The organism is Stenotrophomonas sp. TWI1183 (assembly GCF_039673115.1).
GTDB classification, from domain to species: Bacteria; Pseudomonadota; Gammaproteobacteria; order Xanthomonadales; family Xanthomonadaceae; genus Stenotrophomonas; species Stenotrophomonas maltophilia_AA.
This window is the reverse complement of sequence record NZ_JBDJKZ010000014.1, coordinates 57,423-113,155: the sequence shown is the minus strand read 5'-3', so window position 1 is coordinate 113,155 and position 55,733 is coordinate 57,423. Positions and strand designations below refer to the sequence as shown.

Genomic DNA, 55,733 nt, shown 5'->3' with positions numbered 1-55,733 from the left:
GATCCCATCCCGAACTCGGAAGTGAAACGCAGCTGCGCCGATGGTAGTGTGGCCTAAGCCATGCGAGAGTAGGTCATCGCCAGGGTTTTTACCCGAAAACCCCGCTGCTCACGCAGCGGGGTTTTCTTTTTGTCTGCGATCCAGCGACTCAGCGATCCTCCTGGCGAGGACGAAAGTCGAGTACGCCGCCTTTCCCGGCGGTCGGCGCTTTCGAATCGGGCATTCTGGATGATGCGGGAACGCACGCCGGGCACCATTGCATCGCTCACGCCGCGCTTCGGCCGGCGCCTGCAGATCACGCGCGGCACGCGCAACGCGGGATATCGATATCGCGGTGGCGAAGGTGCAGCGCATGATTTCCTGCGGGTCCAGGAGGGCCGCACTGGTTCCCGGAGGACTGCACTGGTTCCAGGCGGGCTGTGCCGCGCGAGCGGGGTGCACCCCGTACATCGTGCGAAGTTTGATCCAGTGGACGTCACCGACAGGCATGCCCGACCAGGCATGGAGCTGGCTGTCGCGGCAGCGTGGACGCTGATCCTGGTGTGATGCTTACGCTGGTGCCCATGGTCCTTGTGCCCGTGTTCACCGCCCTGCGCGGGGAACGGATCCTGACGACAGGGCACCGGCGACACCACGCCCTGCAAGGTGTGTGTCCGGGGCGGCATGGTCTGGGCAGGATCAGTCAACGCATGGCGCGGAGTGGCCATGCGTTCGGAAGCGAACTCAGTTCGGGGTGCCAGACGCCACAGACGTGCAGCTGGCTGCGGCGACAGCGATGCTGTTCCCCGGCCAGTGATGGGTGTCAGCTTCGACCAATGCAGTTCCGGTATCGCTGCCGTAACGCTCTTTGGCCAGCGCGTCCGCTGCACCGGCCCGGAGGCCAACCCAACCATCGCGTGCCAGCCAGGCGGTCGAGCATGTCGCCGCCTGGCTGCAGGACGCGGCGCCGCAGCGGGGCGCTGGGCGTTGACGCAGATGAGGCTTACGCGGCTGCGCGGTAGGCCTGTTCCTGATGACGGAACACCGCCACCGCCTGGGTCAGGTCGGCGGCCTGGGCTTCGAGCAGGCGTGCGGCGGCACTGGCTTCTTCGACGAGGGCGGCATTCTGCTGGGTCGCATCGTCCATCTGTGCCACGGTCTGGTTGACCTGGTCGATGCCCGCCGCCTGCTCCTGCGAGGCCGAGGAGATCTCGGCCATGATGCCGCTGACGCTGGCCACGCTGCTGACGATCTCGCCCATGGTCTGCCCCGCGTCCTGGACCAGGCGCGCGCCTTCGGCGACCTGGACCACGGAGGCATCGATCAGTCCTTTGATCTCCTTGGCCGCGTCGGCGGATCGCTGGGCGAGGATGCGCACTTCGCTGGCGACCACCGCAAAGCCGCGGCCCTGCTCGCCGGCACGGGCCGCTTCGACGGCAGCGTTGAGTGCCAGGATGTTGGTCTGGAAGGCGATGCCGTCGATCACCCGGGTGATATCGCCGATCCGTTGCGACGCGGTCTGGATCGCATCCATGGTGGTCACCACCTGGCTGACCACCTGGCTGCCCCGCGTGGCGACATCATGCGCACCGTGCGCAAGCGCGCTGGCCTGGCGTGCGTGCTCGGCGTTCTGGCGCACGGTCGACGTCAGTTCCTCCATCGAGGCGGCGGTCTCTTCCAGATGCGCGGCCTGGCGCTCGGTGCGCTCGGACAGGTCATCGTTGCCGCTGGTGATTTCGTGGGCGGCCAGCGAGATGGAGCCGGTGCACTGTTTGATGCGCTCCACCATCGCGGTCAGCTGCTCGGCTGTGGCGTTGGCATCGCGCTGCATGGCCTGGAACGAGCCATGGAAGTCGCCGTGCATGCGCTGGTCCAGATCGCCATCGGCCAGGGCCGACAGCACGCGGCGGATCTCACCGACCGTACCGCCCACGCTGTCCAACAGCTGGTTGATCCCGCCGGTCAGGCTATTGAGGAAGCTGGCGCCCCCCTCGGTGGCCTGCAGCCGGCGATCAAGATCGCCCTTGCTGGCAGCCTCGACGATGTCCGCCACCGCGGTTTCCAGCAGCAGTTCGTGGGTGCGGTCATGCCACTCCACCGCGAAGCCCTGGCGCTGGCCCTGCGCATCGAACACCGGCGTCACCACCTGGGCGAAGTGCACCGGTCCGATCCGCACGCGACCGTGGTGGGTGACCATCAAGGTGTTGAGGATGCCGCGGATGCGATCCGGATCCACATGGAAGCGGTGGATGCTGCTGCCGACCAGGCGTTCGGCGTCGAAGTCGGGGAAGGCCTCGCGCAGGCTGGCCTGCTGGTTGCGCAGCAGGCTCACCACGGCCTGGTTGACGTAGCGGATCACGTGGTCGTTGTCGGCGATCATCATCGCCGTGCGCGAGACATCCAGTGCTTGTCTTACCTGGGCGTCGTGGGCATGCCCGATGCTGGCGCGGGCGTGGTCGCGCGCCGCTTCCGCAGCCACGGCGATCGATCGCTGCTGGGCCTGTCGCAGGGCGTGGGCCTGCCGCCGCGAACGCAGCGCCACCAGGCCCAGCAGCGCGGCTCCGACCGCGATGAAGGGCATGGCCCACGGCTGCCGCTGCCAGATCGCCGTGGTCACGGCCGCGGCAAGCAGCACGCCCGTCGCGAGCAGATACGCGGTGTCCACGGAGGCCCGGGGCGATCGCGCGCTTAGTTGGTCGGGGGGACGGGAGGTGGCAGCAGGAAGGGCGGACATGGCGGCTCCAGGATCAGTAGAAAGCAGAGAGCCCGCGGCGCGTACGCACGCAGGCGGATGCCGCATCCGTCACCGGCGAAGCGGTGGATGCGGCAGCGGGAAGAAACGGATGGGCGCGCGGGGAACGGGCAGCGGCGGACGCCGCGTCGGCGGTGGCGATCACCGCCGGCATGGCCCGGTCCTGTGGGCGATGGCACGGCCAATCCGGCATTGCGACGACGTTCCCTGGAAGCCTGGGTGATGCGCGGCTTCGCAACGGCGGAGCAAGCGACGACAGTGCGGCCGAGGAAAATCGGCCTGCATCATCGGTATCGGTCGCTGCCGGGATAAGTTGAGTGCGACCGTGTGTCGCACCGCGCCGGGACTACCCGGCCAGGAAGGCCCGGATCACCTCGGCCACCACCTGCGGATGCTCCATGTGCAGATGATGCGTGCCCGGGAACACCGCCAGGCGGCCGTCGCGCAGCAGCGAAATGCGCTCGCTGCGCAACGGCTCGGGGTAATAGGCCTGCGCCGGGGTGGCGTAGATCACCTGGGTCGGGCATTCGATCGCCGCGAGCAGGTCATCGATCTGCGCTTCGCTCAGGCGCATCGCGGTGGGCAGCATCAGGCGTTGATCGCTGCACCAGCTGTACCCGCCGTCGACCGGTTTGACGCCACGCTCCACCAGCAGCCGTGCGCACGGCTCGCTGAGCTGGTTGGTCATCATGCGCGCGCGGATCGGTGCGGAAAGGTCGGGGAACACACGCAGCCTGCGGGTGGGCAGCGCACGCGCGGCACGCACATGCTCGCGCAGGCGCTGCGCGGTTTCATTCTCGGGCCCACGCAGGCCGCCCAGCGCTTCGATCGCGACCAGGCGTTCCACGCGTTCCGGTGCGGCGGCCGCGGCAAGGCTGGCGATACCGGCCCCCATCGAATGGCCGAGCAGCACGAAGCGGTCCCAGCCCAGCGCATCGGCGACGTCGAGGACATGGCAGATCGCACCGGGCGTGTTGTATTGCGTGCCGGGCGGCAGATGCGCGCTGTGGCCGTGCCCGGGCAGGTCGATCGCGACCAGCTCCAGCCCGGGCAGCTGGGCCGCCAGCGGGACGAAGCTGGCGGCGTTGTCGAGCCAGCCGTGCAGGGCGAGCATACGCTGGCCACCCGTGCCCGGGGAGCGCAGGCCGGCCACCGTGGTGCCGGCAACCGGCAGCGAGAAGGACGTCAGGGTCATGCCAGCGCCGCGATGCTCAGCCGCGACAGCGCCAGTGCATGTGCCTGCGCGTCGTTGAGGCAGGGAATGTAGCGCATCGTCGCGCCGCGCTGGGCGACGGTCTCGGTGAAGCCCATCGCCACTTCTTCCAGGGTTTCCAGACAGTCGGTGGCGAAGCCGGGGCAGACCACGTCCATGCTGCGTACGCCGCGTTCGGCCATCGCCCACAGCGTGGGTTCGGCGTAGGGCTGCAGCCACTTCTCGCGGCCGAAGCGCGATTGGTAGGTCAGCTGCCAGGCATCGTCGCTCAGCTCCAGCGCCTGCGCGATCGCCCGCGCACTGGCTTCGCAGCGTTGCGGATAGGGATCGCCGGCGTCGGCCAGACGCTGTGGAATGCCGTGGAAGGAAAACACCAGCGTCTCGCCACGGCCATGCTGATCCCACCACTGGCGGATGCTGCCGGCGACGGCGGCGACCCAGTCCGGATCGACCGCGTAATCGCGCACGAGGGTCACGGTGACCCCGGGGTGCTTGGGCTGCCATTCGCGCACCTGGTCCTCTATCGAGGCGGTGGTGGTGGTCGAATACTGCGGATACAGCGGCAGCACCACGATCCGCTTCATGCCCTCGGCGGCCAGACGATCCAGCTCGGCCGGCAGCGCCGGGCTGCCATAGCGCATCGCGTGGCGCACCCGCAGATCGGGCATCAGGCCCTGCATGGCCTCGGCCAGGCGCCGGGTGTAGACCATCAGCGGGGAGCCGTCCGGCAGCCAGACCTGGGCGTACTTGGCGGCCGAGCGACCACTGCGCAGCGGCAGGATCAGCCCGTACAGCAAGGGTTTCCAGAACAGCGGCGGAATCGCAACCACGCGCGGATCGCTGAGGAACTCAGCCAGGTAGCGACGCACCGCCGGGGCGGTTGGCGTCTCGGGCGTGCCTAGATTGACCGCCAGCACGGCGGTGTCGGGTGCGTCGAGCATGCCGCCATTCTCGCAGGTCTACGCGATTGGCGGGATGGATTTGGATGATGAACGTGATCCAGCAGGCATATCGATAGCCCGGAATACTCATTGCCGATTCATCGCGGGCCTTCTAACGTCGAGAAGCGTATCGACCCCGGTCGTACCTGCCGCTATCTTGTATGAATCGACTTTCTGGAGCCCACCCATGCGCCGCCTCAGCCTTGTACTGCTGATCTCCGCCAGCCTGCTGTCGACCCAGGCGATGGCCGGGCCACAGGAGGACCAGCGCGCCCGCAATGCCGTGCGCGTCCTGAATGAAATCCAGGACATCCCCGAGCAGGGGATTCCGGACAAGCTGCTCGACGAGGGCCGCGCGGTCATCGTCATTCCCGACACGATCAAGGCCGGCCTGGTGATCGGTGGCCGTCGCGGCCACGGCCTGATGTCGGTCAAGACGCCGGACGGCAGCTGGTCCAACCCGGTGTTCGTCAAGCTCACTGGCGGCAGCATCGGCTTCCAGGCCGGCGTGCAGTCCTCCGACGTGGTGCTGGTGTTCCGCAATGACCGCAGCCTGGACAATCTCGTCAACGGCAAATTCACCCTGGGCGCCGATGCCGGCGTCGCCGCAGGCCCGGTCGGCCGCAACGCCGCCGCCGCCACCGATGGCCAGCTGAAGGCCGAAATCTGGTCCTGGTCGCGCGCCCGCGGCCTGTTTGCCGGTGTGGCCCTGGATGGCGCCGTGCTGCAGATCGACGATGCCGCCAACCTGGATGCCTACGGCAGCAACACCACGCCGCGCATGGTGTTCGAAGGCCGCGTCGGCGAGCCGCCGTCGGTGGACGTGGTCGCCTTCCGTGATCGCCTGGAAGAAGCCACCTACACCGCCCGCGAGAAGCGCGGCACCGCCGGCAGCGCCCCTGCACCGGCCCCGGCCCCGGCGCCGCGCGCCGCTGCCGTGCCGGTCCGACCTGAACAGGCGCCGGCCCCGGCCGCCGCCGGCGCGACCACCGCCCCGCTGCAGTCCGTGCCGGCGCAGCCGGCCCCGCAGCAGGGCTTCCAGCCGGTCGGCGACGGTGAAGTCCGTACCGAATCGCTGGACGGCAACTGACTTTTGTCACGCGCGCCGGCTTACCGCCGGTGCGCTATGCTCAACCGTCTGATCACTACGTAACGAGCGAGTCATGGGCAGTTTCAGCATCTGGCATTGGTTGGTCGTGCTGGTCATCGTTCTGCTGGTGTTCGGCACCAAGAAACTGACCAGCGGCGCCAAGGACCTTGGCAGCGCCGTCAAGGAATTCAAGAAGGGCATGCGCGACGAGGACAAGCCGAACGCGCAGCTCAGCGACAGTTCGCGTCCGCAGGACTCGACGACGACGTCGCAGACCGAGCACGACCGCGACCCGCGCTGATCCGGGCGGCTTGGCGTGTTCGATATCGGTTTCAGTGAACTGCTGGTCATCGCGGTGGTGGCCCTGGTCGTGCTCGGCCCCGAGCGGCTGCCCAAGGCCGCCCGCTTCGCCGGGCTGTGGGTGCGCCGTGCGCGCAACCAGTGGGATTCGGTGAAGCAGGAGCTCGAACGCGAGCTGCATGCCGAAGAGATCAAGCGGCAGTTCGACGATGTGAAGTCCTCGGTGCGTGATACCGAGTCGCAGTTGCGCGCCAGTGGCGAAGCGGTCCGCCGCGAAGCCGAGCAGATGCGCCAGGACGTGGCCCGGCAGGGCGATGACGTTGCCGCGGAGGCCGACGACGAACCGGTGATGACCGGTCCCGCACCGGGCTCCCCGGCCAGCGTGGCCCAGCACGTGGTGGCGACCGACGAGGCCGAACCGCCGCGCGATGCGATGTCGCCGCCCGGAATCGATGGCAGCGCGCCACGTGTGGAGCAGCCTGCGGCTCCACCGGCCCTGGCGGACACTGCGCCGCGCACGCCTGCGCCGCCGAGCGAGGAGACGCCGCGATGAGCGAGCATGAAAGCAGCGAGAGTTCGCTGGTCGAACACCTGATCGAACTGCGTGCGCGCCTGGTGCGTGCGTTGATCGGCCTGGGCGTGGTGCTGCTGGGCCTGATGCCGTTCTCGCGGCAGATCTACACGATGATCGCCGAACCGCTGATCTCGCAGCTGCCGAACGGGCAGACGATGATCGCGACAAATCCGGCCGGCGCCTTTTTCGCGCCGTTGAAGCTGACCTTCTTCGTGGCGGTGTTCATCGCCGTGCCGTGGCTGTTGTTCCAGCTGTGGTCGTTCGTGGCGCCGGGCCTGTATGCCCGTGAGAAACGCCTGGCGGTGCCCCTGCTGGCCTCGTCGGTGCTGCTGTTCTACCTGGGCTGCGCGTTTGCGTACTTCCTGGTGTTGCCGGCGGTGTTCCACTTCCTCACCACGTTCCGCCCGGAAGTGATTGCGATCACGCCGGACGCGACGGCGTACCTGGATTTCGTGCTGGCGATCTTCTTCGCCTTCGGTACCAGCTTCGAACTGCCGGTGGCGATGGTGATCCTGGTGCTGCTGGGCTGGATCACGCCGCAGCAGTTCAAGGAAGGGCGTGGCTACGCGATCGTCGGCATCTTCGTGCTGGCCGCGGTGCTGACGCCGCCGGACGTGGTCTCGCAGCTGATGCTGGCCATTCCGATGTGCCTGCTCTACGAGCTGGGCATCCATGCCGCGCGCTGGCTGGTACCGCGCGCGGGCGGGAAAGAACAGCCGGAGTGACGCACAAACAAAAACCCCGGCCAAGGCCGGGGTTTCGTTTTGATCAGGCCGCGAACACGTTGTTCGGGCCCGGCATCGGCGGCGGGGTCTGCGGCCCCTGCTGGCCGAACATCTGCTTCCATGCCGTGTAGATGGCACCGGCGAAGACCGGCATCACCACGCCCATCAGCAGCAGCTGCGCAACGAACAGGGCGATCATCGTGCCGCCGATCAGCTGCGCGATCAGGGCCACCAGCATCACGCCGAAGTAGATCGCGAACACGGCCACGAAGGCGAGCAGGAAGAACACCACCATCGCCAGCACGTTGTGCAGGCAGGCGCGCAGGCTCAGGCGCATCGCCTGCAGGCCGTTGCGATGTTCGAACATCACCTGCGGCGGCAGGGTGAACAATGCCAGCGCCATCGCCAGGAAGGTCACCACCACCAGCGCCAGCCACAGCAGGATGCGCATCGCCGGCAGGCTGGCCATCAACTCTTCAATCTGGGCCGGGTCCGGCTGCGCGCCGGCCTGGCTGATCGCGTTGAGCTGCACCATCACCTCGCTCAGGTGCTGCAGGCCGCTGCTGCCGATCAGCACCAGCAACAACACGCCCAGGAACAGGCCGGCCACCAGCTGCGGCAGCAGCGAGGCGAGCAGGTTCAACGCGCGGCCTTCCTGCAGGCCCTGCAGCAGGTGCGCTGGCTGCGCGACGCGACCCTGGTCGACTTCGCGCACGGCCCAGACCAGGCCGCCGAAGAACAGCGGGCCGGCCAGCGCCATCAACAGCTGCGCCAGCGTGCTCAGCGCCGGGCTGACCATCGCCAGCGACATCACCAGCAACGCGGCCACGGCCCAGATCACGCCGAGCAGGCCCAGCGCCAACGGCGCCTTGCGCAGCAGGGTGAAACCCGACACCAGCCATTCCGCGCCGGCGGAGGCCGGCAGCTTGCGAATCTCGCTCATAACATTCCGGGACAGGGGAGAAGGCGCGAACGCCCGAGTGCGGTCGATTATCCCTGTTTTCCCGACGCGTGACCTGAAGGCCGGCATGCGCGGCGCGGACGCTGCGTTGCGCCCGGAGGCGGTACCGGCGCGGGCGTCAGGCGTTGCGCGCCTGGCGGACGAAACGGCGCAGCAGCTGGCGGGCCAGCGGCGCGGCGCTGACCTCGCGGGCGACGCTGCGAGCACAGCCGCCGTGCTGGCGGATGCACTCGGCGCGGGCGCGGACATAGCCGCGCATGTGGTGGGTGGCGAACTCGGGATGGAACTGGACGCCCCAGGCATGTGCGCCCCAGCGGAACGCGTGGCAGTTGTCCTGTGCCGAGCGCGCCAGGATCGCCGCGCCCTCGGGGGCGCGCAGCACCGTCTGCAGGTGGGTGGCATGCGCCGGGAATCGCGCCGGCAGGCCGCCGAACAGCGGATCGTCGACGGCCGACGGGTCGAGCGCCAGTTCGATCGTGCCGGACTCGCGTCCGGCCGGGTTGTAGGCGACTTCGCCGCCCAGCGCGTGGGCCAGGAGCTGGTGGCCGTAGCAGATGCCGAACACCGGGCGGTCGTCGTGGGCGGCATCGCGCAGCCACTGCGCGCTGCGCTCGCTCCATTCAGCGCGGTCGGTGACGTAGGCGGCCGAGCCGCTGACGATCACCCCGGCGAAATCGCGGTGGCTGGGCAGGGTACCGCCGTGCTCCACATCGACCACTACCGTCTCATCGGCATCCAGCCCGGCCGCGACCCGGATCCAGTGCGAAAACCGCCCGTAGCGGCGCAGCGAGGCGACGGGTTGGCCGGTTTCAAGAATCAGGAACGGGGCGGAATTCATCCGGGGGAGGCAGGACCGAGAGGACTTCCTCGATTGTAGTCAGCCCTGCCGCTACCTTTTCAAGCCCCGCGCGGCGCAGGGTTCGTACCCCTTCAGCACGTGCGGCACGGTTGAAGGCGGCCAGATCCATGTCCGCGCGGATGTGCCGGCGCAGGCTGGAACCCAATGGCAGCAACTCATACAGGCCGACGCGGCCAAGGAAACCGGTGCGCCGGCAGTCGATGCAGCCGACCGGTGCATATGGCGTGGGCGCCTCAGGTAATGCCGCATCGGCATCAGTCAGCACCGCCCATTGCTCGGCCGAGAGCACCGTGGGCACCTTGCAGGTGGTGCACAGGGTGCGCACCAGGCGCTGGGCCAGCACCCCGTTGAGGGTGGAGGCGAGCAGGTAATGCGGCACGCCCAGATCGAGCAGGCGGGTGATCGCCGAGGGCGCATCGTTGGTATGCAGGGTGGACAGCACCAGGTGGCCGGTCAGCGAGGCCTGGACCGCCATCTGCGCGGTCTCCAGGTCGCGGATCTCGCCGATCATGATGATGTCCGGGTCCTGCCGCAGCAGGGTGCGCACGCCGCTGGCGAAATCCAGGTCGATGTTGGTCTGCACCTGCATCTGGTTGAATTCCGGCGCGATCATTTCGATCGGGTCTTCCACGGTGCAGACATTCACGTCCGGCGTGGCCAGCCGCTTGAGCGTGGAATACAGGGTCGTGGTCTTGCCCGATCCGGTCGGGCCGGTGACCAGCACGATGCCGTGCGGGCGCTCGACCAGGGCGGTCCAACCGGCTGCCTCCTGCGGGCTGAAACCCAGCTGGTCGATGCTCTTGAACGCCGCATCCGGGTCGAAGATGCGCATCACGCACTTCTCGCCGAACGCGGTGGGCATGGTCGACAGGCGCATTTCCACTTCGCGCCCGCCCGGTGAACGGGTCTTGATGCGGCCATCCTGCGGGCGCCGGCGCTCGGCCAGATCCATCCGGCCCAGCACCTTGATCCGGCTGACCACGGCGGTCATCACTGCCGGCGGCACCTCGAACACCTTGTGCAGCACCCCGTCGATGCGGAAGCGCATGCGCCCCATGTCGCGGCGCGGTTCAAGGTGGATGTCCGAGGCGCGCTGCTCGTAGGCGTACTGCAGCAGCCAGTCCACGATGTGCACGATGTGCTGGTCGTCGGCATTGACGTCGCCGGCGCGGCCCAGCTCGACCAGCTGCTCGAAGCTGGGCAGGGTGCTGCTGGTTTCGCTGCGCACATCACCGCGGGCGCCGCGCACCGAACGGGTCACCCCGTAGAACTCCATGGTGTAGCGGTGCAGGTCGAGCGGGTTGACCATCGCCAGCTCGATCCGGCGGCGGCTCAGGTGCTGCAGGTCGCGCAGCCATTCCTGGGCCAGCGGCTCGCTGGTGGCGACCAGCACGCGCTCGCTGTCCACGGCCAGCGGCAGGAAACGGTGGCGGCGCGCGTAGGCGTGGGAGACCAGGGCGGTGACCGCCGAGACGTCGACCCGGGTCGGGTCCACCCGCAGGTAGCGCACGCCCGCGCGCTGGGCCAGCCACTCGCTGAGGCGCTCCAGGCCGAGTTCGCCGCCGGCGCTGGCGCCCAGCTTCAGGTTGGCCAGCAGCACCAGCGGATGGACCTCACTGGCGTTGCGCGCGCCCTGGGCGGAGAAACGGATGCGCTCCAGGTCCGCGGCGGCGACCAGGCCATCGGCGACCAGCGCCGCGGCGACCTGGTCGAAATCGAGGCGGCCGTGTGGCAGGGGCAGGACCCCCTCAGGGACGCTGGCAAAAGCCGCTGGCAGGCGTGGTTCCATCCTCCATTTCCCCAGGCACGGAAGGCCCGTGCGGTCGGTCGCTATACTAGCGCACCCCTTCTGCAGGCAAGAATCCGCCGCATGTCCGCCACTCCGAACGTTCCGATCACTTTCCAGGGCCTGATCCAGACCCTCAACCAGTATTGGGCGCAGCAGGGCTGCGTGCTGATCCAGCCGCTGGACCTGGAGGTCGGTGCCGGCACCTTCCACCCGGCCACGTTCCTGCGCTCGATCGGTCCGGAAAGCTGGAATGCCGCGTATGTGCAGCCCTCGCGCCGCCCGACCGACGGCCGTTATGGCGAGAATCCCAACCGCCTGCAGCGCTATTACCAGTACCAGGTGGCGATGAAGCCCAGCCCGGACAACATCCAGCAGCTGTACCTGGATTCGCTCAAGGCGCTGGGTATCGACCCGCTGGTGCACGACCTGCGCTTCGTCGAGGACAACTGGGAATCGCCGACCCTGGGCGCCTGGGGCCTGGGCTGGGAAGTCTGGCTCAACGGCATGGAAGTCACCCAGTTCACCTACTTCCAGCAGGCCGGCGGCCTGGAGTGCAAGCCGGTGCTCGGCGAGATCACCTACGGTCTGGAGCGCCTGTGCATGTACCTGCAGAACTGCGACAACGTCTATGACCTGATCTGGACCTACGGTCCGGACGGCACCCCGGTCACCTATGGCGATGTGTACCTGCAGAACGAGATCGAGCAGAGCACCTACAACTTCGAATACGCCGACGTGGACGAGATGTTCCATCGCTTCGATGCCTGCGAAAAAGAAGCACAGAAGCTGGTCGATGTCGGCCTGCCGCTGCCGGCGTATGAGCAGGTCTGCAAGGCCAGCCATGCGTTCAACCTGCTGGATGCGCGCCGCGCGATCAGCGTGACCGAGCGCCAGCGCTACATCCTGCGCGTGCGCGCGCTGGCCCAGGCCGTGGCCCGGCTGTACGAGGCCAAGCGCCTCGAAGCCGTCGCCGCCAAGGAGGTGCAGGCATGAGCACGATGCAGCCGCTGCTGATCGAACTGGGTACCGAAGAACTGCCGGTCAAGGCGCTGCCGGGCCTGGCCCAGGCCTTCTTCGATGGCATCGTCGACGGCCTGGGCAAGCGTGGCGTGGCCATCGAACGTGGCGATGCCAAGCCGCTCTCGACCCCGCGCCGCCTGGCCGTGCTGCTGCCCGGCGTGGCCGTTGAGCAGCCGGAACAGCATTCCGAAGTGCTCGGCCCGTACCTGAACATCGCGCTGGATGCCGAGGGTCAGCCGACCAAGGCGCTGCAGGGCTTCGCCGCCAAGGCCGGGATCGACTGGACCGCGCTGGAGCGCACCACCGATGCCAAGGGCGAGCGCTTCGTGCACCGCTCCACTACGCCGGGCGCGCGCACCGCGACCCTGCTGCCGGAGATCCTGCGCGAGGCGATCGCCGCGATGCCGATCCCCAAGCCGATGCGCTGGGGCAGCCACACCTACGGCTTCGCCCGCCCGGTGCATTGGCTGGTGCTGCTGCACGGCCCGGACATCATCGAGGCCGAGGTGCTGGGCCTGAAGGCCGACCGCATGAGCCGCGGCCATCGCTTCATGCATGACAAGACCGTGTGGCTGAGCGCGCCGGAGGACTACGTCGCCTCGCTGCAGGCCGCCTACGTGCTGGTCGATGCCGACGCGCGCCGCGCTAGCATCGTCGAGCAGGTCAACGCGGCGGCCGCGCAGGCCGGCGGCCAGGCGCGCATCACCCCGGACAACCTGGAGCAGGTGGTCAACCTGGTCGAGTGGCCGGCGCCGGTGCTGTGCAGTTTCGAGCGCGAGTTCCTGGCGGTCCCGCAGGAAGCGCTGATCGAGACGATGGAGATCAACCAGAAGTTCTTCCCGGTGCTCGATGCCGGCGGCAAGCTGACCGAGAAGTTCATCGGCATCGCCAACATCGAGTCCAAGGACGTCGCCGAAGTGGCCAAGGGCTACGAGCGCGTGATCCGTCCGCGGTTCTCGGATGCCAAGTTCTTCTTCGACGAAGATCTGAAGCAGGGCCTGGAATCCATGGGCGACGGCCTGAAGACCGTCACCTACCAGGCCAAGCTGGGCTCGGTGGCCGACAAAGTGACCCGCGTGGCCGCACTGGCCGAGGCCATCGCGCCGCAGGTGGGCGTGGACCCGGTGCTGGCCCGGCGCGCCGCGGTGCTGGCCAAGAACGACCTGCAGTCGCGCATGGTCAACGAGTTCCCGGAACTGCAGGGCATCGCCGGCCGGCACTACGCCGTGGTCGGCGGCGAGTCGCCGGACGTGGCGTTGGCCATCGACGAGGCGTACCAGCCGCGCTTCGGTGGCGATGACATCGCACTGTCGCCGCTGGGCAAGGTGCTGGCGATCGCCGAGCGCCTGGACACGCTGGCCGGTGGCTTTGCCGCAGGCCTGAAGCCGACCGGCAACAAGGATCCGTTCGCGCTGCGCCGCAATGCGCTGGGGTTGGCCCGCACCATCATCGAGTCCGGCTTTGAGCTCAAACTGCTGGGTGGAAGGAGCTGGACTAGAGTTCTAAATGAGCCCGAAGCAAGTGACGGGGTGCTAGAGATTGCACTGTGTAAGGCTTTCTCAGCCATGGCGGATGTCGAGATGAATCGGGTGGCCAATACCGCGGCTGTCGCCCAACAGTCTGGTGTGAGAGTCGACGCCAACCAGGGCTCAAGTGTTCCAGTCACTCAGAATTGGGCACAGGACCTGTTCGACTTCATCATCGACCGCCTGCGCGGCTACTACGCCGACAAGGGCGTGCCGGCCACGCACTTCAACGCGGTCGCCGAGTTGAAGCCGGCCTCGCTGTACGATTTCGATCGCCGCATCGATGCCATCGGCACCTTCGCAGCGCTGCCGGAAGCCGAGGCGCTGGCCGCGGCCAACAAGCGCATCCGCAACATCCTGCGCAAGGCCGAGGGCGACATCCCGGGCATGATCGACCCGGCGCTGCTGGCCGAACCGGCCGAGAGCGAACTGGCCGAAGCGGTGGAAGCGGCGATCGATGACAGCAACGCCAGCCTGCACCAGAAGGACTACGTGAGCGTGTTGAACCGGTTGGCGCGCCTGCGCCCGCAGGTGGACGCGTTCTTCGATGCGGTGATGGTCAATGCCGAGGATCCCGCGCTGCGGGCCAATCGCCTGGCCCTGCTCAAGCGCCTGGGCGACCGCCTGGGCAGCGTGGCGGCGATCGAACACCTGTCCAACTGACGCTGCGGGGCAGGACGCCCCCAGGCTCACCAGAAGGCGCGACGGCTTCGGCGGTTCGCGCCTTCTGCGTTTCCAGGGGGTGGCCGGCGCACTGCGCACCGTTCGCGCCGGGAACGTCATGCGCCGTCGCGGACGGTTCTGTCCGACACCGTGCCGGCATCGCTCAGGGCCGATGCGTCAGCAGCGACTTTCTCGCGGAATTTAACGGCGTCTTCACCGTCGTTCTGAAACTGCCACGCCGATTTCGCATGCCCGCGATGGCCCGTTATGCTGTCGCCATGCAGCCAACGAAATTCGCCCTTCCCCTGATGTTCCTGTCCCTTGCCACCGCCTCGGTGGCACATGCGCGGGGGACCATCGAAAAAGTGGACATCAAAGGACTGGACAAGGGCGACGACGCCGAGATGATCGAGAACATCGAGGTCTCGCTGTCCCTGTACGACACCATCGGCAAGGTCCAGGGCGAGTCGCGCCTGGAGTACCTGTTGTCCCAGGCCGAGCGCCAGACCCGCGAGGCGCTGGAGCCGTTCGGGTACTACAACCCGACCATCACCGTGGACAGCCCCCGCGAAGGTGAAAACCTGCGCGTGGTGATCCAGGTCGACAAGGGGCCGCCGACCCTGGTCCGCCGCGAACACATCGACATCACCGGCCCGGCCCAGCTGGACCAGTACCTCCAGGAAGACCTGGAGAACTTCAAGCCGCGCAAGGGCCAGCGTTTCGAGCACACCGAATACGAAGCCAGCAAGATCCGGGTGACCCGTCGCCTGGCCGAACGCGGTTACTTCGATGCCGACTTCACCCAGCGCCAGGTCCAGATCACCCGCGCCGAGAACGCGGCCGACGTCGATCTCACCTGGGACAGCGGGCGCCGCTACAACATGGGCGAGATCCGCTTCCACCAGGATTACTTCGTCGACAAACTGTTCGACCCGCTGGTGTACTGGGACGAAGGCAGTTACTTCCACGAAGGCAAGCTGGACCGCCTGCGCGAGTCGCTGACCAAGCTCGATTACTTCAGCGTGATCGACATCCAGCCGCGCCCGGACCAGGCCGACGAGAACGGCGACGTGCCGGTGGACGTCAGCCTGACCCGGGCCAAGCGCACGATCTACACCGCCGGCCTGAGCTACGGCAGCGAGAGTGGCGCCGGTGTGCGTGGGGGCCTGGAGCGGCGGTTCCTCAACAGCCGCGGCCACAAGATGAACACCCAGCTCGACTACGCGCAGAAGCGCAAGAGCCTGGTCACCAGCTACCGGATACCGGGTTTCGCGTGGCTCGATGGCTGGTATGCGTTCACCGCCAGCGCCTATGACGAGCAGACCGATTACATCGACCTGCGCAACTTCAAGCTGTCGGCCAGCCGCAGTGGCGAGATCAACGAGTACTGGACCGCCATCGCCTCGATCAACGCCCTGCGCGAGCGCTGGCGGTATGCCTCGGGCACCGAATTCACCGACGCCGTCTACAACACCTCCACCCTGGTCTACCCGCAGCTGGTCGCCGACTACGTCAACGTCGACGATGAGATGTTCCCGCGCCGCGGCCTCAGCGGCAGCGCGACCCTGCGCGGCGGCATCGAGGGCGCCGGCTCGGACACCAGCTTCGTACAGGCCAACATGGTGCTGCGCTGGTATGTGCCGATCGGCGACACCGACCGCCTGATCCTGCGCGGTGAGGGTGGCACGACCTGGACCAGCGATCTGGTGGCGATGCCGCCGAGCCTGCGCTTCTTCGCCGGTGGCGACCGCAGCATCCGCGGTTACGCCTTCCGCGAAGTCGGCCCACGCACCGCACCGCCGGACAAATTCGCGCTCGGCGCGAAGAACCTGGTGGTCGGCTCGGCCGAGTATGAGCATTACTTCAAGGGCGGGCCGTGGGGCGCGGCCGTGTTCGTCGATACCGGCAGCGCATTCGACAACACCATCGACCTGCACACCGGCGTGGGCTTCGGCGTGCGCTGGAAATCGCCGGTGGGCCCGGTGCGCGTGGATGTCGCGCACGGCCTGAACAACCCGGACTCGCAGTTCCAGCTGTACCTGAACATCGGAGCGGACCTGTGAGCACGCCGACGCCTTCCGCACCCGCCACCCCGCCGCCGCCGCGCGTGCGTTTCTACCGCAAGCGCCGCTTCTGGGCGTGGTCCGGCTTCACCGTGCTCGGCCTGGTGCTGCTCGCGCTGCTGCTGGTGTACTGGCTGCTGCAGACCGTGGCCGGCCGCGATGTGCTGCTGGCCCAGGTGGTCGCACGCTTGCCGGTCGGGGCGTCGCTGACCTGGAGCAAGGTGGATGGCCCGGTCGCCGGGCCGCTGGTGCTGCACGATCTGGACTTCCGTTACGACGACATCCATTTCACCGCCGAGCGCGCCTATCTGGATCCGGACATCCGGCCGCTGCTGGGTCGCAAGCTGCAGCTCGATGCCTTGCAGATCAAGAACGCGACGTTGAACCTGGCCAAGAGCGATGAGCCGTTCGAGCTGCCCTCGTGGCCGGACTCGCTGCCGCAGATCGAAATGCCGCTGGCGATCCAGGCCGACACCATCATCATCGATGGCTTCCGCATCACCCAGGCACAGCAGCCGCTGATCGACATCGCCAAGGTGCGCGGTGGCGTGGAGATCGCCAATGGCGAATTCCGCGCGACCCAGCTCAAGGTCGACAGCGACATGGGCGATTTCCGCGTGGACGGCCGTTATCTGCCGCGCAGCGATTACGACACCGACATCACCATCGGCGCGCTGATGCCGGCCCCGCGTGGGCGCACCCCGGCGCGACTCGGCCTGGTCGCACGCGGCGATCTGGGCCATATGGAAGTGGCGATCGCCGGCAACGCGCCGGCGCCGCTGCAGGCCAGCCTGGTCTTCGATGGACGCACCGATCCGGTGTGGAAACTCACCGCGCGCAGCAGGGAGCTGGACCTGGCGCTGCTGGTACCGGGCATGGATGCGAGCACCAGCACGCCGATGGCGCTGGACGTGCAGGCCGACGGCAAGGGCGGCCAGGCCAATCTGCAGGGCAGCTTCAAACAGGGCGACATCGCGGTGGAACTGGCGCCCTCCAAGGTCGGCCTCGCCGACCAGGTGCTGACCGTCTCGCCGCTGCAGGTGAAGGGCTTCGGTGGGCAGGCGCGGCTGGAAGGCGTCGCCGATTTCACCGACAAGGAAAACGCCAGCCTGCGCTTCTCCATCGTCGCCAACGACCTGACCTTCGTGCCCACCGCCGATACCACCACCCCGGGCGCCGCGGCGCCGGTGCCGGTGACGCTGAAAGAAGCGCGCATGGGCCTGGCCGGTACGTTGAAGGCGTGGGCGGCGGTTGGCCGTGCCTCGGTCGAACGCGAGAAACAGGTCGCCGACCTGACGTTCGACGTGCGCGGTAACGATCAGGCGGCGATCATCAAACAGCTGCAGGCGAGCACACCGGGCGGTTCGCTCGATGTCACCGGTCAGGTGGCCTGGGCACCGCAGCTGGACTGGGACGTGGCGGCCAAGCTGGCTGGTTTCGATCCGGGCTACTTCGCCCCGGGCTGGGACGGCAAGCTGTCCGGTTCGTTTGCATCGAAGGGCCGCCAGTTGCCGCCGCCGGCGGGCAGTCCGGTCGGCACCGCCGGCAGCTATGAAGCCACGGTCGATGTGCCGGGCATCAAGGGCACGCTGCGCAAACGCGCGCTGGATGCGCAAGGCAGGTTCGCGCTGCGCGGCGAGCAGGGCGAAGGCAATCTCAAGCTCGCGGTGGGCAGCAGCCGACTGACCGCCAAGGGCTCGGTCGGCGACCGCCTGGATATCGATGCGCAGCTGGATCCGGTGCAGTTGGCCGACCTGCTGCCCAACAGCAGCGGCAGCCTGCGCGGCCACGTGCTGATCAAGGGCGCGCGCACCGCGCCGGACATCACCGCCGATCTGGTCGGCAGCGGCCTGCGCTGGGACGACTGGGGCGCCGAGGCGATGAGCATCAAGGGGCGCCTGCCGTGGCAGGGCGACAGCGGCACGCTGGCGGTGCAGGGCAGCAAGGTGCAGGTCGGCATGCTGCTGGACACGCTCAACGTGGACGCCCGCGGCAGTCTCTCCAATCTGCGCCTGGATGCACAGACCAGAAACGAACTGGGTGCCATCGCGCTGCAGGGCGGCGTGCGCCAGCAGGGCCAGGCCTGGCGCGGTGACCTCACTGCGCTGCGCATCGCACCGATGAAGGGCGATGCCTGGAGCCTGCGCGCGCCGGCTGCCTTCAGCGTTCAGGGCAGCAACTTCACCCTGAGCGATGCCTGTCTCGGGTCGGCCACCGGTGGCGCACTGTGCGCCAGCGCGAACTGGCCGCGCGAAGGCCTGCTGGTGCGTGGCGATGCGCTGCCGCTGGCGCTGGTGCAGCCGTGGCTGCCCCCGCAGTCCGGGCGCCGCATCTTCCTGCGCGGTGAAGTGAATCTGGATGGGCGCATCCGCCCCCGCGGCAACGCATGGGAAGGCAGTGCGTCGGTCACCTCGCGCGAAGGCGGGGTGCGCCTGGGCGACAACGCGCGTGGCGAGCTGGTGCGCTACGACCAGTTCTCGGTGAACCTGGAGATGACCCCGCAGCAGATCAACGCCAAGCTCGGTGTCGGTTTCCAGGGCGACGGCTTCGTCGATGCCAAGGTGCAGACCGGCTGGGATGCCAACGCACCCCTCAACGGCGAGCTGTACATGAACATCGCGCGCTTGTACTGGCTGGAGCTGTTCTCGCCGGACATCGTGCGGCCGACCGGGCTGATCGAAGGCCATGTGAGCCTGCGCGGCACGCGCGGCACGCCGTCGCTGGGCGGCGAAGCCACGCTGAGCAAGTTCAACGGTGAATTCCCCGCGCTGGGCCTCACCTTCGCCGAAGGCAAGGGCAGCTTCACCGCGCAGCCGGATGGCTCGGCCAAGATCACCGCGCAGGCCAACTCCGGCAAGGGCACGTTGTATGTCGATGGCGGGCTGTCCTGGTTCGGCGATGCACAGCCGCTGCAGCTGCATATCCACGGCGAAAACGTGTTGCTGGCCAATACCAGCGAACTGCGCGTGATCGCCAATCCGAACCTGGACTTCACCCTGGCCGGCAGCGCGATGCAGCTGCGCGGCACCGTGCATGTGCCCGAAGCAGACCTGGACCTGGAACGCCTGGATCGTGGCACCTCGGTGTCTGAAGACGTGGTGGTGCTCGATCCGGTCGATCCGGAAGAGGGCCCCAGCTCGCCGCTGGACATGGACCTGACCGTGAGCCTGGGCGACAAGGTCAAGATGGCCGGGTTCGGCCTGAAGGGTGCGCTGACCGGCAAGATGCAGGTATGGGCGCGGCCCGGGCGCGAGATGACCGCCAACGGCGGGCTGGAAGTCAGTGGCCGCTACAAGGCCTACGGACAGGACCTGACCATCACCCGCGGCAACTTGAACTGGAACTACAACGCGGTCTCCGATCCGCGCATCAACATCCGGGCCCAGCGCGCCGTCGGCGATGTCACCGCCGGCATCGACGTGACCGGGCGGGCGCAGTCGCCGCGCGTGGATGTGTGGTCGGAACCGGCGATGTCGCAGTCCGAAGCACTGGCCTACCTGGTGCTGGGCCGCAGCCTCACCGGTGCCAGCAGCGACCAGGCCCAGCAGGTCAACGCGGCTTCGGCGGCGCTGTCGGCCGGCAGCGGCCTGCTCGCCTCGCAGCTGGGGGCCAAGCTCGGCCTGGACGACGCCGGCGTGAGCCAGTCGCGCGCGCTGGGCGGCTCGGTGATCGGCTTCGGCAAGTACATCTCGCCCAAGCTCTACATCGGCTACGGCGTCTCGCTGGTCGGCAGTGGCTCGGTGCTGACGCTGAAGTACCTGCTGCGCCGCGGCTTCGATGTGGAGCTGGAATCGAGCACGGTGGAGAACCGTGGGTCGCTGAACTGGCGAAAAGAAAAGTAGGTCACGAGCGTTGGTCGTGATGCGGGTGCTTGCCCAACCATCGGCCGTTGCCCCTGCCGGGCGCAGCGGCTAAGGTCTCGGGCTGTTCTGACGTACCGGATGTGCCCATGTCTTCACGCAAACCCCTCACCGCCGCGCTGGCGCTTGGCCTGACCCTCGCCGCCGGCGCCCATGCCGATGAAGGCATGTGGATGCCGACCCAGCTGCCGGACCTGGCCAAACCGCTGAAGGCGGCCGGCTTCAAGGGCAACCCGGGCGACCTGGCCAACGTCACCGCGCCGCCGCTGAGCGCGGTGGTGCGGGCCGGTGGCGGTACCGGCTCGTTCGTCTCAGACGACGGCCTGCTGCTGACCAACCACCACGTCGCCATGGGCGTGATCCAGTACAACAGCTCGGCCGAGCACAACCTGATCAACGACGGCTTCATCGCCAAGGGTCGCAGCGATGAGCGCGCGGCCAACCCGGATTTCCGCGTGCTGGTCACGGTCGGGTTCGACAAGGTCACCGATGACGTGCTGCGCGATGCCCGCGGCAAGACCGGGCGTGCGTACTTCGACGCGGTGGACCGCGCCAGCAAGCAGCTGGTGGCCGACTGCGAGAAGGAGGGCAACATCCGTTGCAGCGTGGCGGACATGTACTACGGCACCGATTTCTATCGCATCCGCCAGCTCGAGCTGAGCGATGTGCGCCTGGTCTATGCGCCGCCGCGCGCGATCGGCAACTACGGCGATGAGATCGACAACTTCATGTGGCCGCGCCACACCGGCGATTTCACCCTGCTGCGCGCCTACGTCGGCAAGGACGGCAAGCCCGCGCCGTACAGCGTGGACAACGTGCCCTACCACCCGCCGGCCCACCTGAAGATGGCGATCGACGGCCCGAAGACCGGCGATTACGCGATGCTGGCCGGCTATCCGGGCATCACCTACCGCCATCGCACGGCCGCGGAATTCGCCAGCCAGATCGATGCGGTGCTGCCGCGCCGCGTGGCGGTGTTCCAGCAGATGATCGACACCATCGAGTCGGCCAGTGCCAAGGACGCCCAGGCACGTACCCGTTACGCCTCACAGCTGCAGTCGCTGAAAAACAACCGCAAGCGGGCTGCCGGTGAGCTGGAAGGCTTGCTGCGCAGCGATGCCAAGGCCCAGCGCGCCGCCGATGAAGCGGCGATGCTGCAGGCGACCGATGCGAAGTATCAGGGCGATATCCAGTCGCTGCTGACCTCGCTGTCCAGCGGTGCCTCGGTCGGCGAGCGCGATCTGCTGCTCGACCTGCTCTCGGCGCAGAGCCAGCTGCTGCGTTCGGCATTGACCCTGGAGCGCCTGCGCATCGAATCGGCCAAGCCCGACGCCGAGCGTGACAGCGGCTACCAGCAGCGCGATCTGGCGCTGATCGAGGGCGTGCTCAAGCAGGTCCAGCGCCGGTACGATCCGGCCATCGAAAAGGCCTTGCTGACCACGCTGCTGACCCGTTACCAGCAGCTGCCGGACGCGCAGCGCGTGCCCGAGTTCGATGCCGCCTTCGGCCGCACGCCGGCCGCGCTGGCCAAGACCCTGGACACGCTCTATGCCAGCACGCATCTGGGCGACGAAGCCGAGCGCCTGTCGCGATTTGCCGCCGCACAGCAGGGCAAGGCTCTGGCGCGCGATCCGCTGATCGACCTGGCTGGCCCCCTGGTCGCCGCGCAGCTGCGCCTGGATGACGAGCGCAAGACCCGCGAGGGCGAGCAGCTGCGCCTGCGCCCGGCCTACATGCAGGCCCTGTTTGCCTGGCGTGCCAAGCAGGGCCGTGCGGTCTACCCGGATGCCAACCGCACGCTGCGCATCAGCTACGGCAAGGTCGAAGCGCTGTCCCCGCGCGATGCGGTGCATTTCGACCCGGTGACCACCGTGGCCGGGATCGTCGAGAAGAACACCAACGCCTATCCGTTCGATGCGCCCAAGCCGCTGCTGGACGCGATCGCCAAGGGTGATTTCGGCTCCACCGCCGATCCGGTGCTGAAGACCCAGACGGTCAACTTCCTGACCAACCTGGACACCACCGGCGGCAACTCCGGCTCGCCGGTGCTCAATGCCAAGGGCGAGCTGATCGGCCTCAACTTCGACAGCAACTGGGAGTCGGTCAGCGCCAGCTGGTGGTTCGATCCGCGCTTCAAGCGCGCGGTGCACGTGGACATGCGCTACCTGCGCTGGCTGCTGGCCAAGGTCTACCCGGCACCCGGACTGCTGAAGGAAATGGGCGTCCCCGCCGAATAAGGCACGGCGGCCCGCCCTGGAACGCCACGACCAACGGTCGTGGCCTACACTGCGGGCTGCTCTCACGGAAACACCCGCGTGGTCTCCAGCTGGATCCTGCTGTTGGTGTCAGTGGTCTACGCCGCGCTGCTGTTCGCGGTGGCGTGGTGGGGCGACCGTCGCCCGATGTATCCGAACCGGCCGTGGCTGCGGCCGGTGGTCTACAGCCTGGCGCTGGCGGTGTACTGCTCGTCATGGACGTTCTACGGTGCGGTCGGCACGGCGGTGCGCAACGGGATCGGCTACCTGCCGATCTACCTGGGGCCGCTGCTGCTGTGGGTGTTCGGCTGGCGCATCATCGAACGCCTGGCGCTGATCGCCCGCAGCCAGAACGTGGTCTCCATCGCCGATTTCATCTCTTCGCGCTTCGGGCGCTCGCGCCGCCTGGCCGCCCTGGTGGCGGTGATCGCGCTGATCGGCATCGTGCCGTACCTGGCCCTGCAGTACAAAGCGGTGGCGATGAGCCTGCAGGTACTGACCGGCAACGTCGGCCCCACCGGCTTCTTCACCGATCCGGCGCTGTACGTTGCGTTGCTGATGGCCTTGTTCGCCACGCTGTTCGGCACCCGCCAGGTGGATGCCACCGAGCACCACCACGGCATGATGCTGGCGATCGCGCTGGAATCGATGATCAAGCTGATCGCGATGGTCGCGCTCGGGCTGTTCGCCTACCTGTGGCTCAACGACCGTACCGATGCGGTGATCGAGTCGGCGCATACGCTGTTCACCGGGCTGCCGCCGGTGGGCTTCATCTCGCAGACGCTGCTGAGTTTCCTGGCGATCATCTGCCTGCCGCGCCAGTTCCACGTGGCCGTGGTCGAGTGTGGCGACGTGCGCGACATCCGCCGCGCGCGCTGGATGTTCGGTGCCTACCTGGTGATCATCTCGGCGATGGTGATCCCGATCGCCACCGCCGGCGTGACCCTGTTCGGCACCGGTGGCAGTGTCGCCGATGACAGCATGGTGCTGGCGCTGCCGCTGGCCGAAGGCCGCAAATTCCTGGCGCTGGTCGCCTACGTTGGCGGCTTCTCGGCGGCTACCGGCATGGTCATCGTGGCCTCGATCGCGCTGGCCACCATGGTCAGCAACGACCTGGTGATGCCGGTCCTGCTGCGCCGCAGTGGCGACCATCAGGAAGCGGCCGATGTCGCCTCGCGCGTGTTGTGGATCCGGCGCACCGCGATCCTGCTGCTGGCGCTGGTCGCCTACAGCTATTACCGCGGCAGCAGCAACGACAGCACGCTGGCGTCGTATGGGCTGATGGCCTTCGCGGCGGTGGCGCAGTTCGCGCCCGGGCTGATCGGCGGGCTGTACTGGCGCGGTGCCAGCCGCCGGGGCGTGGAGGTCGGCATGCTGCTCGGCTTCGCCACGTGGGTCTATACCCTGCTGCTGCCTGCGCTGACCCACGCCGGGTGGATGGACGAGGCCTGGCTGGTGCAGGGGCCGTTCGGGATCGGCTGGCTGCAACCGCAGCATCTGTTCGGCATGAGCGGCTGGGACCCGCTGACCCACGGCACGTTCTGGTCGCTGCTGGTCAATGTCGCGGCAATGGTGCTGGTCTCGGTGCGCTGGCGCCCGGGCGTGGACGAGCGCCTGCGCGCCGCCCCGTTCCTGGACCCGTATGCGCAGCGGCCCTCGGTGGCCGGCGCCTGGCCCGGCAACGTGCATGTGGGCGACCTGCTGGCGCTGGCCTCGCGCGTGGTCGGTGACCGCCATGCCCGCCGGTCCTTCTTCGAGCAGGCCCAGTCGATGGACCGTGAGCTGCAGGCCTCCGCGCCGGCCGACCGCGCCTGGGTGCAGTTCACCGAGCGCCTGCTGGCCGCCTCGATCGGCGCGGCCTCGGCGCGCCTGCTGCTGACCAGCCTGCTGCGCGGCTCGGGCATGGACCTCGGCGAAGTGGTCGCGGTGCTCGACGAAGCGGGGCAGGAGCTGCGCTTCAACCGCGAGATCCTCTCCACCACGCTGGAGAACATCAGCGCGGGGGTCAGCGTGGTCGATCCGGACATGCGTCTTACCGCGTGGAACCGCCGCTACCAGCAGATGTTCGGGTACCCCGACGGGATGCTCTACGTAGGCCGGCCGGTCGCCGATCTGATCCGCTACAACGCCGAGCGCGGCGAGCTCGGTGAGGGCGACATCGAACTGCAGATCAACCGGCGCATCGGCTACATGCGCGCCGGCTCGCCGCACATCTTCGAGCGCACCCGCAGCGACGGCAAGGTGATCGAGATGCGCGGGCAGGCCCTGCCCGGCGGTGGCTACGTCACCAGCTACAACGACATCACCGACTACAAGCACGCCGAGCGCGCGCTGCTGGAGGCCAACGAAACCCTGGAGCAGCGCGTGGCCGAGCGCTCGCACGAAGCCGAGGTGGCGCAGCAGTCCAAGACGCGCTTCCTGGCCGCGATCAGCCATGACGTGCTGCAGCCGCTCAATGCCGCCCGCCTGTTCGCCTCGGCGCTGCGCGAGAGCCACCACAACAACGAAGAGCAGCGGCACCTGGCCGAGCGCGTGGATGCATCGCTGCGCGCCGCCGAGGAGCTGCTGGACGGCCTGCTGGATGTCTCGCGCCTGGATGCCGGTGGCCTGCACCCGGTGATCGGCGATTTCGATGTCAGCCTGCTGATGCGCGAGCTGGCCGCGCAGTACTCGCCGGTCGCCGCCGGTCGCGGGCTGCGCATGGACCTGTTCGCGCGTCCGGCCTGGGTGCGCAGCGACCGCCGCCTGCTGCGCCGCGTGCTGCAGAACTTCCTGGCCAATGCGCTGCGCTATACGCGCCAGGGCCGCATCGTGCTGGCCGTGCGCCATCGCGGGCCGGAGGTGGAACTGCAGGTGTGGGATACCGGCCCCGGCATTCCCGAGCATCACATGCAGCAGATCTTCGATGAGTTCCACCGCTACCAGCAGCCGTTCGACTGGGGTGAGCAGGGCCTGGGGCTGGGGCTGTCGATCTGCCAGCGCATCTCGCGCCTGCTCGATCACCGCCTCAACGCGCGCAGCCGGGTCGGCAGCGGCAGCATGTTCTCGATCCTGCTGCCGCTGGTGGCCGCGCCGGCCCTGCCGACGGCGACCGCGCTGCCGGCGCCGAGCCCGGTCACCCGCGCCGATTCACTGGCCGGCATGCGCGTGCTGTGCGTGGACAACGACCAGGAGATTCTGGACGGCATGCGTGCATTGCTGGGACGCTGGCAGGTACAGGTGATCACCGCCAGCACGGTCGACCAGGCGCTGGAGAAAGTGGTCGAGCGGCCGGATGTGATGCTGGTGGACTACCACCTGCACGACCGTCTGGACGGGCTGGACACGCTGGTGGCACTGGGCCAGAAGGCCGGGCGTGCGATTCCGGGTGCGCTGCTCACGGCCGATGGGCGCGATGAGCTCAAGCGGATGGCACGCGACCGCGGCTACCGGTTGTTGACCAAGCCGATCAAGCCGGCCTCGCTGCGCGCCTTCCTGGCCGCCTTCCACGACACCCGCGGCGATCTCTAGCCGCGGGGCCGTGGCCGCGGCCGGTCAGGCGATGGCGCCGCTGAGGTGTTCGTACAGGATGGTCGAGCCGATGATGATCAGGATCAGGCCGCCGATGATCTCCGCACGCTTGCCGACCATGCCGCCCAGCACGCGGCCGAGCATGATGCCCGCGGTCACCATGGTCAGGGTGCACAGGCCGATGATGAGTGCCATCACGCCGATATGGACGTCGAGGAAGGCCAGGCCGATGCCGACCGCCATCGCATCGATGCTGGTGGCAAAGCCGGTCATCGCCAGGCGCCAGAAGCCGTGGTGCTTGCTGGTGTCCTCGTCCTCGGCGCCGTCATCGGGGCGCAGGCCGTTGATGATCATGTGCACGCCCAGCGCACCGAGCAGGCCGAACGCGATCCAGTGATCGAAGGCCTCCACGTACTGCAGTGCGGCGCGGCCGAGCAGCCAGCCGATCACCGGGGTGATGCCTTCGATGACACCGAAAATCAGGCCGGCGCGCAGCGCGTCGGAGAAGCGCGGTCTGCGCATGGCCGCGCCTTTGCCGATCGCCGCGGCGAAGGCATCGGTGGACATGGCAAAGCCGATCAGCAGGATCGAAACAGGCGACATTGGGGTACGCGGCAGGTCGGGCGATGGCGAGCAACGGACCGCGAACGCGCCCAACCTGTCGTTGCGCACGCGGACCGCTGGTCTCGCCAACCAAGATGGCTACCCGCACCACGGCGCACTGGCCGAGTATGTTGATACGGGCGATTCCTTCAGCAGGAATCCGGCTACTCCCCAAGGGGACGCGAAGCTTAGCACCGGGGTTGCGGGGTAGAGCGTCTACCGCGAATTGCGCAGGTAACGCTGGAATTCATAGCTCCGGCTATAACGCCGAAGGCGTTACAGCCGGAGCGGGTAGATCCACGCCATGCGTGGATGCTGTTCTTTCCGGCACCGCGCCATCCACGCATCACGTCAGCGGCGCATCCACGCGGCGCGCCATCCACGCATGGCGTGGATCTACTCTTCTTCCGGCGGCAACACGATCTGTTCGTCATCGATGGCCAGCTTGCCGGCCATCAGCACCGCCTGGGTGCGGTTGGTGACGCCGAGCTTGCGCAGGATCGCGGTGACGTGGGCCTTGATCGTCGCTTCGGACACGTTGAGGTCGTAGGCGATCTGCTTGTTGAGGCGACCGGCGCCGAGCATCTGCAGCACCCGGAACTGCTGCGGGGTCAGCTCGCGCAGCCGCTGGCCGATCTCGCGTTCCTCGCGGCCGGTCGGTGGCACGTTGTGCGCTTCCGGCGGCGCCCAGGTCTCGCCATCGAGGATGGTGCCCAGCGCATGGCCGATCGTGTCCGAATCGGCGGACTTGGGGATGAAGCCGAAGGCGCCATGGTCGAGCGCGCGGCGCATCACCGTCGGCTCCTCGCGCGCGGACACCACCACCACCGGCAGCTGCGGGTGCAGGGCGCGCATATGCACGAGCGCGTTGAAGCCCTGCGCACCGGGCATGTTGAGGTCCATCAGGACCAGGTCGGCGTCGGTGTGCTGGTCGGCCAGCTGGTACAGCGCTTCCACGCTGTCCGCTTCGTACAGCTGCACGCCGGGGATGACGCGTTGCACGGCCCCGCGAAGGGCTTCGCGGAACAGCGGATGGTCATCGGCAATCAGGAGGGTCGTCATGGTGGGGGGCCATGTTGCGGAGGAGTGCAGCGACGCAACGAAAAGGTCTATCGAGATGACAGCCCCCTGAGTCAGGGGGCGGCCGCGAAGCGGCGGGGTGTGGGTGTTGGTGAGGCGGGGCCCACGATCCGCTTGCGGATCGTGGGAGCGACAGCGCGAACGCGATGACGCGGCCCCATCCTGCGCCTTCACGGTGAAGGGCTACTTCACTTCACTTTCCGCTCTTCCACCAGCGAGGCCACGACCGACGGATCGGCCAGGGTCGAGGTGTCACCGAGCTGATCCGGTGCGTTCTCGGCGATCTTGCGCAGGATGCGGCGCATGATCTTGCCCGAGCGCGTCTTGGGCAGGCCCGGCGCCCACTGCAGATGATCAGGCGCGGCGATCGGACCGATCTCCTTGCGCACCCAGGCCACGAGTTCCTTGTGCAGTTCATCGCTCGGCGTTTCGTCGGCGATCAGGGTGACGTAGGCATAAATCCCCTGGCCCTTGATGTCGTGCGGGAAGCCGACCACGGCCGCTTCGGCCACCTTCGGGTGCGAGACCAGCGCGCTTTCCACTTCAGCAGTGCCGATGCGGTGGCCGGAAACGTTGATGACATCGTCCACGCGGCCGGTGATCCAGTAGTAGCCATCTTCGTCACGACGGCAGCCGTCGCCGGTGAAGTAGCTGCCCGGGTAGGTGCGGAAATACGTATCGATGAAGCGCTGATGGTCACCGTAGACGGTACGCATCTGGCCCGGCCACGAATCGCGGATGACCAAATTGCCCTCGGTGGCCCCCTCCTGGATCTCGCCGTCGGCGTTGACCAGGGCCGGCTGCACGCCGAAGAAGGGCAGGGTGGCCGAACCCGGCTTGAGATCGACCGCGCCGGCCAGCGGCGAGATGAGGATGCCGCCGGTTTCGGTCTGCCACCAGGTATCCACGATCGGGCAGCGGCTGTCGCCGACCACCTCGTAGTACCAGCGCCACGCTTCCGGATTGATCGGTTCGCCCACGCTGCCTAGCAGGCGCAGCGAACTGCGCGAGGTGCGCTTGACCGGTGCATCGCCTTCGCGCATCAACGCGCGGATCGCGGTGGGAGCGGTGTAGAAAATGGTGACCTGGTGCTTGTCGATCACCTCCCAGAAGCGCGAGGTGTTCGGGTAGTTCGGCACGCCTTCGAACATCACCGAGGTCGCGCCGTTGGCCAGCGGGCCGTACACGATGTAGCTGTGGCCGGTGACCCAGCCGACGTCGGCGGTGCACCAGTAGATGTCGTCCTCGCGCAGGTCGAACACCGCTTCATGGGTGTAGGCCGCGTACAGGAGGTAGCCGCCGGTGGTGTGCAGGACGCCCTTGGGCTTGCCGGTGGACCCGGAGGTGTAGAGGATGAACAGCGGATCCTCGGCATTCATGCGCTCGGGTTCGCACTGCGCCGGCTGCGGATCCACCACGTCATGGAACCAGCGGTCGCGCGGGGCCTGCATGTCCACCGCGCCGCCGGTGTGGCGGACCACCAGCACCGTTTCCACGGTGGTGGTGCCGGGCAGCTTCAGCGCGGCATCGACATTGGCTTTGAGCGGAATCTTCTTGCCCCCGCGCAGACCTTCGTCGGCGGTGATGATCAGCTTGCTGCCGCAGTCGATGACGCGGTCGGCGATCGAGTTCGGGGCGAAGCCGCCGAACACCACCGAATGGATCGCACCGATACGCGCACAGGCCAGCATGGCCACCGCGGCGTCGACGATCATCGGCAGGTAGATGGTGACCCGGTCGCCCTTCTTGACGCCGAGGTTGCGCAGCGCGTTGCCGAGGCGGCAGGTGCGCTCATACAGCTCGCGGTAGGTGACGCCCTGGGCCGGTGCATCGGGGCTGTCCGGTTCGAACAGCAACGCGATCTTGTCGCCGCGCTTGTCGAGCTGGCGATCCAGGCAGTTGACGCTGGCGTTGAGCTCGCCGTCTTCGAACCACTTGATCCGGAAATCGTCGAGCTGGTAGCTGACGTTCTTGATGCGGGTGGGTTTCTTGAACCAGTCCAGGCGCTCGGCGGCCTTGCCCCAGAAGGCATCCGGATGCTCCACCGACTCGCGGTAGAGCTGCTGGTACGTGTTCCTGTCGATCCGCGATGCCGCGGCGAACGCGGCGTCGACGGGGTAAAGATCAGCCATGGCACCCTCACTTGCACGTTGACTTGGGTTGTGCGGTCGCAACATAAGTGACGACCTCTCCCCCTCAGTTTGCCGCATCCACCCGCCTGCGCGTTACCGGGGTGGTTAGACCATGGTCGAACGCCGAAGGTGTCGATGGCGCACGATCGCCGAACGCGGTAGCTCACGACCGTTGGTCGTGAGGCACTGCGTACCGACCAACGGTCGGTACCTACGCGGTGCCTTCGGCACCTGCCGGCCGCCTGCCGGCGCCCGGGTCGTACTCGCCCCGTCGGGGGGAGTACGACTAATGGCCAATAGCTTCGGTGCGTCAACGCGCCGCACCCTCGGCTCGACCGTGCCCCATGCGCGGCATCACCTTGCCACCCGGGAGAGAGGGCAACATGAGCCACCGTTTGCTGAGGACGACACGCCGGCCGTTGGCCGCTGCCATGTTCGTCGCATTGATCGCGCCAGGCATGGCGTTCGCCGAAACCGCAAAAGAGAAAGCACTGGAAGCCCGCGTCGTGGAGCTGGAGCGCCAGGTCCAGCTGCTGCTGTCCAACCAGCAGCAACAGCAGGCCCAGATCAGCCAGGCCCAGACCGAGGTCACCGCAGTGCGCACGGTCCAGGCACAGCAGCCGGTGGCGGCCACCGTGCCGGCCGGCAAGCAGCCGATCCAGGTCACCACCATCACCCCGGGCGCCGCGCCGGGCACCACGGTCAAGATCGGCGGCTTCATCAAGGCCGATTTCCTGGCCACCCAGACCGGCGATGGCCAGCTGGCCGACGACGCCACCGGCCGCGCGCTGTACCTGCCGGGCCAGACCCCGGTGGCCGGTGCCGGCGGCAGTGGCAAGCGTTCGGACGTGGACTACAACGCCCACGCCAAGTTCTCGCGCTTCAACCTGGGCATCGACAATATCAGCGAGGCCGGCAACAAGTCCGGTGCGTTCTTCGAGATGGACTTCTTCGGCAACTCGCTCGGCAACCAGACCGCCACCAATACCTACGGTGCGACCCTGCGTCACGCCTACATGTACTGGAACAACTGGATGGCCGGCCAGACCTGGTCGAACTTCATGGACGCGGCCTCGCTGCCGGAAGCCGCCGACTTCGTCGGCCCGACCGACGGCGTGATCTTCGTGCGCCAGGCCCAGATCCGCTACACCCAGGGCGGCTTCAGCGTCGCGCTGGAAAACCCGGAAACCACGCTGCTCACCGGCGCCCGCAATCCGGTCACCGGTGCGTGGACCAACGTGGCCAGCAACTCCGATCGCGGCGCATTGCCCGACCTGACCCTGCGCTATGGCTGGAAGGGTGACTGGGGCACCTTCGGCGTCGGCGGCGTGGTCCGCCAGTTGAAGGTCGACAACCAGACCACCGGTGCCGATGCGGACAAGATCGCTGGCGGCCTGACCCTGGGCGGCAAGTGGGTGATGGGTCCGACCGACACGCTGCATTACCAGGTCACCGGCGGCGAAGGCATCGCGCGCTACATCGGCCTGGGTGTCACCGCCGATACCGCGTATGACATCGCCCGCGACGAACTCAACCCGACCGGCGTCCTGGCCGGCTACGTGGGCTGGCGCCACGCCTTCACCCCGAAGCTGCGCACCAACCTGATCTACGCGCGCAGCGATTACGACAACGACGGCAGCCTCGGCCCGCTGGTCACCAAGAGCGTTCAGAGCATCCGCGGCAACGTGTTCTACACGCCGATGCCCAAGGTGGATGTCGGCGCCGAGCTGATGTACGGCGTGCGCGAGATCGAGGACGGCCGCAAGGGCGATATCAGCCGCCTGCAGTTCACCACGAAGTACAGCTTCTAAAACAGAAAACGCGTGCCGGCGTACAGCCGGCACAACATCACGATTGCTTCGGAGGGGAAGCGTCCCATGTCAACAACACCTGCACCGGCGAAAGCCCAACTTACCCAGGGACACAAGAAGGTCATCTTCGCGTCCAGCCTGGGTACCGTCTTCGAGTGGTACGACTTCTTCCTGTACGGCTCGCTCGCCGCGATCATCGCCAAGCAGTTCTTCAGCGGCGTCAATGAAACCACGGGCATGATCTTCGCCCTGCTGGCGTTCGCGGCCGGCTTCTTCGTGCGCCCGTTCGGCGCGGCCTTCTTCGGCAGCCTCGGCGACCGCATCGGCCGCAAGTACACCTTCCTGGTCACGATCCTGATCATGGGCATCTCGACCTTCCTGGTCGGCGTGCTGCCCAACTACGCCTCGATCGGTTTCGCCGCCCCGGTCATCCTGATCATCCTGCGTCTGGCCCAGGGCCTGGCGATGGGTGGCGAGTACGGTGGTGCCGCGACCTACGTCGCCGAGCATGCACCGGCCGACAAGCGTGGCCTGTACACCAGCTTCATCCAGTGCACCGCGACGCTCGGCCTGTTCATGTCACTGCTGATCATCCTGGCCTGCCGCTACTTCCTGGGCAATGAGGCGTTCGAAGCCTGGGGCTGGCGCATTCCGTTCCTGGTCTCGATCGTGCTGCTGGGCGTGTCGGTGTGGATTCGCCTGCAGCTGAGCGAGTCTCCGCTGTTCCAGCAGATGAAGGCCGAAGGCAAGGGCTCCAAGACCCCGTTCCGTGACAGCCTCAAGGACGGCAACCTCAAGCTGATGCTGCTGGTCCTGCTCGGCGCCGCAGCCGGCCAGGCCGTGGTGTGGTACGGCGGCCAGTTCTACGCGCTGTTCTTCCTGAGCAGCATGCTCAAGGTCGACGCCACCACCTCCTACCTGCTGATCGCCGCCGCGCTGGCGCTGGGCGTACCGTTCTTCATCTTCTTCGGCTGGCTGTCGGACCGTATCGGCCGCAAGAAGATCATCCTCGCCGGTTGCCTGTTGGCTGCGATCACCTACATCCCGATCTTCAAGGGCCTGACCCACTTCGCCAACCCGGCCATCGAAGAGGCGCGCACCAACTCGCCGGCGCTGGTCAATGCCGATCCGAACACCTGCTCGTTCCAGTTCGATCCGGTCGGCATGCGCAAGTTCACCAGCTCCTGCGACGTGGCCACCGCGGCCCTGACCAAGGCTGGCGTGCCGTATGAAGTGCAGCCGGCACCGGCCGGTTCGCTGGCGGTGGTCAACGTGGGCACCTCCAAAGTGACCTCGTTCGAGGCCGCCGGGTTGACCAAGGATGAGCTCAAGGCCAAGGGCGATGCCTTCGGTGGGGAGCTCAAGGGTGCCTTGGGTGCGGCGGGTTACCCGGCCAAGGCCGACAACGCGCGCATCAACATCCCGGGCACGATCTTCATGCTGTGGCTGCTGGTGCTGTACGTGACCATGGTCTACGGCCCGATCGCCGCCTACCTGGTCGAGCTGTTCCCGACCCGCATCCGCTACACCTCGATGTCGCTGCCGTATCACATCGGCAACGGCTGGTTCGGTGGCTTCCTGCCGGCGATTTCCTTCGCGCTGGTGGCCGGTACCGGCAACCTCTACTACGGCCTGTGGTACCCGATCATCATCGCGTTGATGACGGTCGTGGTCGGTGGCCTGTTCCTGCACGAACCCCGGGGTGTGCACAACACAAAGTCAGGGGGATCGCCACGGAATGACGCCGGGGCCGGTATGCTAATCGCGCCCCCTTCTGTTTTTCCGGGTAGTGCCGGCCGCTGGCCGGCTCCCGATCAACCGGCGGGTACGCGTGCGAGGTTGCCGGCCAGCGGCCGGCACGACCGATCCCGCCATCACGCAGCCTGCCGCTATAGTCGGGCCATGAGCGATGCCCACACCGATCCCGCCGCGCTTCCCGCGATCCTGCACGCCCTGCGCACCGCCTGGCAGGCCAACCGCCCGACGCTGGACCAGCGCCGCGGTGACCTGCAGCGCCTGCGCGCGGCCCTCAAGGCGCGCCTGCCGGAGATGGCCGCCGCGATCTCGGCCGACTTCGGCCACCGCTCCACCCACGAATCGCTGATCGCCGATGGCATGACCGTGCTCGGCGACATCGATCATCTGTGCCGCCATCTGCGCGGCTGGATGCGGCCGCGCCGGGTCGGTGTCGGCTGGCGGTTCTGGCCGGCACGTGCGCAGACCCGTCCGGTGCCGCTGGGCGTGGTCGGGGTGATCTCGCCGTGGAACTATCCGGTCAACCTGGCGCTGATTCCGCTGGCGACTGCGATCGCCGCCGGCAACCACGTGATCCTCAAGCCGTCCGAGCACACGCCGCGCACCAGTGCCTTCCTGCATAGCCTGCTGGCCGAGGTGTTCCCGTCGGATCGCGTGGCGGTCGTGCAGGGCGATGGAGACCTCGCCAGTGCCGTGGCCGGCTCGCCGCTGGACCACCTGGTGTTCACCGGCTCCACCACCATCGGCCGCAAGGTCATGGCGGCCGCCGCCGAGCACCTCACCCCGCTGACCCTGGAACTGGGCGGTAAATCCCCCGCCATCGTCTGCAGCGATTACCCGCTGGAGAAGGCGGCCGCGCGCCTGGCCACGGGCAAGTTCTTCAATGCCGGGCAGACCTGCATCGCGCCGGACTACGTGCTGATCGACGGCCATCGCCAGCGCGAACTGGTGCAGCAGCTGCAGACCCAGGTGCAGGCGCGCTATGGCGATTTCAGCGACGGCGCGGATTACACGCGCATCATCCACGAGGGCCAGTACCAGCGGCTGCGCGGCTATCTCGAGGAGGCCCGCGCGCGGGGCGTTCCGGTGATCGAACTGGCGACGGTCGATCCCGAGCGTGCCCAACGCGAGCGGCTGATCGTCCCGACCATCGTGCTCGATCCGCCGGCCGATCTGGCCCTGATGCGCGAAGAGATCTTCGGCCCGATCCTGCCGGTCTGCGCATATCCGGATCTGGACGCTGCCATCGCGGAGGTGCAGTCACGTGACCGCCCGTTGGCGCTGTACGTTTTCAGTCACGAACGCACGCAGGTGGAACGGGTGCTGGCGCAGGTCGTGGCCGGCGGCGTCACCGTCAACGACACGCTGCTGCATTTCGCGGTCAATGGGCTGCCGTTCGGCGGCGTCGGCCCGAGTGGCATGGGCGCGTACCACGCGCGTGCGGGCTTCGATGCGATGAGCAAGCAGCTGCCGATCCTGTGGCAGTCGCGCTGGGCCGCCAGCGATCTGCTCAAGCCGCCGTATTCGAAGATCGCCGGGATGTTGAAGATGATGGTGCGCTAGGGGCCGCCGACGAAGGCGCGCCCCACAGGTAGAATGGCGCACATGAAAATCGCCTCCTGGAACGTCAACTCGCTCAACGTGCGCCTGCCGCACCTGGAACAATGGCTCACGGCGTTCGCGCCGGACGTGGTCGGCATCCAGGAAACCAAGATGGAGGACCACAAGTTCCCCGACGCGGTGCTGGCCGGCCTGGGCTACCGCAGCGTGTTCGCCGGGCAAAAGACCTACAACGGCGTCGCGCTGCTCTCGCGCGAACCGGCGCAGGACGTGCAGATCGGCATTCCCGGCTTCGAGGATGAGCAGAAGCGCGCCATCGCCGGGACCGTCAACGGCGTGCGCATCATCAATCTGTACGTGGTCAACGGCCAGGACGTGGGCACCGACAAGTACGCCTACAAGCTGCGCTGGCTCGAGGCCGTGCACGCCTGGGTCGAGGCCGAGCTGGCCAGGTACCCGGAGCTGGTGGTGATGGGCGACTTCAACATCGCGCCCGATGCCCGCGACGTGCACGATCCGCTGGTCTGGAACGAGAACCACATCCTGACCTCCACCGCCGAGCGCGGCGCCCTGAACAAGCTGCTGCAGCTGGGCCTGCACGACGCCTTCCGCCTGCACAGCGAGGAAGAGGGCGTGTTCAGCTGGTGGGACTACCGGGCGGCCGGCTTCCGCCGCAACCTGGGCCTGCGCATCGACCTGACCCTGGTCTCCGACGCGCTCAAGGCGCGCGCGCTGGCCTCCGGCATCGACCGCGAACCGCGTACCTGGGAACGCCCCAGCGACCACGCCCCGGCGTGGGTGCAGCTGGGTTGACCGCGGAAACAACAAGGCCCGGCAGTGCCGGGCCTTGTTGATCGAACGAAGTACGTGAGCGCGTCAGCGGACGCTTCGACGCGTAAACAGGTTCACGATCGCGAGCAGGATGACGGCACCGATCAGCGAGAACAGGAACGTACGGATGGTGATTGCTTCATTGATGCCACCGCCGAACAGCCAACCGGCCAGCAGTGCGCCGATGATGCCGACCACGATGTTGAGGATGATGCCTTGCTGCGCGTCCCGCTTCATGATGATGCTGGCAAGCCAGCCCACGATGCCGCCGACGATCAACCAGATGATGATGCCCATAGCGTTGACTCCCTCTGTGCGGTTGCAACCTGTGCAGTTGACGGCACACCCCGTGAAGTCGTCGTGCAGCCGCGATGGCGGGGGCGTGGCATGAGCCTGCCGGCCACCCTCGACGGCCCCTGGCGCTTCGGCCCGGTCACGGTCTGGCGCCTGCCGCACGTGGCGGGCACCCGTGGCGAGCCACAGGCCCGGGTGCTGCTGGCCGGGCAGCTGGGTGGCGAACCGGAGGACCTGCCGCTGCAGCGCGACCCGCGTGGCCGGCCGGAGCTGCATGGCCCGCTGGCGCATGTGGGCACCGGCTGGAGCCACAGCCACGGGCTGCTGCTGGTCGCGATGGGCGAGGGGGTCCGGCTCGGGGTGGACCTGGAGCCGCTGCGCCCGCGCCCGCGGATGCTGGAGATCGTCCAGCGCTTCTTCCACCCGGCCGAGATCGCCTGGCTGGAGTCGATGGACGAGAGCGCCCGCAACCACTGGTTCTTCCGCGTGTGGTGCGCCAAGGAAGCGCTGCTCAAGGCGCAGGGGCAGGGCATCTCGTTCGGCCTGCACCGGCTGCAGCTCGCGCCGGGCATCGATGGTGGCCTGCACCTGGCCTGGTGCGACCCCGAACTCGGGCCTGCCGAGCGCTGGCACCTGCATGAGTGGCAGGCGGCCGATGATTTCCGGGCCGCGCTGGCGTTCCATGCCCTGTAATGGATGCCCGTCGTGCTCGGGCGCCGCTGCCGCCGCAGGCAAGATGCGATAATCACGGCATGACTGATCACACACTTCCGTCCGGCGTGGCCGACGCGCTGGAGCGCGGGCTGTCGGCGATGGGCCTGGAGGCCGCGCTGGCACCGCCGCTGCTGACCTACCTGACCCTGCTGGACCGCTGGAACCGTACCTACAACCTGACCGCGATCCGCGACCCGCTGGAGATGGTCACCCGCCATCTGCTCGACTCGCTGGCGATGCAGCCCTACCTGGAGGCCGGCACCCTGGCCGATCTGGGGACCGGCCCCGGGCTGCCGGGCATCCCGCTCGCGATCGCGCGCCCGCAGCTGCAGGTGACCCTGGTCGAGAGCAACGGCAAGAAGGCCCGTTTCATGCGTGAGGCCGTGCGCCAGCTGGGCCTGGGCAATGCCCGCGTGGCCGAGTCGCGCGCCGAGGCGCTGGCCGAACCGGCCGCGTATGACCACCTGACCGCGCGCGCGATGGACACCCTGGCCGGGATCATCCGGGTCGGTGGGCATCTGCTGCGCCCGGGTGGCCGCCTGCTGGCGATGAAAGGCGTGTACCCGCACGACGAGATCGCGCAGCTGCCGGCCGGCTGGTCGGTCGAGAAGGTGGTGCCGCTGAGCGTCCCCGGGTTGACCGGTGAGCGCCATCTGGTGGTGGTCACCGGCCCGTGAGCCGGTGACTTCACTGCCCGCATCGCCCGTCCCACGGTCGTCCTGCCCCTCTCCCGGCCTGGCCCCGTGCCGCGCCGTCGGCGTGCCCGTGGGCGCGGCTGCGGCATTGCGGCGCGTGCCTGCCGCGCATCTCACAGTGCATGACACGCCCCATATACGCATAATGACCAGTCCCACTCCCTGCCGATGAGGCTCACCCGCATGGCCCGCATCATCGCCATCGCCAACCAGAAAGGTGGCGTCGGCAAGACCACGACCGCCGTCAATCTGGCCGCCTCCCTGGCTGCTGCACCCAAGCGCGTGCTTCTTGTCGACCTCGATTCCCAAGGCAATGCGACCATGGGCAGCGGCGTGGACAAGCGCGAAGTCGCCGCCTCCACCTGTGACCTGCTGCTGGGCGAAAGCACCGCGGCCGAGGTCCGGGTCAAGACGCCGGAAGGCTTCGACCTGCTCCCGGGCAACATCGACCTGACCGCCGCCGAGATCCAGCTGATGGACCAGAGCGAGCGCGAGCAGCGCCTCAAGCGCGCGCTGGCCCCGATCCGCGACGAATACGACTACATCCTGATCGACTGCCCGCCCGCGCTGTCGCTGCTGACGCTCAACGCGCTGGCCGCCGCCGACTCGGTGATCGTGCCGATGCAGTGCGAGTACTACGCGCTGGAAGGCCTGAGCGCGCTGGTGGAAACCATCGAAGCGCTGCGCGCCAACCTCAATCCCGCGCTGGAGATCGAGGGCGTGCTGCGCACCATGTTCGATGTGCGCAACAACCTGGCCAACGCCGTGTCGGCCGAGCTGACCGAGCACTTCGGCGAGCAGGTGTTCCGCACCATCGTGCCGCGCAACGTGCGCCTGGCCGAGGCGCCCAGCCATGGCCAGAGCATCGTCGGCTACGACCGTGCCTCGCGCGGTGGCGTTGCCTATCTCGGCCTCGCCGGCGAGATCATCCGTCGCAACAACCAACGCAAGAAGGCCGACAAGGCCATGGAGACCGCCTGATGAGCACCAAGCCTGCCCTTGGCAAGAAACGCGGCCTCGGCCGTGGCCTCGACGCGCTGTTGGGGCCCAAGGGGGCGGTGACACAGGTGCAGGCAGCGGCGGTGGTCGAGCCGCAGCCGGGTGAAATCCTGCGCAAGCTGCCGGTCGGCCACCTGCAGCCGGGCAAGTACCAGCCGCGCCGCGACATGGACGAGACCAAGCTCGGCGAGCTGGCCGAGTCGATCAAGTCGCAGGGCGTGATCCAGCCGATCCTGGTCCGCCAGCTTGGCGCGGACCGCTTCGAGATCGTGGCCGGCGAACGCCGCTGGCGCGCCTCGCAGCTGGCCGGCCTGGATGAAGTGCCGGTGGTGGTGCGCGAACTGGAAGACCGCACCGTCATCGCGATGGCGCTGATCGAGAACATCCAGCGCGAAGACCTCAACCCGCTCGAAGAAGCCGAAGCACTGCAGCGGCTGATCACCGAATTCGCGCTGACCCACGCCGAGGCCGCGCAGGCTGTCGGCCGCTCGCGCGCGGCGGTTTCCAACCTGCTGCGCCTGCTCGAGCTGCCCGTCGCGATCCGCCTGCTGCTGGAAACCCGCCGGCTGGAAATGGGCCATGCCCGCGCGCTGCTGACGCTGGCGCCGGAACTGGCCAGCAAGCTGGCCCAGGAAGCGGCCGACCAGGGCTGGTCGGTGCGCGAAGTCGAGCACCGCGCGCAGCAGTTCGCCGCCGGCAAGGTGCCGGGCGCGCTGCGCAAGAAACCCGCTGCCGCGGCGCCGCAGGCCGACATCGCGTCGCTGGAAACCGAACTGTCCGAGTCGCTGGGCGCCCGCGTGGCGATCAACCACGGCCGTGGCGGCAAGGGCAAGCTGATCATCCATTACACCGACCTGGACACGCTGGATGGCGTGCTCGACCGACTTCGCGCACAGAAGGGCTGAGTCCCCCGCAGGCGTCAGAGGATCCCCCCCAAGCAATGAACCCCACCAAGGTCGACCGCAACCATCTGTTGCGTCTGACCGACCTGCCGAATGTCGGGCCGGCCTGTGAGAAAGATCTCCGTCTGATCGGCATCCGCGTGCCAGCGCACCTGCGCGGCCGCGATGCCTATGACATGTACGCACAGCTGTGTCTGCGCACCGGCGTGATGCACGACCCCTGCGTGATCGATGTGTTCCTGTCGGTGGTGCGTTTCATGCAGGGCGAGGCACCGCGGCCGTGGTGGGATTTCAGCAAGGAACGCAAGGCCACCCTGGCCAAGGAAGCGCCGCTGAGCCTGTGGTGAAGCGGCGCCGGGACGCGCGGATCGCCACGCGCGCGCCCCGGCATCACTGTATCGATACGTGGCGGTATGACGGACGGACCCCATGACGATTCTCGTGACCGGTGCAGCCGGTTTCATCGGCGCCAACACCTGCAAGGCCCTGCTCGCGCGCGGTGAGCGCGTCGTCGGCCTGGACAACTACAACGACTACTACGATCCGCAGATCAAGCGCGATCGCGTGGCCGCGCTGTGCCCGCAGGCCGACATCCGCGTACTGGACCTGACCGACCGCGACGGCCTGGCCGCGCTGTTCGACGAGGTCCAGCCGACCCGGGTGATCCACCTGGCCGCGCAGGCCGGCGTGCGTTACTCGCTGGAAAACCCGCATGCCTACGTCGACAGCAACCTGACCGGCTTCGTCAACATGCTGGAGCTGTGCCGCCATCGCGGCGTGGCCCATCTGGTGTATGCCTCGAGCAGCTCGGTGTACGGCGATTCGGCCACCCCGCCGTTCTCCGAAGACCAGCGCATCGACAAGCCGCGCTCGCTGTATGCCGCGACCAAGGCCGCCAACGAGCTGATGGCCTACACCTACGCCCAGCTGTTCGGCCTGCATGCCACCGGCCTGCGCTTCTTCACCGTGTACGGCCCGTGGGGCCGCCCGGACATGGCACCGCTGCTGTTCTCGCGCGCGGTGCTGGCCGGCCGCCCGATCGACGTCTTCAACGACGGAAAAATGCAGCGCGACTTCACACATGTCTCCGACATTGTGGAAGGTATCCTCGGCGCGCTGGCGCATCCGTCCAGCGAGGTCGTTCCGCATCGCGTCTTCAATCTCGGCAATCACACGCCGATCGAGCTGGAGCACTTCATCGGTGTCATCGAGGCCGCCGCCGGACGTCCCGCGCAGAAGGTCTACAAGCCGATGCAGCCGGGCGACATGGTCCGCACCATGGCCGATACCACGCGGGCGCATGACGCGTTCGGCTATGAGCCGGCCATGCCGATCGAGCGCGGCCTGCCGCCGGTGGTGGCCTGGTGCCGCGATTATTTCGGTGCTCACGCCTGACACACACGCACCCATTCATCTTCGGATAACCTCGGGTGCGGAAAATGCGCGCTCTTTTTCGATCCTGGCCATTCGCAGAGTCCGACCATGAGCCAACCCCAGTTGTCGGTCGTCGTCCCGGTCTTCAATGAACGCGACAACGTCACGCCCCTGATCAACGAGATCACCACCGCGCTGCGCGGACGGATCGAGTTCGAAATCGTCTATGTCGACGATCATTCGCGCGACGACACCCTGGCGGTGCTGCACTCCCTGAAGGCCACCACGGCGGAACTGCGGGTGCTGCACCATGTCACCCAGAGCGGGCAGAGCACCGCGGTGCGCAACGGCGTCAAGCACGCCCGCGCGCCGTGGATCGCGACCCTGGACGGTGACGGCCAGAACGATCCGGCCGACATCCCCGGGCTGCTTGCCGCGCGCGATGCGGCCGCCAGCGAGGTGAAGCTGTTCGCCGGCTGGCGCGTGCACCGCCAGGATTCGGGCAGCAAGCGCTGGGCCAGCAAGTGGGCCAACGCGATCCGCGCGCGCATGCTGCGCGACGACACGCCCGATACCGGCTGCGGCATCAAGCTGTTCGAGCGTGCCGCGTTCCTGGACCTGCCGTATTTCGACCACATGCACCGCTACCTGCCGGCGCTGATGCAGCGTGCCGGCTGGAAGACCCTCAGCGTGCCGGTCAATCACCGCCATCGCACCGCGGGCGTATCCAAGTACAACAACCTCGGCCGCGCCCTGGTCGGCATCCGCGACCTGCGCGGGGTCGCCTGGCTGATCACGCGCAGCAAGCGCACCGCCGTGGAAGAACGCTGATGGAACTGCACTGGCTCGACCAGCCGCTGACCTGGCTGTACTGGACCGGCCTGCACGTCACCGGCTGGAAGCTGATCGGCTACACCGGCGCACTGATGTTCGGCGGCCGCTGGCTGGTCCAGTTCGTTGCCTCGCGCCGCGCCGGCAAGCCGGTGATCCCGCGCCTGTTCTGGTACATGAGCGTGGTCGGCAGCCTGATGACGCTGAGCTACTTCCTGTTCTCGGCCAAGCAGGACTCGGTGGGCGTGCTGCAGAACCTGTTCCCGGCGTTCACCGCGCTGTACAGCCTGAAGCTGGATATCGCGCACCGCGGCTGGAAGCGGGACAAGGCCGCGCACTAGGGTGGATCCACGCCATGCGTGGATGCTTGCCGTGTCGGGGGCAGGACCTTTGATCCATGCAGCGCCCGGCCGCTTGGTGCCATCATCGGGGTTTGTCGTCCCTCGGGAACCCCTGACCGTGAAATCACCGCTCGTTGCTGCGCTGCTGCTCGCCCTGGCCCTTCCTGCCGGCGCTGCCCTGGCCGCGCCTCCGGCTGCCCCGGCCGCCGCCCCGGCCAGCCTGGCCACTGAAGGTCCTGCCGATGCGCAGTTCCGCGCCATCTACGAGAAGGAATGGGCCTGGCGCGAGGCCGGGGGTGGTGAAGCCAGTGAGGATGGCGACGGCCCGGCCAACGCCACCCGCATGCCGGATGTCGGCGCGGCCGCGCAGCAGGGACGCCTGAAGGTCTGGGACGACGTGCTGACCCAGCTGGACAAGGTCGACACCCAGGCGCTCTCGGCCGAAAACCGGATCAACTACGCGATCTACCGCGACCAGGTGTTCAACCTGGCCGCCGATGTGCGCCTGCGCGGCTATGAGATGCCGTTCAATGCCGATTCCTCGTTCTGGTCCAACCTGTCCTTCATGGCGCGGCGCGAGATGAAGACCGCGCAGGACTACCGCAACTACATCGCGCGCCTGAACGATGTGCCGCGCTATTTCGACCAGCAGACCGAGAACATGCGCGCCGGCCTCAAGCGCGGTTTCAGCGTCCCGCGTGCGGTGCTCGATGGGCGCGAGGTGTCCATCGCCACCGTGTCCGAACTGAAGGACCCGACCCAGTCGCCGCTGTACGCACCGTTCAAGAAGCTGCCGGCCGGCATCCCCGCCGCCGAGCAGGCGCAGCTGCAGGAGCAGGCCCGCCAGGCCATCGGCGGCAGCGTGGTGCCGGCCTTCGCCAAACTGCGCACCTTCTTCGTCAGCGAGTACGTGCCGCAGGCGCGCACCACCCTGGCCGCCGAGGCGATGCCGGGCGGCAAGGCGTACTACAAGCAGCAGATCCACGAGTACACCACGCTGGACCTGACCCCGCAGCAGATCCACGAGATCGGCCTGAAGGAAGTCGCGCGCATCCAGGCCGAGATGGACGGCATCATCAAGCAGGTCGAGTTCAAGGGCAGCTTCGCCGAATTCCTGACCTTCCTGCGCACCGATCCGCAGTTCTATGCCAAGACCCCGGACGAACTGCTGCACCGCGCCGCCTGGATTTCCAAGCGCGTGGATGGCGTGATCGGCAAGTACATGACGCTGCCGCGCGCACGCTTCACCATCGTGCCGGTGCCGCCGGACATCGCCCCGTTCTGGACCGCGGGCCGCGGTGGCATGGGCACCTACTGGCTCAATACCTACAACCTGCCGGCGCGGCCGCTGTACAACCTGCCGGCGCTGACCCTGCACGAGTCCGATCCAGGCCATGCGCTGCAGGGCGCGCTCGCGGCAGAGCAGGGCGAGCAGCCCGCGTTCCGTCGCAACAACTACATCTCCGCGTACGGCGAAGGCTGGGGCCTTTACTGCGAGAAGCTCGGCGTGGAGATGGGCATCTACGAAACCCCGTACGAGGATTTCGGTCGCCTGACCTACGAGATGTGGCGCGCCGCGCGCCTGGTGATCGATACGGGGGTGCACCACAAGGGCTGGACCCGCGAGCAGGCGCTGTCCTACCTGCGCGACCACACCGCGCTGAGCGAGCATGAAGTGACCACCGAAGTGGACCGCTACATCTCCTGGCCGGGCCAGGCGCTGAGCTACAAGCTCGGCGAGATCGCGATCGTGCGCCTGCGCACGCAGGCCGAGCAGGAGCTGGGCGACCGTTTCGACGTCAAGGCCTTCCACGACGCCGTGCTGAGCCAGGGTTCGGTGCCGCTGCCGGTGCTGGAGGAACAGATCCAGGCCTTCATCGCCCAGCGCAAGGCCGCGGCCAGCTGATCCGCGTGGGGGCCGGTCATCGTGCCGGCCCCCGCCAACGTGAACCACCGGAACGCGCTGCGATTGTGTAACGGCTTCGCACCCGGCTACCCTGCGGGCCATGTTCCGTCGTGCCCGCCCGCGTCCGTCCCTGCTGCTCCGCCTGCTGATGCTGGTGGTGGTCGGTGTGGGCGTGTTCGGCAGTTCGCTGGCCTCGGCCCTGGCCGACATCCACCTGACCGTGCACGCGGACAGCAGCGAGCTGCATGGCAGCCTGGGTGACACGGCGTCCACCGCGCCGGGCGATGACGATGGCAATGACGACTGGTTGCATGCCCTGGTGCATTGCGGCCACTGCCATGGCCACGGCGGCGTGCTGCCGATGGCCGCGATGGCCTGGAGCCTGGCGGCCGCCCCCAGCCACGGTGTCCCTGCCGGGCTGATCGCGCAGCTGCGGTCACAGCCGCCCGAGAACCTGCTGCGTCCCCCGATAGCGATCTGATGCCCTGCGGCCGCGCGCCGCCGTTTGCCATCTGACCGTTTTCTGGAGACTCCCATGTGGATGCGTCTGGCAGCCTTGGCTGCCATTGCGTTCGTGCCGTGCGTGTACGCACAGGGCACGACACCCGCCGTACCGTTGACCCTCGACGACGCCATCGCGCGCGTTGCCCAGTACCACCCCGACCTGCGCCTGGCCGAGGCCCAGCGCCCGGTGTGGGAAGCCCGCCGTGACGCGGCCGGGCTCCCGCCCCCGCTGACCCTGGGCGTGGAGCTGGAGAACGCGCTCGGCACCGGCGACAGCCGCGGCTTTGATGCGGCTGAAGCCACCGTCACCCTGGCCGGCGTGCTGGAGCGTGGCGGCAAGCTGGATGCCCGCCGCGCCGTGGCCCAGGCCAACCTGGACAGCCTGGCCCCGCAGCGCGAAACCGCGCGGCTGGACCTGATGGCCGAGGTCGCACGCCGCTATCTGGCGGTGACCGACGCGCGCCAGCAACTGCGCATCGCCGAGACCGATATCGAACAGCGCAGGCGCGCGGTCGCCGCCGCACGGCTGCGCCTGCAGGCCGGTGCCTCGCCGGAATCGGTGCTGATGACCGCCCAGGCGATGCTGGCCCAGGCCGAACTGGACCGCGATCGCGCCAAGCAGATGGACCAGTCCGCGCGTGCGGCGCTGTCGGCGTTGTGGCGCCAGCGCGATCCTGGCTTCGATGTCGTGAGCGGCGACCCGATGCAACTGCCCGCGCTGCAGGACTTCGCGGTGCTCGCCGACGCACTTCAGCGCACCCCGGAACTGGCCGTGCTGGCCGGCGAACGTCGCATCCGCGAGGCGCAGGTGCGGCTGGCCCGCACCCAGGCGCGGCCGGATGTCAGTTGGCAGGTCGGCGTGCGCAACAGCCGGGATACCCGCGATACCTCGTTGGTCGCGGGTTTCAGCCTGCCCTTGGGCAGCGTGCGCCGCGCCGAGCCGGAGATCCGCGCGACGGAAGCCGAACTGGCGCTCAACAGCGTGGAGCGCGATGCGCGCGCACTGCAGTTGTACGCCACGCTCGCCGAAGCGCATGGCCGCTACCTGACCTCGCGGCTGGAAGTCACCCGCATGGGGCGCGATGTGCTGCCCCAGCTGCAGCGTGCCGAGAACGCTGCCGAGAAGGCCTGGCGTGCCGGCGCGATCAGTTACATGGAATGGGCCCAGCTGCAGGCGATGCGGATCGACGCACGCCAGCGCCAGCTTGAGGCGGCCATCGCCGCACAGACCGCCCTGATCGAAATCCAGCGCCTGACCGGCCAGAGCATGGTCGCCGCTACCGACACCGTGTCCACGGAGGACCGCCGATGACCCGTTCCCAGACCCGTACCGCGCTGGCCGGCAGCCTGTTGATCGCGCTGATGGCGCTCACCGGCTGCGGCGGCACTGAACCCGCTGCGGCACCGGCCAAGCCGGCCGGGACCGATGCCGGCCATGGTGAGGCCGGGCACGACGATGATCGTGACGATCACGACGCCCCGGAAAGCACCACCATCGCCGCGGCCATGGCCGACCAGGCCGGCATCCGCGTCGCACCGGTCGTGGCCGGCACCATCGCCGACGAACACGACGTGCAGGGCCTGTTGACCCCGGTCGATGGCCGCGTCGCCCAGGTGATGGCGCGCTTCCCCGGCCCGATCCGCTCGCTGCGCGCCAACGTCGGTGACCGCGTGCGCGCCGGCCAGGTGCTGGCCAGCATCGAGAGCAATCTCAGCCTCACCACGTACACGGTCAGCGCACCCATCGGTGGCGTGGTGCTCGCACGCCAGGCCCAGGTCGGAGGCGTCGCCGGTGAGGGCACGCCGCTGTTCGAGATCGGCGATCTCTCCACCTTGTGGGTGGACCTGCATATCTTCGGCAACGACACCCAGCACATCACCGCCGGCGTGCCGGTCACCGTGTCGCGGATGACCGACGGCGTCAGCCAGGCCACCACGCTGGAACGTGTGCTGCCCGGCACCGCCACCGCCAGCCAGAGCACGGTCGCCCGCGCGACGCTGCGCAACGACGACGGTCAGTGGCGGCCCGGTGCCGCGGTCAAGGCGCGGATCGTCGTGGCCACCACGCCGGCTGCGCAGGTGGTGCCGCTGAGCGCGCTGCAGACGATGGACGGCAAGGACGTGGTGTTCGTGCGCCAGGGCGATACCTATGCCGCGCGTGCGGTGACGCTGGGTGCGCGCGACGCGGGCAAGGTCGAAGTGCTCGGTGGCCTGACCCTCGGCGAAGCGGTCGTGGTCGAGCAGAGCTACGTGGTCAAGGCCGATATCGGCAAGGCAGGGGCATCGCATGAACATTGACGTGCTGCCGTGCCCCGCAGAGGGAGGGCGCCCCCATGCTTGAGCGCATCATCCGCGCCGCCATCGCCCATCGCTGGTTGATGATGGCCCTGACGTTGGTGCTGATCGTGATCGGCAGCTGGAGCTTCACCCGGCTGCCGATCGACGCCACCCCGGACATCACCAACGTCCAGGTGCAGATCAACACCGCCGCCCCCGGCTATTCGCCGCTGGAGACCGAGCAACGCATCACCTACCCGGTAGAAACGGTGATGGCCGGCCTGCCGGCCATGGAGCAGGCGCGTTCGCTGTCGCGCTACGGGCTCTCGCAGGTGACCGTGGTGTTCAAGGACGGCACCGACATCTACTTCGCGCGCCAACAGGTCGCCGAACGCCTGCAGCAGGTCAAGTCGCAGATTCCGGACGGCCTCGATCCACAGCTGGGACCGATCTCCACCGGCCTCGGCGAAATCTTCATGTACACCATCGACGCCGATCCCAAGGCACGCAGGGCCGATGGCACGGCGTACACCGCCACCGACCTGCGCACCCTGCAGGACTGGGTGATCCGGCCGCAGCTGCGCAACGTGCCCGGCGTGACCGAGGTCAACACCATCGGTGGCTTCCAGCGGCAGGTGCACATCACCCCCGACCCGGCCCGGCTGCGCGCGCTGGGCTTCACGCTGGAAGACGTCGCGCAGGCGGTGGAGACCAACAACCAGAACGTCGGCGCCGGTTACATCGAACGCAACGGCCAGCAGTTCCTGGTGCGCATTCCCGGCCAGGTCGCCAACCTGGAGGAGATCGGCAACATCGTGCTGGCCCGCCGCGAAGGCGTGCCGATCCACGTGCACGACGTCGCCCAGGTGCAGGACGGACCGGAGCTGCGCAGCGGCGCGGCCACCCAGAACGGCCATGAAGTAGTGATGGGCACCGTGGTGATGCTGATCGGGGCCAACAGCCGCGACGTCGCCCAGGCCGCGGCGGCGCGCCTGCAGCAGGCGCAGGCCAGCCTGCCCGAGGGCGTCACCGTCACCGCCAGCTACGACCGCACCGCGCTGGTGGACCGCACCATCGAGACGGTCGCAAAGAACCTGATCGAAGGCGCCTTGCTGGTGATCGTGGTGCTGTTCCTGCTGCTCGGCAATTTCCGTGCGGCGCTGATCACCGCGGCGGTGATTCCGCTGGCGATGCTGTTCACGCTGACCGGCATGGCCCGCGGCGGTGTGTCGGCCAACCTGATGAGCCTGGGCGCGCTGGACTTCGGCCTGATCGTCGACGGGGCGGTGATCATCATCGAGAACTGCCTGCGCCGCTTCGGCGAACGCCAGCATGTGCTCGGCCGCGACATGACCCGCGAAGAACGCTTCGCCGAAACCGCCAGCGCGACGGCCGAGGTGATCCGCCCCAGCCTGTTCGGGCTGGGCATCATCACCGCGGTGTACCTGCCGATCTTCGCGCTTACCGGGGTGGAAGGAAAAATGTTCCACCCGATGGCGATCACCGTGGTGCTGGCCCTGACCGGTGCGATGGTGCTGGCGCTGACCTTCGTTCCCGCCGCGATCGCACTGTTCCTCGGGGGACGTGTGCAGGAAAAGGAGAACCGCCTGATGGCGTGGGTGCGCCGGCGCTACGAGCCGATGCTCGCGTTCGCCCTGCGTCGCGGCCGCTGGATGGTCGGCGGTGCGCTGGTGCTGGTGATCGGCTGCGGTCTGCTGGCCACGCGGCTGGGCAGCGAGTTCGTGCCGAACCTGGACGAAGGCGATGTCGCCATGCACGCGATGCGCATCCCCGGGACCAGCCTGACCCAGTCGATCGAGATGCAGAAGCAGATCGAGAACCGGCTGGTGCAGTTCGCCGAGGTGGACAAGGTGTTCTCCAAGATCGGTACGCCGGAGGTCGCCTCCGATCCGATGCCGCCCTCGGTGGCCGATACCTTCATCATGATGAAACCGCGCAAGGCCTGGCCGGATCCCCGCAAATCGCGTGCGGCCCTTCTCGGCGAGCTGGAGGAAGCGGTCGAGCAGCTGCCCGGCAACAACTACGAGTTCACCCAGCCGATCCAGATGCGCACCAACGAGCTGATCTCCGGCGTGCGTGCCGACGTGGCGGTGATGTTGTTCGGCGATGACCTGGACACGCTGCTGTCGGTCGGCAAACGCATCGCGGCGGTGGCCGGCACCGTGCCGGGCGCGGCCGACGTGCGGGTGGAGGAAACCAGCGGGCTGCCGCTGCTGACCGTCACCCCGAATCGCACCGCGTTGGCCGGCTATGGGCTGAATCCAGGGCAGGTGCAGTCGACCGTGGCCACGGCGGTGGGCGGGCAGGTGGCAGGGCAGTTGTTCGAAGGCGACCGCCGCTTCGACATCGTGGTGCGCCTGCCTGAAGCGCTGCGCCAGGACCCGGCCGCACTGGCGGACCTGCCGGTGTCGCTGGAGCCCGCGCTTGCGGATGCGGCCGATGAATCCAGCAGAGCGGGCAGCTGGACCAGCGGCAGTGCACGCACGGTGCCGTTGCGTGAGCTGGCAACCTTGAGCAACAGCGAAGGGCCGAACCAGATCAACCGCGAGAACGGCAAGCGCCGGATCGTGGTCACCGCCAACGTGCGCGATCGCGATCTCGGCGGGTTCGTCGGTGACCTGCAGCAGGCGATCGGACGGGATGTGCAGGTGCCCAACGGCTACTGGATCGAGTACGGCGGCAGCTTCGAGCAGCTGATCTCGGCCAGCCAGCGCCTGTCGGTCGTGGTGCCGGTGACATTGGCGATCATCTTCGCCCTGCTGTTCTGGGCATTCGGCTCGGTCAAGGATGCGGCCATCGTGTTCAGCGGCGTGCCGCTGGCGCTGACCGGCGGCGTGCTCGCACTGGCGCTGCGCGGTATTCCGCTGTCGATCTCGGCCGGCGTTGGGTTCATCGCGCTGTCCGGCGTGGCCGTTCTCAACGGGCTGGTGATGATCAGTTTCGTCCGCAGCCTGCGCGAGCACGGCATGCCGCTGCCGGAGGCGGTACGCGACGGTGCGCTGGGCCGCCTGCGCCCGGTGCTGATGACCGCGCTGGTGGCCTCGCTCGGCTTCGTGCCGATGGCCTTCAACGTGGGCGCCGGCTCGGAAGTGCAGCGGCCGCTGGCGACCGTGGTGATCGGTGGCATCGTCTCGTCCACGCTGCTGACCCTGCTGGTGCTGCCGGTGCTGTACCGGTGGCTGCATCGGAAGAAATCTGGCGCGGTATGAAGGGCCAGGTCCGCACGTGATGCAACGTGCGGACCTGGCTGCCAGCGCAATGCTCACATCCGTCTGCTTTTCCTCGAGCTTCCAGACCTTCACCCTGTCTGCCCGTTTGAAGGCCTGCCCATCGACATACCGCGGCATCTTCGTACCGCTGCGATCATGCGTGTGGGTTCCCATTGTCTTCTGGAAGCGGCTTCCGTGACGTACTTCGTGCCCACGCAGGAAGCTGTCCTGGGCGATCGTGGAGGCATTGCCGTGGGTCGAAAACCGGGCGAGGCAAAACGCGCTGAAGTACCTGACCAACGTCATCTGTGACGTCGGCGTCTGCTCATGCACCAAACGCTCGAACAGCCTGACAACATCGATCCACTTGTAGGGCGTTCCCCGGATCCGGCCATAGTAGAAGTTATAGCCATCAACGTAGACGGCGGTGGTTTCAGTCATGCGCACGTTCCTTCGGGCATGAAAAAACCGCCTTTCGGCGGTTTCTTCGTCCCAAGCCGTTTAGCCAACTGAATGACGACGGCGAGGGCGGGGTCGTGGGGCCATTACAGCAGCCCGTTGCCGTGGCGGTCAAATGACGGGGTCACACCTTGGTGCCGCCTCGTCCACTCAGCACTGATCGGTTTTCTGCCAGCCATTGCTGGATCAGATCGACCGCTTCCGCCACGCCCTCTTCCGTGCCCATCGCCCTTCCCAGAGCAGCCGCCCGTCCGCGCGTTTCGGCGTGCTCGACGAAGTCCAGTGCCCGCCCCAGCGTCCCGGCGTCCAACCGCTTCGGCGACAGCGCCGCCGCTGCCACGCCCACCTGCTGCAGCCGGTCCGCCCAGAAGAACTGGTCCGCGGCGAACGGCATCACCAGCGACGGCACCCCGGCCCGGCAGGCCGAATGCGTGGTGCCGCTGCCACCGTGGTGGATGACCAGCGCGCAGCGCGGGAACAGTGCTTCATGTGGGGTCGGCCCGAGCACGAACACGTTGGGCGGAAGCGGGGCGCTGGGCAGCCCGGCCCAGCCCGGGAACAGCAGGACCCGCCGCGGCGCCAATGCCGCCAGCAGCGCGGGCAGCACGTGGTCGCGATCGAAGCCGGTCATGCTGCCGAACCCCAGGTAGACCGGCGCGGGGCCAGCGTCCAGGAAGGCCTGCAGATCCGGCGGCGGCTGCCAGCCACGTTCGGGCGCGCGCCACTGGCCGCAGATCCGGTGATTGGCGGGCCAGTCCGATGGGGGAGGCAGCAGGCTGGGCGAGATGCCGTACAGCATCGGCAGATCCCGCCAGGGGGAGGCGCGCCCCGGCATGCCCAATGCCCGTCGCGCGGCGTTGATCGGACGGCGGAAGGTCCGCCACACCGCCTGGTTGACCAAGGTGTAGCTGAGGCGATTGAGCGCGCCGGGCAGGCGCAGCCGTGGCAGGAACGGGGAGGGGAAGCCGGCGGTCGGGGTCAGCGGGATCATCCCCGTGCCGATTACCGGCAGCCCATGGTGTTCGGCCACGGTCAGGCCCACGAAGGCGGCCAGCCCGCCGGTCAGCACCGCATCGCATCCGGTGGCAGCGGCATCGGCCTGACGCATCCATCCGGGCACGTGCCGTTGCGCCATCCGCGCCAGCCCCCGCGAGGCGGCGAGCCGGGCGTTGCCGCGCGAGACCAATGCCACCACCTCGTCATGGATGTCGCCTTCCAGCGCGGCATGCGGGACGCCCAGCTCGCGCGCGGTCTCCAGCGTGCCGCGCTCGGCCAGCAGCAGCACCTCATGGCCTGCGGCGATCAATCCATGGCAGAGCATCACCAGCGGGCGGGTGTCGCCTTCGGTGCCGTAGGTCAGGGCGAGCAGCTTCATGAAAGGCCGCGGGGGAAGGAGAGCAAAGGCGCTGGGGTCATCGTCACGTCCGGGTTGCAGGCCCGGGCAGCCTAGCGGAGGGGCTGTCACGGGACCGGGATGGCGCGCCTGGGCCAGGCCAGCTTGCCGCAGGCCCCCGGAGCGGGCATAATGCGCGGCTCGCTGTGTCCAAAAACCTTTGGATCGGTGGCCGGGAACACGTCATCCGGCCCGCCCTCGACAGCGTAACCCTTTGATTCTCATGACGTGTGGCGGGAAACCGCCGAGGCCGCCGTCGCCCGGGCTATGGGCTGACAACTACTTTATCGAGGTGCGCAATGTCCCGCGTATGCCAAGTTTCCGGCAAGCGAGTGCAGACGGGTAACAACGTCTCGCACGCCAACAACAAGACCCGTCGTCGTTTCCTGCCCAACCTGCACGAGCGCCGCTTCTGGGTTGCCAGCGAGAACCGCTGGGTCAAGCTTCGTGTTTCCGCGCATGCCCTGCGCACCATCGACAAGAACGGTATCGACTCCGTTCTGGCTGAGCTGCGTTCGCGCGGCGAAAAGGTCTGAGGAGTAAACGATCATGGCAGGCAAGCGCGATAAGATCCGTCTGATTTCGACGGCCAACACTGGCCACTTCTACACGACGGACAAGAACAAGAAGAACACCCCCGGGAAGATGGAATTCCTGAAGTACGATCCGGTCGTGCGCAAGCACGTCCTGTACAAGGAAGGCAAGATCAAGTAATCCGCAAGGATTCTTGAGCTTCCCGAAAAAACCCGCCCCCCGTGGCGGGTTTTTTCATGGGCCGGCGATACGTGGAGCCGGCCAGCGCCCGGCACCACCGGTTGCATGCAGCGGCCCATGGCAGAATGCGGTTCCCCTCCCGACGGGCGACGCGATGCTGTTCGAGTGGCTGCTGGGTTCGTGGCTGTTGATGCTGGATTGGCTGATCCGGCTGGCCGCGCTGTTCTGGATTCCCAGCCGCACCACGCCCGGTGCCGCACGCAGCTGGTTGCTGCTGGTGGGCTTCGTGCCGCTGCTCGGGCTGCCGCTATATCTGCTGTTCGGCCATCCGTGGTTGTCGCGCCAGCGCGTGCAGCGCCAGGCCGAAGCGTCCCAGGTGATCCGCGAGGAGCAGGCCCTGCAGCCACCGCTGCGCTGGACGCCCCCACCGGATACCGCCACCGCCGAAATCGTGCCGCTGATCGAGCGCCAGGGCGATTTCATGCCCATCCACGGCAACGCGGTGGACCTGCTCACCGATTACGACGCCTCGCTGCAGGCACTGATCGAGGACATCGACCAGGCGCGCGAGCGCGTGCACCTGCTCTACTACCTGATGTTCGACGATGCGGTCGGCGAGGCCATCGTGCAGGCGCTGCAGCGGGCCGCGGCACGTGGAGTGCACTGCCGGTTGCTGCTCGATGCGGTCGGTGCCAAGCGCGGGCTGCGCCACTATCGGCGCCGCCTGCAGGCGCTCGGCGTGGACGTGCGCGCGATGCTGCCCGGCGGCCTGCGCTGGCGCCGCAGCGGCCGCATGGACCTGCGCAACCACCGCAAGATCGCGGTGATCGACAACCGCGTCGGCTATATCGGCTCGCAGAACCTGGCGGGGCCGCAGTTCGTCGCCGGCTACCCCAACAAGGAGCTGGTGGCGCGCGTGCGCGGGCCGGTGGTGGCGCATCTGGAAGCGGTGTTCGCCAGCGACTGGTACATGGAAACCGGGCAGCGCCTGGACGTACTCACCGCGGTGCGGGTGTGCTCGGCCGACGTGCCGACCCAGCTGCTGCCCAGTGGCCCGGCGTATCCCTTCAGCAATGCGCGCGATGCGGTCAACGCGCTGATCCATCTGGCGCGGCGGCGCATAGTGCTGGTCACGCCGTATTTCGTGCCGGACGAAGCGACCCTGAGTGCGCTGCGCATCGCGGCGTTGTCCGGCGTGCAGGTGCAGCTGATCCTCTCGGCCAGCACCAACCAGCGGCTGACCTCGTGGGCACAGGAGGCGTACTACGATGAACTGCTGCGCAGCGGCGTGCGGATCGCGCTGTACGCGCCACACTTCCTGCATGCCAAGCACCTGACCGTCGATGAGGACATCGCCCTGGTCGGCTCGATCAATCTCGACATCCGCTCGTTCGCGCTCAATGCCGAGATCGGCATGCTCTGCTATGACGCTGGCATGGTGCGCCAGCTGGCGCAGATCGAAGCCGACTATCTCGAACACGCGCACCCACTGGACCTGGCGACGTGGCGCCAGCGACCGGCATGGAAGCGCAGCCGCGAAGGGATCGCGCGGCTGGCCGATGCGTTGATGTAGTGCGCTGTGACGCACGTGGACGGCCGATCCACGCGCATCGCCTACAATCCGGGCATGACTGCGTCCGATACCCACCGCCAGTGTGATCTGGCCATCGTCGGCGGCGGCGCTGCCGGCGTCCTCGTCGCGCTGCAGGCCCTGCGCCATGCAACCCGGCCGTCACGCATCGTGCTGTTCGAGCCGGCCTCGGTCCTGGCCGAAGGCATCGCCTACGCCACGCCGTGGCCGGAGCACCTGCTGAACGTGCCGGCCGGCAAGATGAGCGCGCTGCCGGATCAGCCCGCGGATTTCCTCGATTACCTGCTCGACAGCGATGCGGTTCCCGACGTGCCGCGCGCGGTACTCGCGGACCAGTTCGTGCCGCGCCGCCACTATGCCGCCTACCTGCGCGCCCGGCTGGAGCAGGCGCGCGCGCACAGCGCGGCGGCGCTGGAGGTGGTTGAACAGCCGGTCTTCGCGCTGCAGCCCGATGCACACGGCGTGCAGTTGCGGCTGGATGACGACATGACCTGGAGCGCGCGGCGGGTGGTGCTGGCCTGCGGCAACAGCATGCGCCCGCTGCCGGTTGCCGGTGCCGATGCCCTGCCGCCCGCGCAGGTGGTGGAAGCCTGGGACTACGACGGCGTACGCGTGCTGGCCGGCGATGACGATCTGGCCATCATCGGCTCCGGCCTGAGCATGGCCGACAGCGTGGTCGCGCTGGCCGCCGCCGGGCACCGTGGGCGCATCTTCGTCCTGTCGCGCCACGCGCTGCTGCCGTTGCCACACGCCCACGGCGCGGCGGTCAGCTTCGATCCGCAGCCGCTGTTGGCGATGCCGCTGCGCCAGCGCGTGCGCGAACTGCGCGGGCAGGCCCGCGCGGCGGTCGCCCAGGGCATCCCGTGGCAGAGCGTGATGGACCGCATCCGGCCGATGGGCCAGGCGTTGTGGTTGAGCCTGGGCGAGGGGGACCAGCGCCGCTTCCTGCGCCACGTGGTGCGCTATTGGGACGTGCACCGCCACCGCATCGCCGAATCGGTGCATGCCCAGGTCGCCGAGCTGGAGCGCAGCGGCCAGCTGCAGCGCCACCGCGCTCGGCTGGACACGGTGCTGGTGCAGGAAACCGGGCTGCAGCTGCACGGGCGGAGCCCGGGCAGCGGGCTCCCACCGCTGACCGTGGCGGCGGTGATCAACGCCACCGGCGTGGAGACCCGCGCGCTGTCCATGCGCAATCCGCTGATCCGGCAGCTGCTGGCCGACGGCCATGCGCGCCCGGGTCCGCATGGCCTCGGCCTGGATACGACGGTGGAAGAGGGCGGCCTGATCGATGGACATGGCCAGCCGCAGCCGGCGATCCGGGTGGTCGGCAGCCTGCGCATCGGCACCCTGTGGGAGAGCCTGGCGATCCCGGAGCTGCGCGGGCAGGCCGAGCGGGCCGCGCGCGGCTGAACCCGTTCGATCCGGGCGCCGGGTAACGGCCCGGAGCGACCCGCCCGAGGGTAAAATGGGGACATGGATGTTTCCCACTTGCTCGACGGGTTGAACCCCGCCCAGCGCGAAGCTGTGTCCGCCCCGCCCGGCCACCATCTGGTGCTTGCCGGTGCCGGTTCCGGCAAGACCCGCGTGCTTATCCACCGCATCGCCTGGCTCAATGAAGTCTGCGGCGTGCCGACCCATGGCATTTTTGCGGTGACCT

Annotated in this window: 44 protein-coding genes, 1 rRNA gene and 1 pseudogene (1 of these 46 only partly in view); 35 read left to right on the top strand and 11 right to left on the bottom strand. The window is 68.0% G+C overall.

Annotated features, from left to right (window positions below):
- A 5S ribosomal RNA gene (rrf, locus tag ABE434_RS13645) occupies positions 1–85 on the top strand; the annotation flags it as partial.
- A 44-nt stretch (positions 86–129) separates the two neighbouring features.
- Positions 130–546, top strand: coding sequence for a hypothetical protein (locus tag ABE434_RS13640; protein WP_346479214.1), 417 nt, complete (start codon positions 130–132; stop codon positions 544–546).
- Between the two features lie 436 nt (positions 547–982).
- Here the strand turns inward: ABE434_RS13640 and ABE434_RS13635 are convergent, their stop codons facing one another.
- The 3 genes from ABE434_RS13635 to hemH form a co-directional block, all read right to left on the bottom strand.
- Entirely contained in the window at positions 983–2,713 is a 1,731-nt protein-coding gene (locus tag ABE434_RS13635; protein WP_346479213.1) for a methyl-accepting chemotaxis protein, read from the bottom strand.
- A 364-nt stretch (positions 2,714–3,077) separates the two neighbouring features.
- Complete coding sequence (locus tag ABE434_RS13630) at positions 3,078–3,926, bottom strand: alpha/beta hydrolase (RefSeq protein WP_346479212.1); 849 nt, start codon at positions 3,924–3,926, stop codon at positions 3,078–3,080.
- Positions 3,923–4,885 carry a ferrochelatase gene (gene hemH, locus ABE434_RS13625; protein WP_346479211.1) on the bottom strand — a complete coding sequence of 321 codons (963 nt, stop codon included), beginning with the start codon at positions 4,883–4,885 and terminating at the stop codon, positions 3,923–3,925. Before hemH ends, ABE434_RS13630 begins: the two co-directional genes overlap by 4 nt.
- Before the next feature lie 187 nt (positions 4,886–5,072).
- Between hemH and ABE434_RS13620 the strand changes: the two genes are divergently transcribed.
- The 4 genes from ABE434_RS13620 (at position 5,073) to tatC (ending at position 7,574) form a co-directional block, all read left to right on the top strand.
- Positions 5,073–5,975: a YSC84-related protein gene (locus tag ABE434_RS13620; protein ID WP_346479210.1), complete on the top strand. Its 903-nt coding sequence runs from the start codon at positions 5,073–5,075 to the stop codon at positions 5,973–5,975.
- 73 nt (positions 5,976–6,048) lie between these two features.
- On the top strand, positions 6,049–6,276 hold the full coding sequence (gene tatA / locus ABE434_RS13615; RefSeq protein WP_019185586.1) for a Sec-independent protein translocase subunit TatA: 228 nt from the start codon (positions 6,049–6,051) through the stop codon (positions 6,274–6,276).
- A gap of 15 nt (positions 6,277–6,291) precedes the next feature.
- A complete protein-coding gene (gene tatB / locus ABE434_RS13610) occupies positions 6,292–6,828 on the top strand; it encodes a Sec-independent protein translocase protein TatB (protein ID WP_176987772.1) in 537 nt (178 codons plus the stop codon).
- Positions 6,825–7,574: a twin-arginine translocase subunit TatC gene (tatC, locus tag ABE434_RS13605; protein WP_176987773.1), complete on the top strand. Its 750-nt coding sequence runs from the start codon at positions 6,825–6,827 to the stop codon at positions 7,572–7,574. Before tatB ends, tatC begins: the two co-directional genes overlap by 4 nt.
- 43 nt (positions 7,575–7,617) lie before the next feature.
- Here the strand turns inward: tatC and ABE434_RS13600 are convergent, their stop codons facing one another.
- From ABE434_RS13600 to ABE434_RS13590, 3 genes are all read right to left on the bottom strand, one after another.
- On the bottom strand, positions 7,618–8,517 hold the full coding sequence (locus ABE434_RS13600; protein ID WP_346479209.1) for a BPSS1780 family membrane protein: 900 nt from the start codon (positions 8,515–8,517) through the stop codon (positions 7,618–7,620).
- A gap of 136 nt (positions 8,518–8,653) precedes the next feature.
- Positions 8,654–9,373, bottom strand: coding sequence for a glutamine amidotransferase (locus tag ABE434_RS13595; RefSeq protein WP_179459670.1), 720 nt, complete (start codon positions 9,371–9,373; stop codon positions 8,654–8,656).
- Positions 9,345–11,183, bottom strand: a complete 1,839-nt coding sequence (locus tag ABE434_RS13590; RefSeq protein ID WP_346479208.1) for an ATPase, T2SS/T4P/T4SS family — start codon at positions 11,181–11,183, stop codon at positions 9,345–9,347. The genes ABE434_RS13595 and ABE434_RS13590 overlap by 29 nt, the downstream gene beginning before the upstream one ends.
- Positions 11,184–11,264: 81 nt before the next feature.
- On the opposite strand from ABE434_RS13590, the gene glyQ reads away from it, so the two are divergent.
- From glyQ to ABE434_RS13560, 6 genes are all read left to right on the top strand, one after another.
- Positions 11,265–12,176, top strand: a complete 912-nt coding sequence (gene glyQ, locus ABE434_RS13585; RefSeq protein ID WP_176987777.1) for a glycine--tRNA ligase subunit alpha — start codon at positions 11,265–11,267, stop codon at positions 12,174–12,176.
- Positions 12,173–14,392 (top strand): glycine--tRNA ligase subunit beta, encoded by a 2,220-nt coding sequence (gene glyS / locus ABE434_RS13580; protein WP_346479207.1) that lies wholly within the window; start codon positions 12,173–12,175, stop codon positions 14,390–14,392. The genes glyQ and glyS overlap by 4 nt, the downstream gene beginning before the upstream one ends.
- Before the next feature lie 278 nt (positions 14,393–14,670).
- Positions 14,671–16,455, top strand: coding sequence for an autotransporter assembly complex family protein (locus ABE434_RS13575; RefSeq protein ID WP_176988451.1), 1,785 nt, complete (start codon positions 14,671–14,673; stop codon positions 16,453–16,455).
- A complete protein-coding gene (locus ABE434_RS13570) occupies positions 16,452–20,297 on the top strand; it encodes a translocation/assembly module TamB domain-containing protein (protein ID WP_346479206.1) in 3,846 nt (1,281 codons plus the stop codon). Before ABE434_RS13575 ends, ABE434_RS13570 begins: the two co-directional genes overlap by 4 nt.
- A gap of 107 nt (positions 20,298–20,404) precedes the next feature.
- Complete coding sequence (locus tag ABE434_RS13565) at positions 20,405–22,552, top strand: S46 family peptidase (RefSeq protein ID WP_346479205.1); 2,148 nt, start codon at positions 20,405–20,407, stop codon at positions 22,550–22,552.
- A gap of 78 nt (positions 22,553–22,630) precedes the next feature.
- Positions 22,631–26,080, top strand: a complete 3,450-nt coding sequence (locus ABE434_RS13560; protein WP_176987781.1) for a PAS domain-containing hybrid sensor histidine kinase/response regulator — start codon at positions 22,631–22,633, stop codon at positions 26,078–26,080.
- A 24-nt stretch (positions 26,081–26,104) separates the two neighbouring features.
- Here ABE434_RS13560 and ABE434_RS13555 read toward each other — a convergent pair whose 3' ends face one another.
- The 3 genes from ABE434_RS13555 to acs form a co-directional block, all read right to left on the bottom strand.
- Positions 26,105–26,683, bottom strand: a complete 579-nt coding sequence (locus tag ABE434_RS13555) for a manganese efflux pump MntP family protein (protein WP_179459682.1) — start codon at positions 26,681–26,683, stop codon at positions 26,105–26,107.
- Positions 26,684–27,079: 396 nt separating this feature from the next.
- Complete coding sequence (locus tag ABE434_RS13550) at positions 27,080–27,745, bottom strand: response regulator transcription factor (protein ID WP_070470067.1); 666 nt, start codon at positions 27,743–27,745, stop codon at positions 27,080–27,082.
- A gap of 206 nt (positions 27,746–27,951) precedes the next feature.
- Positions 27,952–29,895: an acetate--CoA ligase gene (acs, locus tag ABE434_RS13545; RefSeq protein WP_346479204.1), complete on the bottom strand. Its 1,944-nt coding sequence runs from the start codon at positions 29,893–29,895 to the stop codon at positions 27,952–27,954.
- Between the two features lie 383 nt (positions 29,896–30,278).
- On the opposite strand from acs, the gene ABE434_RS13540 reads away from it, so the two are divergent.
- The 4 genes and pseudogenes from ABE434_RS13540 (at position 30,279) to xth (ending at position 35,834) form a co-directional block, all read left to right on the top strand.
- Positions 30,279–31,706: a DcaP family trimeric outer membrane transporter gene (locus ABE434_RS13540; protein ID WP_346479203.1), complete on the top strand. Its 1,428-nt coding sequence runs from the start codon at positions 30,279–30,281 to the stop codon at positions 31,704–31,706.
- 66 nt (positions 31,707–31,772) lie between these two features.
- Positions 31,773–33,425, top strand: a pseudogene (locus ABE434_RS13535) (MFS transporter); the annotation flags it as partial.
- A 183-nt stretch (positions 33,426–33,608) separates the two neighbouring features.
- Positions 33,609–35,024, top strand: coding sequence for a coniferyl aldehyde dehydrogenase (locus ABE434_RS13530; RefSeq protein ID WP_346479217.1), 1,416 nt, complete (start codon positions 33,609–33,611; stop codon positions 35,022–35,024).
- Between the two features lie 42 nt (positions 35,025–35,066).
- Positions 35,067–35,834, top strand: a complete 768-nt coding sequence (gene xth, locus ABE434_RS13525; RefSeq protein WP_088432299.1) for an exodeoxyribonuclease III — start codon at positions 35,067–35,069, stop codon at positions 35,832–35,834.
- A gap of 63 nt (positions 35,835–35,897) precedes the next feature.
- Here xth and ABE434_RS13520 read toward each other — a convergent pair whose 3' ends face one another.
- Positions 35,898–36,149 (bottom strand): GlsB/YeaQ/YmgE family stress response membrane protein, encoded by a 252-nt coding sequence (locus ABE434_RS13520; protein WP_038685456.1) that lies wholly within the window; start codon positions 36,147–36,149, stop codon positions 35,898–35,900.
- 90 nt (positions 36,150–36,239) lie between these two features.
- Here ABE434_RS13520 and ABE434_RS13515 point away from each other — a divergent pair, with 90 nt between their 5' ends.
- From ABE434_RS13515 to ABE434_RS13450, 14 genes are all read left to right on the top strand, one after another.
- The gene (locus ABE434_RS13515) at positions 36,240–36,839 is read left to right on the top strand and encodes a 4'-phosphopantetheinyl transferase superfamily protein (RefSeq protein WP_346479202.1); all 600 of its coding nucleotides are present in this window, start codon (positions 36,240–36,242) and stop codon (positions 36,837–36,839) included.
- 59 nt (positions 36,840–36,898) lie between these two features.
- A complete protein-coding gene (gene rsmG, locus ABE434_RS13510; protein WP_346479201.1) occupies positions 36,899–37,537 on the top strand; it encodes a 16S rRNA (guanine(527)-N(7))-methyltransferase RsmG in 639 nt (212 codons plus the stop codon).
- A 201-nt stretch (positions 37,538–37,738) separates the two neighbouring features.
- Complete coding sequence (locus ABE434_RS13505; RefSeq protein WP_019185613.1) at positions 37,739–38,536, top strand: ParA family protein; 798 nt, start codon at positions 37,739–37,741, stop codon at positions 38,534–38,536.
- Positions 38,536–39,459, top strand: coding sequence for a ParB/RepB/Spo0J family partition protein (locus ABE434_RS13500; protein WP_319212855.1), 924 nt, complete (start codon positions 38,536–38,538; stop codon positions 39,457–39,459). The genes ABE434_RS13505 and ABE434_RS13500 overlap by 1 nt, the downstream gene beginning before the upstream one ends.
- Before the next feature lie 35 nt (positions 39,460–39,494).
- Complete coding sequence (locus ABE434_RS13495; protein WP_176987791.1) at positions 39,495–39,803, top strand: helix-hairpin-helix domain-containing protein; 309 nt, start codon at positions 39,495–39,497, stop codon at positions 39,801–39,803.
- Between the two features lie 82 nt (positions 39,804–39,885).
- Positions 39,886–40,851 carry an SDR family NAD(P)-dependent oxidoreductase gene (locus ABE434_RS13490; RefSeq protein ID WP_346479200.1) on the top strand — a complete coding sequence of 322 codons (966 nt, stop codon included), beginning with the start codon at positions 39,886–39,888 and terminating at the stop codon, positions 40,849–40,851.
- An 87-nt stretch (positions 40,852–40,938) separates the two neighbouring features.
- Entirely contained in the window at positions 40,939–41,661 is a 723-nt protein-coding gene (locus ABE434_RS13485) for a glycosyltransferase family 2 protein (protein ID WP_346479199.1), read from the top strand.
- Positions 41,661–42,002, top strand: a complete 342-nt coding sequence (locus ABE434_RS13480) for a lipid-A-disaccharide synthase N-terminal domain-containing protein (protein WP_088432293.1) — start codon at positions 41,661–41,663, stop codon at positions 42,000–42,002. Before ABE434_RS13485 ends, ABE434_RS13480 begins: the two co-directional genes overlap by 1 nt.
- A 118-nt stretch (positions 42,003–42,120) precedes the next feature.
- On the top strand, positions 42,121–43,908 hold the full coding sequence (locus ABE434_RS13475; protein WP_346479198.1) for a DUF885 family protein: 1,788 nt from the start codon (positions 42,121–42,123) through the stop codon (positions 43,906–43,908).
- Between the two features lie 100 nt (positions 43,909–44,008).
- Positions 44,009–44,389: a DUF2946 family protein gene (locus ABE434_RS13470; RefSeq protein WP_346479197.1), complete on the top strand. Its 381-nt coding sequence runs from the start codon at positions 44,009–44,011 to the stop codon at positions 44,387–44,389.
- A gap of 54 nt (positions 44,390–44,443) precedes the next feature.
- Positions 44,444–45,724 carry a TolC family protein gene (locus ABE434_RS13465; protein WP_346479196.1) on the top strand — a complete coding sequence of 427 codons (1,281 nt, stop codon included), beginning with the start codon at positions 44,444–44,446 and terminating at the stop codon, positions 45,722–45,724.
- The gene (locus tag ABE434_RS13460) at positions 45,721–46,710 is read left to right on the top strand and encodes an efflux RND transporter periplasmic adaptor subunit (protein ID WP_346479195.1); all 990 of its coding nucleotides are present in this window, start codon (positions 45,721–45,723) and stop codon (positions 46,708–46,710) included. Before ABE434_RS13465 ends, ABE434_RS13460 begins: the two co-directional genes overlap by 4 nt.
- Before the next feature lie 35 nt (positions 46,711–46,745).
- Positions 46,746–49,919, top strand: coding sequence for a CusA/CzcA family heavy metal efflux RND transporter (locus tag ABE434_RS13455; protein WP_346479194.1), 3,174 nt, complete (start codon positions 46,746–46,748; stop codon positions 49,917–49,919).
- A 327-nt stretch (positions 49,920–50,246) separates the two neighbouring features.
- Positions 50,247–50,432, top strand: a complete 186-nt coding sequence (locus ABE434_RS13450) for a hypothetical protein (RefSeq protein ID WP_346479193.1) — start codon at positions 50,247–50,249, stop codon at positions 50,430–50,432.
- 70 nt (positions 50,433–50,502) lie between these two features.
- Here ABE434_RS13450 and ABE434_RS13445 read toward each other — a convergent pair whose 3' ends face one another.
- A complete protein-coding gene (locus ABE434_RS13445; protein ID WP_346479192.1) occupies positions 50,503–51,753 on the bottom strand; it encodes a glycosyltransferase in 1,251 nt (416 codons plus the stop codon).
- A gap of 317 nt (positions 51,754–52,070) precedes the next feature.
- Here ABE434_RS13445 and rpmB point away from each other — a divergent pair, with 317 nt between their 5' ends.
- The 5 genes from rpmB to uvrD form a co-directional block, all read left to right on the top strand.
- Positions 52,071–52,307, top strand: coding sequence for a 50S ribosomal protein L28 (rpmB, locus tag ABE434_RS13440; RefSeq protein WP_019185625.1), 237 nt, complete (start codon positions 52,071–52,073; stop codon positions 52,305–52,307).
- Between the two features lie 10 nt (positions 52,308–52,317).
- Positions 52,318–52,485 carry a 50S ribosomal protein L33 gene (rpmG, locus tag ABE434_RS13435; protein WP_172407465.1) on the top strand — a complete coding sequence of 56 codons (168 nt, stop codon included), beginning with the start codon at positions 52,318–52,320 and terminating at the stop codon, positions 52,483–52,485.
- A 154-nt stretch (positions 52,486–52,639) separates the two neighbouring features.
- Complete coding sequence (gene cls, locus ABE434_RS13430) at positions 52,640–54,058, top strand: cardiolipin synthase (protein ID WP_346479191.1); 1,419 nt, start codon at positions 52,640–52,642, stop codon at positions 54,056–54,058.
- A gap of 36 nt (positions 54,059–54,094) precedes the next feature.
- Positions 54,095–55,486, top strand: a complete 1,392-nt coding sequence (locus tag ABE434_RS13425; RefSeq protein WP_346479216.1) for an FAD/NAD(P)-binding protein — start codon at positions 54,095–54,097, stop codon at positions 55,484–55,486.
- Between the two features lie 63 nt (positions 55,487–55,549).
- A protein-coding gene (gene uvrD, locus ABE434_RS13420; protein ID WP_346479190.1) for a DNA helicase II crosses the window boundary here: on the top strand, positions 55,550–55,733 show its beginning. 2,006 nt of this gene lie beyond the right edge of the window; 184 of the gene's 2,190 nt are visible here — the first part of the coding sequence; its start codon is at positions 55,550–55,552; its stop codon lies off the right edge, out of view.

Bases quoted from the DNA above. Each gene is read 5' to 3' on its own strand.
- xth (WP_088432299.1), top strand. From the start codon at position 35,067: ATGAAAATCGCCTCCTGGAACGTCAACTCGCTCAACGTGCGCCTGCCG.
- ABE434_RS13590 (WP_346479208.1), bottom strand. From the start codon at position 11,183: ATGGAACCACGCCTGCCAGCGGCTTTTGCCAGCGTCCCTGAGGGGGTC.
- rpmB (WP_019185625.1), top strand. From the start codon at position 52,071: ATGTCCCGCGTATGCCAAGTTTCCGGCAAGCGAGTGCAGACGGGTAAC.
- glyQ (WP_176987777.1), top strand. From the start codon at position 11,265: ATGTCCGCCACTCCGAACGTTCCGATCACTTTCCAGGGCCTGATCCAG.
- cls (WP_346479191.1), top strand. From the start codon at position 52,640: ATGCTGTTCGAGTGGCTGCTGGGTTCGTGGCTGTTGATGCTGGATTGG.
- ABE434_RS13465 (WP_346479196.1), top strand. From the start codon at position 44,444: ATGTGGATGCGTCTGGCAGCCTTGGCTGCCATTGCGTTCGTGCCGTGC.
- ABE434_RS13500 (WP_319212855.1), top strand. From the start codon at position 38,536: ATGAGCACCAAGCCTGCCCTTGGCAAGAAACGCGGCCTCGGCCGTGGC.
- ABE434_RS13450 (WP_346479193.1), top strand. From the start codon at position 50,247: ATGCACCAAACGCTCGAACAGCCTGACAACATCGATCCACTTGTAGGG.
- ABE434_RS13595 (WP_179459670.1), bottom strand. From the start codon at position 9,373: ATGAATTCCGCCCCGTTCCTGATTCTTGAAACCGGCCAACCCGTCGCC.
- ABE434_RS13550 (WP_070470067.1), bottom strand. From the start codon at position 27,745: ATGACGACCCTCCTGATTGCCGATGACCATCCGCTGTTCCGCGAAGCC.
- tatC (WP_176987773.1), top strand. From the start codon at position 6,825: ATGAGCGAGCATGAAAGCAGCGAGAGTTCGCTGGTCGAACACCTGATC.
- glyS (WP_346479207.1), top strand. From the start codon at position 12,173: ATGAGCACGATGCAGCCGCTGCTGATCGAACTGGGTACCGAAGAACTG.
- ABE434_RS13515 (WP_346479202.1), top strand. From the start codon at position 36,240: ATGAGCCTGCCGGCCACCCTCGACGGCCCCTGGCGCTTCGGCCCGGTC.
- ABE434_RS13635 (WP_346479213.1), bottom strand. From the start codon at position 2,713: ATGTCCGCCCTTCCTGCTGCCACCTCCCGTCCCCCCGACCAACTAAGC.
- tatA (WP_019185586.1), top strand. From the start codon at position 6,049: ATGGGCAGTTTCAGCATCTGGCATTGGTTGGTCGTGCTGGTCATCGTT.
- ABE434_RS13445 (WP_346479192.1), bottom strand. From the start codon at position 51,753: ATGAAGCTGCTCGCCCTGACCTACGGCACCGAAGGCGACACCCGCCCG.
- ABE434_RS13530 (WP_346479217.1), top strand. From the start codon at position 33,609: ATGAGCGATGCCCACACCGATCCCGCCGCGCTTCCCGCGATCCTGCAC.
- rsmG (WP_346479201.1), top strand. From the start codon at position 36,899: ATGACTGATCACACACTTCCGTCCGGCGTGGCCGACGCGCTGGAGCGC.
- ABE434_RS13505 (WP_019185613.1), top strand. From the start codon at position 37,739: ATGGCCCGCATCATCGCCATCGCCAACCAGAAAGGTGGCGTCGGCAAG.
- ABE434_RS13565 (WP_346479205.1), top strand. From the start codon at position 20,405: ATGTCTTCACGCAAACCCCTCACCGCCGCGCTGGCGCTTGGCCTGACC.
- ABE434_RS13540 (WP_346479203.1), top strand. From the start codon at position 30,279: ATGAGCCACCGTTTGCTGAGGACGACACGCCGGCCGTTGGCCGCTGCC.
- ABE434_RS13555 (WP_179459682.1), bottom strand. From the start codon at position 26,683: ATGTCGCCTGTTTCGATCCTGCTGATCGGCTTTGCCATGTCCACCGAT.
- ABE434_RS13470 (WP_346479197.1), top strand. From the start codon at position 44,009: ATGTTCCGTCGTGCCCGCCCGCGTCCGTCCCTGCTGCTCCGCCTGCTG.
- ABE434_RS13620 (WP_346479210.1), top strand. From the start codon at position 5,073: ATGCGCCGCCTCAGCCTTGTACTGCTGATCTCCGCCAGCCTGCTGTCG.
- ABE434_RS13460 (WP_346479195.1), top strand. From the start codon at position 45,721: ATGACCCGTTCCCAGACCCGTACCGCGCTGGCCGGCAGCCTGTTGATC.
- hemH (WP_346479211.1), bottom strand. From the start codon at position 4,885: ATGCTCGACGCACCCGACACCGCCGTGCTGGCGGTCAATCTAGGCACG.
- ABE434_RS13480 (WP_088432293.1), top strand. From the start codon at position 41,661: ATGGAACTGCACTGGCTCGACCAGCCGCTGACCTGGCTGTACTGGACC.
- ABE434_RS13495 (WP_176987791.1), top strand. From the start codon at position 39,495: ATGAACCCCACCAAGGTCGACCGCAACCATCTGTTGCGTCTGACCGAC.
- ABE434_RS13520 (WP_038685456.1), bottom strand. From the start codon at position 36,149: ATGGGCATCATCATCTGGTTGATCGTCGGCGGCATCGTGGGCTGGCTT.
- ABE434_RS13485 (WP_346479199.1), top strand. From the start codon at position 40,939: ATGAGCCAACCCCAGTTGTCGGTCGTCGTCCCGGTCTTCAATGAACGC.
- ABE434_RS13455 (WP_346479194.1), top strand. From the start codon at position 46,746: ATGCTTGAGCGCATCATCCGCGCCGCCATCGCCCATCGCTGGTTGATG.
- acs (WP_346479204.1), bottom strand. From the start codon at position 29,895: ATGGCTGATCTTTACCCCGTCGACGCCGCGTTCGCCGCGGCATCGCGG.
- ABE434_RS13600 (WP_346479209.1), bottom strand. From the start codon at position 8,517: ATGAGCGAGATTCGCAAGCTGCCGGCCTCCGCCGGCGCGGAATGGCTG.
- ABE434_RS13490 (WP_346479200.1), top strand. From the start codon at position 39,886: ATGACGATTCTCGTGACCGGTGCAGCCGGTTTCATCGGCGCCAACACC.
- ABE434_RS13575 (WP_176988451.1), top strand. From the start codon at position 14,671: ATGCAGCCAACGAAATTCGCCCTTCCCCTGATGTTCCTGTCCCTTGCC.
- ABE434_RS13630 (WP_346479212.1), bottom strand. From the start codon at position 3,926: ATGACCCTGACGTCCTTCTCGCTGCCGGTTGCCGGCACCACGGTGGCC.